We start from the raw sequence: 56,012 nt of genomic DNA on the forward strand, positions 1-56,012 counted from the left end.
TGCTGGTGGTCATCGGTCTGATCCTCACCCTGGCGCCGGTCGTCTACGTGGCGCTCGAACGCGCGCAGATGCTGAAGGTGGCGGCTGTGCTCACGTTCGTCGTCGTCGCGGCGATCTTCGCGGTCGGCGCGGCGGCGTGGAGCGACGTGCCGCAGATCGTGACCCGGCCGCGGGTGCCGGTCGAGGAGCTCGGGATCGCGCTGCTGCTCGGGGCGCTGGCCTTCGCCGGCGCCGGCGGCGGGCAAAATCTGGTGCAGTCCAACTGGATCCGGGACAAGGGCTTCGGCATGGGCAAGTACGTGCCGCGGCTGGTCAGCCCGGTCACCGGTCAGCCCGAGGCCGCGCCGAGCACCGGGTACGTCTTCGAGCCGACGCCGGAGAACCTGCGGCGCTGGCGGGGCTGGTGGAAGTTCGCCAACATCGAGCAGTTGTCCACGTTCGTGCTGATCACGTTCGTGACGATTCTGTTCACCTCGCTGCTGGCGTACGCCACCGTCTTCGGCCGCGACGGCCTGGAGAACGGCATCGGCTTCCTGGAGATCGAGGGCCAGGTCCTGGCCGAGCGGGTCGGCACCTGGTTCCAGTACCTGTTCTGGATCATCGGCGCGTTCTCGCTGTTCGCCGCGTCGCTGGGCATCGTCGACTACACCAGCCGGCTGGCCGCCGACGTCGTCAAGACCTCCTACGCCCGTAACGCCAACGAGAGCAAGGTGTACACCCTGCTGGTGTGGGGCCTGGTCCTGATCGGCATCGTGGTGCTGCTCGCCGGCTTCAGCCAGCCGATCGTGCTGCTGGTGACCTCGGCCGTGGTGGGCGGCTTCATGATGTTCATCTACTCCGGCCTGCTGATCCTGATCAACCGCAAGATCCTGCCGAAACCGATCCGGGTCCGCGGCGTCCGGCTGGGCGCGCTGATCTGGGCGGTGCTGCTCTTCGGCGTGCTGTCCGCGCTCACCTTCGCCGACCGCATCGGCCAGCTCTTCGACTGAGAGCCGTCGTCAGCAGCGGGCCCGGGCCGCAAGCCGCTCGTCACGGTGTAGCGGCCCGGGGCCAGGACGCTCAGCGCTGGAACTCCGCGACAGCCTGTGGGGCGCCGTCAGTGAGCTCGCGCCGGAAGGGTGACCCGGACGGTCGTTCCCTGCCCCGGCACCGACGTGACCTCGGCGGCGCCCCCGTGCGCGGCGACGAGCCTGACGGTCCGGCGTACGCGAACCTGACGGTTGCCTGACGGTCTGTCCCCTCCCCGGCATGATGGGGGCGTGAAGGCGGCGACTATCTACGAGGTGGCGCAGCGGGCCGGCGTGTCCATCGCCACCGTGTCGCGGGCGTTGCGCGGCTCGGAGCTGGTCACCGAGGCGACCCGGGCCAGGGTGCGGGCGGCGGCCGCGGAGCTGCGCTTCACCCCGAACCGGTCGGGGCGCTCGCTCGCCGAGGGCCGGCACGCGGCCAACGGGATCGTGTTCCCGGAGCTGGTCGGGCCGTACTACGCCGAGGTCGTCCTGGGCTACGAGGAGGCAGCCGCCGGGTTCGGCAGCAGCGTCCTGATCCTGGCCACCCTCCGCCGCCCGGATGCCGCCGACGCGGTGCGGGAGCTGGCCGGGCGGGTCGACGGCCTGGCGATCATGGGGCAGTCGGTCGGCGACGACGTGGTCGAGGAGATCGCGGCGACCGGGCTGCCGTTGGTCCTGCTCGCCCGTGACCCGGTGTCCGGCGTGGACACCATCCGCACCCGCAACGAGGGCACCGCCGCCTCGCTGACCGAGCATCTGCTCGGCCACGGCTACCGCAGCTTCGCGTTCCTCGGCGACCCCGAGGCCTCCCCCGACGTCGCCGGCCGCTATGCGGGGCTGTCCGCCGCGCTCGCCGCGCACGGACTGGACGCTCCTCAGCCCGTACCCTGCGGCCTTGATCTGGAAAGTGGCCGCAAGGCCGCGCTGAAACTCCTGCGCGACCCGCCGGAAGCCATCGTCGGCGCGAACGACGAGGTTGCCCTGGGCGTCCACCTGGCCGCGCTCGACGCGTCGGCCGCCGTCGCCATCACCGGCTGGGACGACCTGCTCGCCGCCCGGTTCGCCGGCTTGACCACGGTCGCGCAGCCGATGCGCGAACTCGGCGCGACCGCGGCCCGATGGCTGCACGAGCGCATCGCGGCGCCGCCCCCGAAACCGCGGCGCCGCGTCCTGCCGACGCAGCTCGTGGTCCGGAGCAGCTGCGGCGAGCACTGAGGCGGCTGACTTACCGGCCGTCCCAGAAATCCGACAGCATGCCGGCGGCCCGGGCGGGGTCCTGGAGCATCCACCAGTGGCCGAGCCCGTCGAGGTCGACGGCACGGGCGCCGGCGCGCTGGGCGGCGCGGTGACGGAGGGCGACGCTCCCGGCGGTGAGGTCGGCGGTGGCGACGGGAACCAAACCGGGCCGGGCAGCGGCCGCGGGTAGCGTGCGTCCCCGTTCGGCCAGCAGATTCTCCGGTACGGAGCGGTACAGCGACAGGATGGCCCTGCCCATCTCGGGGCCCTGCCCGAGGGCTACCTCGCCGGCCGCCGGCTCCGGGATGCCCCACGCGACCATGCGTGCCGTTCGCGCGGCGAGGTCGCCGGAGAAGGTCTCCTCGATGTGGCGTTCCCCGTCGCCCGGCGTCTGCCAGATCCTCGCGATCTCGTGCCACGTGAAGTCCGGCTCGTATCCGCCGATGGTGTCGCTGACCCAGCTGCGCAGCAGATCCGGACGGGACATCGCCACTTCCAGCACGTAACCGCCGCCGAAGTCGTGACCCACCAGGTCAACCGGGGCACTGAACCGCGACAGCTCGTCGATGAGCCAGTCCCGATAGCCGAGGAAGGTGGCGCCGAAGCCCGCGGGGAGAACGGCGCCGAAGCCGGGCGGCGAGAGCCGGACCACGTCCCGCTGCTGGGATTCGGGCAACTCGGCGATCAGCGGCGTCCACACCGCGGAGGTCACCGGGACGCCGTGGACGAAGACAATGGTCATACGCGGAATGACAGCACCGGGCCGGCGTGGGCGTCCAAGACCTGTTCCGCACGACGTCATGCGGGACGTGCATGACGACCTGGCTAGTGCGTTGTCCACGAACGTTTGCCGGGTCTGACCCGTCAGGCGGCCTTGGTCCGAGGCCGGCCCCAGCGTTGTCGGCGTTCGCTGCGGATGCGGGCTCGTTCCCGGCGTTGTGCTGCGAGGACGTCGGGATGGCGGGCGTTGGCGTTGCGCCAGCGCAGGTATTTCTGCAGCTTGCGAGCCAGGACGGTGTGGTTCGGGTGGTTCGAGTTGGCCATGGTGAACATGCGTAGCGGTCCGAACTGCGCCTCGATCGGGTTCGCCCAGGACGCGCTGGTCGGCGTCAGACAGAGCTCGACCTTGTTGCGGGCCGCCCAGGCTCGGATCATCGGGGTCTTGTTCGCCGACAGGTTGTCCAGGATGACGTAGATCGGTGCGCCGTCCGGCCGCGTTCTGCGGATTGATTTGAGCGCGGACAGGGTGTGATCTGCGCCTTTGCGTCGCCGGTTCACGCCCCAGAACTGGTCGTCGCCGAGGCTGTAGCAGCCGTGGAAGTACCGGATGCCGTGCGTGCGATGGTAGGTCGCCGGCAGCCGGTCCGGGTGCGACTGCGCTGCCCAGCCGCGGCCGTGGTGCGGGCGGATCGACAGCGGACCGAACTGGTCGAACGCGAAACACCGGGTCGAGAACTTGCTGGTGACTTCCTCGATCCGGTCGAGCTTGGTGTCGAAGTCCGGGTCCTTGGATTCCTTCCAGGTCCGGGTCCGCTGCCAGCTGACCTCGTTGGCGCGCAGGATCTGCCGCAGCCGTTCCCGGCCGACCACGACTGGACGGGCGGCGTCGGTGGCCAGGTAGTCGGCGAGTTTGCGCAGGCTCCAGCAGGTGAAGGGCCGCCCGAGCGTGCTCGGGCGGGCCTTGGCCGTCGCGACGATGAACTTTTCATCGTCGTGGTTGATCCGGCGGGGACGGCCTCCCGCCCACTGAGGGTCCAGCGCGCGAAGACCGATCTCGTTAAACGAGTGGATCACGTCGCGGACGGTGTCCTCGTGCCCGGCGATCAGGTTCGCGATCGCTGGGACGGGTGTCCCGGAGGCGGACGCCATGATGATCAACGCCCGGCGCACCCGGACCGAGTCATGCTTGCCTCTACGGACGAGTTGTTGCAGCTTGTGGCCTTCTTCTTGCGTCAACCGCCGTGCCCTGACCGGCTCCGCCAAACCGCCACCTCACTCTCAACGACCGGTATTACCGCCGTTGAGAGTGAGCCTTCGGCAACGACTACCTGCGGACGTGCACCGGTGTGTCGCCGACCCGGTGAACGTTCGTGGTCAACGCACTAGCGGCGTAGGCCCGAGCGACAGCTGGGCCACTGACAGGCGGACGCTGGTGGCTGCAGCGCCGTCTTCCTGGGTGGCGATCCGGACGACGATAACGAGCTCTATTTTGACCTGTATCTGGAGAAGACCAAGGCGAGCGAAGTCAACGAGGTCAATCTGGGCTGGCGCCCGAAAGCCGGGGAACTGCTCTGGAATCCGGACCTTCAGCAGCCGAAACGCTCCGAGAACGGTTCCTGGAACGTTCTGCTACTGCCCGGACCCTCGCACCGCCGAATCCGTTGCGCCTTCTGCATCAACCTGCATCAACGGCGGGGCCGGGGGCTCGGCGCGAGCAAGCCCCCGGCCCCGGCTCAGTGCGCGTTGGCCGGCGCCTGCCCGGTCGGGATCTCGGCCTTCGGCGCATCGGCGAAGCCGCGCAGCGGGACGTGCTTGATGAACAGCGCGACCACGATGCCGACCGCCGCAACGATCGCGCCGAGGATGAAGGCGGCCTGGATGCCGTCGCTCACGCCGAGTTGGAAGGCGTGCCGGATCGGCTCGGGCAGGGCCCGCAGCATGGCCGGGGTCATCGCCGCGGCCGAACCGCTGCCGGTCGCCCGGGACGCCGCGACGCCGGCGTTCTCGGTGAAGGTGTCTAGCAGCCGGTTGATGTAGAGCGTGCTCAGCAACGAGACGCCGAGCGAGCCGCCCATGTTGCGCACGAAGGTGGCCGCGCCGGTCGCCGCGCCGATCGCGTTGATCGGGGAGCTGTTCTGCGCGATCAGCATGGTGGTCTGCATCAGGCAGCCCATGCCAGCGCCGAGCACGACCATGAACAGGCCGGTCATGAATCGCGAAGTGCCGACGTCCATGGTGGCGAACAGCGCCAGGCCGCCGGTCATCAGCACGGTGCCGACGATCACGAGCGCCCGGTAGTGCCCGGTGCGGGTGAGTAGCTGACCGCCGACCAACGAGACGGCCAACGCGGCGAGCATCATCGGCATCAGCAGCAGGCCGCTGTTGGTGGCCGAGGCGCCCTGCACGTACTGCTGGAACTGCGGGAGCAGGGTGAGGCCGCCGAACATCGCGAAGCCGACGATCAGGCTGAGCGCGCCGGCCAGCACGAAGTTGCGGTTCGCGAACACCGACAGCGGCATGATCGGCTCGGCGGCGCGCCGCTCGACCACGATGAAAGCGGCCAGACCGGCGACGGTGACCGTGGCCAGGCCGAGGATCTGCGGGGAGGCCCAGGCGTACTCGGTGCCGCCCCAGGTGGTGATCAGCACGAGCGCAGTGATCCAGACGCTGAGCAGGGCCACGCCGAGCCAGTCGATGGTCACCTTCCCGGCGCCGCGCGGCAGCTTGGCCAGCACGAACCAGCAGACCGCGAGCGCGACCACGCCGAGCGGCAGGTTGACGTAGAACGCCCAGCGCCAGTCCAGGTTGTCGGTGATGAAGCCGCCGACCAGCGGGCCGCCGATCAACGCGACCGGCATGACGCCCATCGTCACGCCCTGGTACTTGCCGCGCTCGCGCGGCGGGACGATGTCGGCCAGCACCGCCATGACGCCGACCATCAGGCCACCGGCGCCGAGGCCCTGCAGGGCGCGGAAGGCGATCAGCTCGCCCATGTTCTGCGACATGCCGCAGAGGGCCGAGCCGACCAGGAAGATCGCGATCGAGCTGAGGAAGGTGATCCGGCGGCCGAGCAGGTCACCGAGCTTGCCCCAGATCGGGGTGGCGACGGTGGAGGCGAGCACGTAGCCGGTGGTCACCCAGCCCAGGTGGTCCAGGCCGTGCAGTTCGCCGACGATCGTGGGCAGCGCGGGCGCCACGATCATGTTGTCGAGCATGGCGAGCAGCATCGCGATCACGAGGCCGCTCATGGTGACAATGATTTCGCGATGAGTGAAGCGGGCGGGTTGGGTCACGGCGAGTTCCTTCGGTAGTCTTACTTACCGGCCGGTTAAGACCCTAACTTGCCGACCGGTAAGTTGGCAACGAGGAAGGGCTGGGCAGCGATGGCAGTGGCAGGCCAGCGGCGGGGCGCCGACACGAAGGCGGAGATCCGCAAGGTGGCCATCGAACTGTTCACCGAGCGCGGCTACGAGGCCACCTCCCTGCGCGAGATCGCCGAGCGGCTGGGCATCACCAAGGCCGCGCTCTATTACCACTACAGCAGCAAGGAGAGCATCGTCCGGTCCATCTTCGAGGCCCACCTCGAGGCGCTGGACGAGCTCACCGCCTGGGCCCGCGAGCAGCCGCCCGGCCCGGAGCTACGCGCCCGGGCCGTCGACCGGATGGTCGACCTCGGCATCGGCAGCGGCATGGCCGTGATGAGGTTCGCGATGGCCAACCAGCACGTGATCCGCGAGCTGCACGACGAGAAGGGCCGGGAGAACGTGTTCGGCAAGATGACCGAGCTGTTCGACATCCTGACCGGCCCGGACGCCCCGATCGCCGAGGTGCTGCGGGTCCGGGCCGCGCTGCTCAGCGTCAGCCTGGTGCTGATGTCCTCGCGTGGCCTTGACGCCTCCGAGGCCGAGATCATCGCCGCCGCCCGCGACATCGCCCACACCCTGATCGGCAGCGGAAAACCCGCGGCGTGACCGGGCCGGACCGCTGCTAGTGCGTTGTCCACGAACGTTTGCCGGGTCTGACCCGTCAGGCGGCCTTGGTCCGAGGCCGGCCCCAGCGTTGTCGGCGTTCGCTGCGGATGCGGGCTCGTTCCCGGCGTTGTGCTGCGAGGACGTCGGGATGGCGGGCGTTGGCGTTGCGCCAGCGCAGGTATTTCTGCAGCTTGCGAGCCAGGACGGTGTGGTTCGGGTGGTTCGAGTTGGCCATGGTGAACATGCGTAGCGGTCCGAACTGCGCCTCGATCGGGTTCGCCCAGGACGCGCTGGTCGGCGTCAGACAGAGCTCGACCTTGTTGCGGGCCGCCCAGGCTCGGATCATCGGGGTCTTGTTCGCCGACAGGTTGTCCAGGATGACGTAGATCGGTGCGCCGTCCGGCCGCGTTCTGCGGATTGATTTGAGCGCGGACAGGGTGTGATCTGCGCCTTTGCGTCGCCGGTTCACGCCCCAGAACTGGTCGTCGCCGAGGCTGTAGCAGCCGTGGAAGTACCGGATGCCGTGCGTGCGATGGTAGGTCGCCGGCAGCCGGTCCGGGTGCGACTGCGCTGCCCAGCCGCGGCCGTGGTGCGGGCGGATCGACAGCGGACCGAACTGGTCGAACGCGAAACACCGGGTCGAGAACTTGCTGGTGACTTCCTCGATCCGGTCGAGCTTGGTGTCGAAGTCCGGGTCCTTGGATTCCTTCCAGGTCCGGGTCCGCTGCCAGCTGACCTCGTTGGCGCGCAGGATCTGCCGCAGCCGTTCCCGGCCGACCACGACTGGACGGGCGGCGTCGGTGGCCAGGTAGTCGGCGAGTTTGCGCAGGCTCCAGCAGGTGAAGGGCCGCCCGAGCGTGCTCGGGCGGGCCTTGGCCGTCGCGACGATGAACTTTTCATCGTCGTGGTTGATCCGGCGGGGACGGCCTCCCGCCCACTGAGGGTCCAGCGCGCGAAGACCGATCTCGTTAAACGAGTGGATCACGTCGCGGACGGTGTCCTCGTGCCCGGCGATCAGGTTCGCGATCGCTGGGACGGGTGTCCCGGAGGCGGACGCCATGATGATCAACGCCCGGCGCACCCGGACCGAGTCATGCTTGCCTCTACGGACGAGTTGTTGCAGCTTGTGGCCTTCTTCTTGCGTCAACCGCCGTGCCCTGACCGGCTCCGCCAAACCGCCACCTCACTCTCAACGACCGGTATTACCGCCGTTGAGAGTGAGCCTTCGGCAACGACTACCTGCGGACGTGCACCGGTGTGTCGCCGACCCGGTGAACGTTCGTGGTCAACGCACTAGCGGCGGTAGAGCAGGATCGAATGGCCGACCTCGCCGATCGGGGTGCTGGTGGCGATCAGGTCGCGCAGCGGCTGGCGGGCGCCCGGGATGCTGCGCGACGACACCGCCAGCAGGCCGTGGACCTCGGATGCCGGGACCTTCAGCGGGTCGCGCGCGGTGATGCCGTAGTACGCCGGGTCGCCGCTGCCCCGGTACGCCAGCCACACCTGCTCGCCGGGGTGGTCGCGGCGTAACTCCTCGGCGAGGCGGCCCAGGTCCTGGCCCCAGTCGGCGTTCGAGTCGCTGAGGCGCAGGTGGGTCTTCACCGGGCCGCCGAAGGCCTCGTTGGAGTACGGCAGGTAGTACGGGAACGCCCGGACCGTGCTGACGATCACGAACAGCAGGGCGAGCACCGGCACCACGAGGCGCAGCCGCCGGCGCGGGGCTTCCCGCGGGATGAACACGCAGGCCGCCGCCACGGCCAGGAACACCGGCACCGCGATGGCGTAGCGGACGCCCCAGTCGCGGCCGCCGGTCATGGCCACGGCCAGCAGCAGAAGGGCCGGGGCCAGTACGATCCAGGCCCGCTTGCGGAGAGTGGCCGCCAGGCCCAGGAACAGCAGGCCGAGCGGCTCCTTGATCAGAAGCGCGACCGGCAGGTAGTACCACTTGTGACCGACGTAGTAGTCGCCGAGCAGGAAGGCGCCGTACTCCTTGCCCTCGAGCCCCAGCTGGTAGCGCATGCCGTCGCGGAACGGGCGCGGAAACGGCAGGAACTGGATGAGCTGGCCGCGCTCGCCCGAATAGGCGCGCGGAGTCCACCGCAGGTGCGGATCCACGGCCAGGTAACACACCCACACCACGGCGATCGCGATCACCACCACACCGGCCGCTCCGGCCAGGCCACGCAGAACCGAGCGGCGGTCCAGGGAACGGCCGATCCACCACAGTGCGATCAGGGGCAGCGCGGCCAGAGCGGTCATCCTGGTGGCGATCGCCGCGCCCAGGGCGACCCCGGCCAGCGGCAGATAGAGCCACGGCCGCCGCCGGGCACGCCACAGCAGCCAGACGGCCGTCAGCAGGAACCCGGCCACCGGCAGGTCGAGCCCGGCCAGCGACCCGTGCGCCAGCACGTCCGGCGTGAACGCGTAAAGCGCGAGCCCGGCCAGTCCCGCCCAGGTGCCGGCCAGGTCGCGGGCGAAGAGGAACACGACCAGTCCGAACAGCATGGTCAGCACGATCATCGGCAGGCGCGCCAGGAACAGGATCCGGTCGGCGTCGTTGCCGTTCTGGTAGAGCACGGCGTCGCCGAGAGCCCACTGGCTGCGCGGCAGGGGCTCCGGCAGGCGTACGTCCGCGAAAGCGAGGCCCGCGCCCATCACCAGCTTGGCCAGCGGCGGGTGCTCATGGTTGTAGGCCAGGCTGTGCCGCTCGACGATGACCGCGGCGGCGCCGACGTACACCGGCTCGTCCGAACTCGCGGTCTGTTCGCGCGCGGCGGTGACCATCGCGACGGCCATCCAGGCGAACAGCAGGACCATCCCGGCGGCCACCACCGCCCTTCGCAGGATCACGGCGAGTAGGTCCAGGTCAGGCCGAGGTAGACGCCGTAGCCCGCGGAGATCAAGGTCAACAAGGTCAAGACCGGGATCATCACGGTACGCCGGGCCGACGCGAGCGCCGCGGCCACGGGAAGCAGCAGCGGGAACGCCGGGATCAGCAGCCGCGCCTTGGAGTTGAAGTAGCTGTCGCCGAAGAACGCCAGGCCGACGATCAGCGCGGCATAGACCGTGAGCTCCCACGGGACGCGGCGATCCGTGGCGGCGGCGACCAGCAGGGTGATCGCGATCAGCAGCACCAGCACCACCATGTACAGGGCGAGCGGGGAGCTCTTCGTGAGCAGCCCCGACGCCGTCGTCACGGTGTACCCGCCCAGGTCGTACCCCATCCGCCAGGCGTCGTTCTGGACGTGGAAGTAGCCGTCGGCGCGGCCGAGGCGCTCACCGACCCACGCCACGTACCCGAGGAAGCCGAGCGGAGCGAGGAACGCGGCCAGCCAGGGCCGCCAGCCGTCCCGGCGGCGGATCACGGCGATCAGCGCGGCCAGCCCGACCACCGCGATGATCGCCGCGCCGGTGGGCCGGGTCAGACCGGCGAACAGGCAGAGCAGGCCGGCGGTCAGCCACCGCCGGCGCAGCAGGGCGAACAGCGACCAGGCGGCGAGCGCGGTGAACAGGGTCTCCGTGTAGCCCATCGACTCGACGAACGCGTGCGGCAGCACCGCCCACAGCCCGGCGAGCAGCACGCCGGTCCGCCTGTCCCGCACCTGCGCGCCGACCGCGAACAGGCCCCACGCGGCGGCCAGGCCGGCCAGCCAGGAGGCGGCGATGCCCGCGCTGCCCGCCCCGCCGGGCACGATCGGGTCCAGGGCCGCGGTCAGCCCGGGGAACAGCGGGAAGAAGGCCAGGTTCGTGGTGGCCAGCCCGCCGTCGGGGCGCAGCGGGATGGCGGCGTCGTATCCGCGCTCGACGATGCCCGCGTACCAGATCGCGTCGTACTTGCCGAGCAACGCCCAGAGGTCCTTGCCGGACGAAGCCGCGTACGCCCAGGCGACCGCCAGGCAGACCAGCCGCAGCCCGGCGTAGAGCGCGACCGCCGGCCAGGCCGCGAACCGTGCCTGACGAGGCGGCGGCGAGGCGGTCTCGTCCGGCTCGCCCGGCCGTTGGCGCGGCACTCTGAGCGAGGTCTCAGCCCCCGTTGGTGCCAGCGACATCGGAACTCCTCCGAAGGTGAGCATGGATCGCGGGAGTCAATCACCTGGCGGCCGGGCGACGCAACGCAGCCGGACAAACCAGGACCACCCGGCCACCGCCCCACGGCCGAAGGTCGGAGACCGTATCGTCATCCTCCACACAGCGAGCGACGTGGTGCGGGGGGCCTTGGTGCGATTCGGTGTCACCGGTCATCGGATTCTGCCGCCTCGGGTCGCCGAGTACGCGGCCGACCGCTGGGCCCACGAGCTGCCCGCCGGCGGCCGGTTCCACGGCGTCTCCAGCCTGGCCGACGGCGCCGACCAGCTCTTCGCCGCGCACGTGCTGGCCGCCGCCGGCAAGCTGCACGTGGTCGTGCCGTGTCAGGGCTACGCCGGGTCGCTGATCTCCGACGACAGCCGGACCCGCTTCGAGGAGTACCGCCGGGCCGCCAGCACCGAGGTCACGCTGCCCTTCCCGGAGCCGTCCGAGCAGGCGTTCCTCGCCGCGGGCAAGGCCATGGTGGACGCTTGCGACCACGTCTTCGCGGTCTGGGACGGCCGACCGGCGCGAGGCGTGGGCGGAACCGGTGACGTCGTCGCCTACGCCCGGGAACGCGGCCGCCCGGTGACCATCCTGTGGGTGGACGGCATCGTGCGGGACTGAACGCCCCGCCGTGATCGCCGCCCTCCGGCCCGAACCGTAACGAGGAGAACGAACGTTCTCTCCTCAACGGAAAGAACGTTCAATCTCTTTATTACGCCCTCAGAGGGACTGCTGGGCGCGGCCCTGCTCGTAGCGGTCGCCGATCTCCAGAGCCAGCGCCAGCGCCTCGTCGTGCAGGCGGCGGGACTCGGCCGGGTCGCCCGCGGCGTGCAGCACCTGGCCGAGGTCGTTGAGCGCCTCGGCCTCGCTGGCCCGGTCGCCGATCCGGCGGTGCAGCGTCACGGCCAGGCGCAGGTGCTCGGCCGCCTCGTCGAGCCGGCCGGCCCGGGACAGGATCGCGGCCAGGTCGGTGAGCACGTACGCCTCGCCGGTGCGGTCCTCCGCCAGCCGGACCGCCGCGAGGCTCTCCTCCAGCCGGGCGGCGATCGGCTCCAGCGGGTCGGCGCGGTGCGGCAGGCGGGCGAGCAGCGACAGCACGTACGCCTCGCTGAACCCCTCGCCCAGCCGCGCGTAGATCTCCAGCGCGGCCAGGAGGCGTTTCTCCGCGCCGGTGTGGTCGCCGAGCCGCTCGTCGACCAGGCCGAGCCGGACCAGCGCGTCGGCCTCCCCCGCCTCGTCGTTCACCTGCCCGTACAGCGCCCCGGCCTGCTGGTAGTGGTCGGCCGCCTGCCGGTAGTCGCCCAGCCGCCAGTGCACGCTGCCCAGGTTGCGCAACGCCAGCGCCTGCGCGGCGTGCTCGCCCAGGTCGGCGTAGAGCACCAGGGCCTGCCGGTAGGTCGCGGCGGCCCGCTCCAGGTGGCCCTGCCGCCGGTGCAGGCGGCCCAGGTTGGACAGTGCGCGGGCCTGCGCCTCGCGGTCGCCGGCCGACCGGGCGGCGGTCACCGCGGACGCCGTGACGGTCACCGCCTCGGCGACCGGGCCACCGGCGTCGAGGTAGCGGAACAGCGTCTCGGCGAGCGCGACGGTGTGCTGGTGCCAGCCGTGCGCGGCGCCGTACGTGCAGGCCGCGGCCAGGTTGGGGCGTTCCGCCTCGATCCACCGGCGGGCAGCGTCCGAGTCGGCGGAGTGGAGAGAGGAGCCGTCGGGGTAGAGCGCGCCCATCGCCGCCACGGAACCCGCCAGGTAGTGGTCGAACATCCGGCCCAGGGCCGCCGACCGCTCCGGTTCCGGGTCGTGCGTCCCGGCCAGTTCCGCCGCGTACGCCCGCAGCAGATCGTGCATGCCGTACCGGCTGCCGGCGCTGGCCTGCACCAGGCTGGCCCGGACCAGGACGGCGAGCTGGCGGCGGGCCTCGGCCACGGTCGTGCCGGTCAGCGCCGCCACCGCGTCGATGTGCGCGTTGACGCCCGGATGCAGCCCGAGCAGCCGGAACACCCGCGCCGCGGCGGCCGGGAGGTTCTGGTACGACCAGGAGAACACGGCACGTGGGTCGGCCCGCGGGTCGCCCGCGTCCAACAGGTCCAGTCGTTCCTGGTGGTCGCCCAGTTCGGCGACCAGGTCGGCGAGCGGGACGTCGGTGCGGGCCGCGGCCAGTTCGGCGGCGATCCGCAGGGCCAGCGGCAGCCGGGCGCACGCGGCGGCCAGCTCGGTCGCCGCGGCGAGCTCCTGATCGACCCGTGAGCCGATCAGCCGGCGCAGCAGGCCGAGGGCGTCCGGCAGCGGCAGCAGGTCGAGGTTGACCCGTTCCGCGCCGTGCACCGCGACCAGGCCCGGCAGCGAGTCCCGGCTGGTGATCAGGACCAGGCACGAGCCGGTGCCGGGGAGCAGCGGCCGCACCTGCTCCACCGACGAGGCGTTGTCCAGCAGCACCAGCATCCGCCGGCCGGTCAGCTCGGAGCGGTAGCGCCCGGCGCGCTCCTCGACGCCGGGCGGGATCTCCCGCCCGTGCACGCCGAGCGCACTCAGGAAGCCGGCCAGCGCGTCGGCCGCCGCCACCGGCTGCTCGGCGTCGTAGCCGCGCAGGTTGATGTAGAGCTGGCCGTCCGGGAAGGCCTCCCGGACCCGGTGCGCCCAGCGGACGGCCAGCGCGGACTTGCCGACGCCGGGGGTGCCGGAGAGCAGCGCGACCGCGAGCGGTGGCTCCTCGCCGCCGGGCGCGGCGAGCAGGCGGTCCAGGGCGCCGAGTTCCTGGGTACGCCCGGTGAAGGCGCGCACGTCGGCCGGCAGCTGCGCCGGAACCGTGGCGGCGACCGGCGCCGGGGCCGCGCCGGATCGGGCCTCCGGCGCCGTGGCGGCCAGCGTGGGGTCCGCGGCGATGATGCGTTCGTGCAGTTTGCGCAGGGTGGGCCCGGGGTCGCTGCCGAGCTCGTCGGCGAGCCGGCGGCGGATCCGCCGGAACTGCACGTCGGCGTCGGCCTGCCGGCCGGACCGGTAGAGGGCGAGCATCGACTGCTCGGCGAGCCGCTCGTCGAGCGGGTACTCGGTGACCGCGGCGGACAGCAGCGGCAGCAGCTCACCGTGCCGGCCGAGGCGCAGGAGCAGGTCGTTGCGCGTCACCTCGGCGTCGAAGCGCTCGTCGAGCAGCACCTGCCGGAGCGCGGCCACCCACGGCGTGTCCAGCCCGGCCAGGGGTTCGCCGCGCCACAGGCCGAGGGCCTCGATGATCTGCTCGGCGCCCGCCTGCTCCGAGTCGGCGGTCCGGGCCAGGGTGACCAGCCGGCGGAACCGGTGCAGGTCCACCGACTGCGGGCCGGCGGTGAGCAGGTAGCCGCTGGGCTGGCGCTTGATCTCCACGTCCGGGGCGTCCGCGAGGGCGCTCCGCAGTCGCGACAGGTAGCTGTAGAGGGTGCCCGCGACCCGCTGCGGGGTGCCCTCACCCCAGACCCGGTCGATCAGCTGGTCGGCCGGGACGGGCCGGCCGGCCTCGATGAGCAGGACACCCAGCACGTACCGCTGGCGGGCATGGCCCAGGTCGACGGCACGGCCGCCGATCCTGGCCTCCACCGCGCCGAGCACGCCGAACTCCGCGGTCAACTGCCCTTTGCACATCCTCTCGTGTCCATGTCGACCAGGGGATTCAAGATTCCCTCAAGGCCGGACACGAGTCTCCCACGCTTCGTCCAAGGTCCGCCGCCCACTATTGACCATGTTGCAGGCAGCCAGGTCCCCGCCCGGTTGAGTACGGGGGAATCGGGAGGGGACCTGCCTGCGGCAACGGCAGCAGTTGGGGGCTGGATCCTGTCGGGAAACCTGTCCGAGGCGTGTGTTGCCCCTCCGTCTCGGGTGGGTTTCCCCACAGGGTCCAGGTGCCGCGTTCTCCAGATCGAGCAGATCGATCACCCGAGCCGCATAGCGTCAGGGTATGCAGTCGGTCACTCATCGACGTGCCACGATCGAGGTACCCCCGCGACGTATTCGCGGGTTTGATCCTGCTTGGTACGTTCCCGCGTCGTGAGGATCGACGTGAGTAAGCACTTGACGCGACGACGCCTCCTCGGTGCCGGAGCGGTCGTCGGGGCGCTCGCCCTGGGCGGCTCTGCCTCCGCGTCGCAGACCCCGTCGCCAGGGCAACCCCGCGCCACGGCCACACCGCGGCCGACGAAACCACCCCGCAAGCCTCGGGCGAGACCGGTGGCGCTGCCGGTGCTGAAGCAGCCGGTGTCCACGCTCGCCGACTACCGGCGCGCGGTGGGCGGCCCGGCCTTCCCCAGCCATGCGATCGCGCTGACCATCGACGACGGGCCGCACCCGGTCTGGACGCCGAAGATCCTGCGGCTGCTCCGCAAGCACCACGCGCCGGCGCTCTTCTGCATGATCGGCAACCAGGTGCTCGGCCACGAGACGACCGCCCGCGACGTGGCCAAGGACGGGCATCATCTCGCCAACCACACCTGGAGCCACCCCACCTTTCTGGGCCGCCGGCGCTACAAGCCGGTGCACAAGGAACTGCACCGCGCCCAGGAGAAGATCTACGACACCACCGGGCAGGCGCCCGTGCTGTTCCGCTCACCCGGCGGGGACTGGTCACCGGCGCTGCTGCGCGCCTCGGCCGGCGACGGGCTCATCCCGCTCGACTGGAACAAGGACCCGCGCGACTGGGACAAGCCCGGCGTCCCGCACATCACCCGGCGCCTGCTGGCGGCGAAACCGGGCGACATCCTGCTCTGCCACGACGGCGGCGGCGACCGGTCACAGACGTACGCGGCGCTGGCCATCGTGATCCCCGCGCTCCAGGCCCGTGGCCTGCGGTTCGTCGCCCTGGACCGCAAACCGCCCACGCACCGGTGAGACAAGCCGGCCGCGCGGGGGTGAGACAAGCCGGCCACGCAGGGGTGAGACAAGCCGGCCACGCACCGGTGAGACAAGCCACCCACGCACCGGTGAGACTGGAGGGCATGGGCCCTCTCCGCGGAGTCAAGGTCGTCGAGCTCGCCGGCCTCGCACCCGGCCCGTTCGGCTGCATGATGCTCGCCGACCTCGGCGCGGACGTCGTCCTGGTGGACCGCCCGTCGGGCACCCCGCCCGCCCTGCTTCGCCGCGGCCGCCGGGTCGTCACCCTCGACCTGCGGACACCCGCCGGCCTCGACGGCCTGCTGAGCCTCGCCGAGCACGCCGACGTCCTGGTCGAGGGCTTCCGGCCGGGGGTCGCCGAGCGGCTCGGTTTCGGCCCCGAGGTCTGCCTGCGGCGCAACCCCATGCTGGTGTACGCCCGGCTGACCGGCTGGGGTCAGGACGGTCCGCTGGCCGCGCGCGCCGGCCACGACATCGACTACCTCGCGGTGGCGGGCGCCCTGTCCCCGCTCGGCCGCAGCGGCGAGCGCCCGCACGCCCCGCACAACCTGCTCGCGGACTTCGCCGGTGGCGGGATGCTGATGGCCGTCGGGGTGCTCGCCGCCCTGCTGGAACGCGAACGCTCCGGCGCCGGGCAGGTGGTCGACGCCGCGATGGTGGACGGGTCGGCGCTGCTCACCACGTTCCTGCACGGCATGATCGGTGCGGGTCGGTGGTCCGGGCCGCGGGGCGCCGACCTGCTGGACGGCGGGGCGCCCTTCTACGACACGTACGCCACGGCCGACGGCTGCTTCATGGCCGTGGGGGCGATCGAGCCGGCCTTCTACGCCGCCCTGCTCGCCGGGCTCGGCCTCGACCCCGCCGACCTTCCCGCGCAGGACGACCGGGGCGGGTGGCCGGTGCTGAGGCAGCGCTTCGCGGAGCGGTTCGCGCGGCGTACCCGGGAGGAATGGACCTTGATCTTCGCCGATCGGGACGCCTGCGTGGCGCCGGTCCTCTCCCCCGCCGAGGCCCCCGCGCACCCGCACGTCCGGGCGCGGGACACGTTCGTGACCGTCGGCGACGAGGTGCAGCCCGCGCCCGCGCCGCGTTTCAGCCGCACCCCGGCGGGACCGCCCGCACCGGCCGGCCCCGCCGAGATCGACGACGTGCTGCGTCAGTGGCGCACGGCCTGAACCGCCACCGCGTGGACGTGCTGCGTCAGTGGCGCACGGCCTGAACCGTCATCGCGTGCGGGCAGTCCAGGTAGGGCTGCCAGAACTCCTCGCCCAGGGCCTCGACGCCACGCCGGGTCACGGCCGGGCCGGACCAGCCGATGCCGGTGAACCCCGCCGCGGTCAGCGCGTCCTCGAGCGCCGCGGCCGACCACACCCACGCGGAGATCGTCTCGTCGAGATCCGCGTAGCAGAGGTCCAGGGTGATCGGGTCCGGGTCGGTGCCGGCGCTGTCGCCGTAGGTGCGGAATCCGTACCGCTCGTAGTAGCCCCGATCCCGGCGCAGGCCCGGGTTGGCCGGGAGGGTCACCAGGCGGCCTCCCGGGCGCAGGGCGCGCGCGGCCGTCCGGCAGAAATCCGCGAGCAGGTCACGGTCCGCCGTGTACGGCAGGACGTACACGGCCAGGACCGCGTCGAACGTCCCGTCCAGCTCGGACGGGACCTGCCCGGCGAGGTACTCGGCGCCGACCGGCACGGCGGCCTCGATGCTCCGGGCGTGTTCGATCATCCCCGCCATCGGGTCCACGCCGACCGCGCGGGCGGCGCCGAGGCGCCTGAGCTGCCGCGTGTAGACGCCGCTGCCGCAGCCGAGGTCGAGAACGGTCTGCCCGGCGACGTCACCGAGGGCGCCGAGCACCGTCGGGATCTCCAGGTGCCGCCGGAACGGCGAGTCGGAGAACGTGTCGTACACCTCGCCGAGCTGATCGAACTGCGCGGCCGGGTCGGTCACTCGAAGTCACAGCCGGGGTTCGGGGCGTCCACGGACAGCGGCGAGCCGGTCGGCAGGACGTAGAGCACCTTCAGGACGACCGGGCCGGTGCCCTTGTTCATGCCGATGTGGATGTTGCGCGGGCCGCCCGGCTCCTGGATGGAGGCGCCGCGCGGGTAGACGCCGTCCGACTCGCAGGTCGCGTCGAAGTGGCTGAGGGTGCCGCGCTTGACCCGGCCGTACAGGTTGCCGTTGTGGAAGTGCCAGCCGGTGGCCTGGCCGGCCGGGATGGTGATCTCCCGCAGGATGTAGTCGGTCTGCCCGACCGTGGTCTGCCAGGTGATCGTGCCGACGACGCCCGGGCCGGGCGGCGTCGCCTGGGCCGGTGTGCCCACCGCCAGGGTCGCTCCCGCCACGATGGCGATGGTCGCGAGTGCCTTGCCCACCATTTGTTACCTCCATGCCCGTATGTCCGTTTCTCAGCATCATAGGGCTCTTGGATTTAGCGACAACTCGTCGTAATCTTTGCGACAGGTTGTCGTATAAAGAAGGAGCCTTCTCATGCAGGCGCTCGCTGATCGTGCCGATCTCATCGAACTGCTCGGGCGGTATGCCGACATCGCGGACCTGAAGGAGTACACCGAGCTGCCCGGCCTCGTCTTCACCGACCCGCTCACCCTCGACTTCTCGTCCGTCGCCGACATCCCGCCGATGACCGTGCCCCTCGCCGGCTACGTCGAGACCCTCCGCGGGGCGTTCGCGCCCTACACCGCGACGCACCACACCATCACCGGTCACGTCGTCACCATCGACGGCGACCGGGCGACGATCCACGCGCATGTCCGCGCCGAGCACTGGCTCCCGGACGAGCCCGCGCGCTGGCTGGTGGTCGGCTTCTACGACAACGAGGCGGTCCGTACCCCGGACGGGTGGCGCCTGAGCCGCGTCAAGCTCACCGCGTCGCACCAGGAGAACGCGCACCTGTCGAGCGCCGCCCTGGCCCGCTAGGGTCTCCTGCCGTGCCGCGGATCCGGGGAGCCAGCATCGAGGAACACCACGAGATGGTGTGGGCCGACCTCGCCGACGCGATGCGGCAGCTGCTGCTCGAGCGGGACTACGACTCGATCACCCTGGGCCACCTCGCGGCGCGGGCGGGGCTCGCGCGCAACACGCTGTACAACTACGCCGGAGACAAGAGCGCGCTGGTCCTGGCGCTGACCCGGCGGGCGGGCCGGCCCGCCATCGACCGGGTGGCGGCGATCGCCGCACGGTCCGCGGACCCGGCCGCGGAGCGGATGCGGGAGATCGTCGAAGCGGTTCTCGAGGCGTTCACCGACCAGGTTCTGCAGCTGATGTTCCGGCCGGGCGCCGGACTGCCGTCCCCCGAGACGCCGAAGGGGCCGGGCAGCCCGTTCCACGAGATCGTGGTCGAGGTGGAGAACGTCGTCCGGGACGGCATCGCGGCCGGCGAGTTCCGCGACGTCGGCGACGTGCGCCTCGCGGTGGAACTGCTCTCCGGGGTGATGCGCTCGGGCGCCGAACACCTCGGCCGCGAACCCGCGACCCTCACGGACACGGTCCGGGCGGCGACGGAGATCGTTCTGGCGTCTCTCGCCCGCCGCCCGGGTTGATCAGTGCTGGTGTGCCCGGGCGGCCGCCCGCCAAACTCCGGGCACATCGTGTGACGGGCGCCGCGTTTGGGGCCTTCAAAGCCGGGTACCCCATCTGTCCGAGATGGAGAGAGACGGTGATCATGCAGCGTGACGATGTAGTTACGCAAGTTCGGATCCGTGCCCGCCTCAATGGCCGCAAGCACGCCCGGAGCGTCATTCGAGCGGTCATGCTCGCGCTGCGACCGGTCATCCCGGACGCGCAGTGGCAGGGCCTCGTGACACAGCTACCGCCCGAGATCGAGGTCGGCGGCGGGCCGGGTACCGGGAGCGGGGACCTCGTCCACGACGTCGCCACCCTGCTGAACACCAGCGAGCACCACGCCGCGTTCTACGCCCGCGTCACCTTCGAGCAACTCAACTCCTACTGCCGCGGGGTCACCCCGGCGGGAATCGCCTCGTCACTTCCGGCCGGGTTGCGTCCGCTGCTCACCGCCCGGGTGGACGATCCGGCGCGCCGCCACCGGCTCGTGCTGCGATCGCTCGGCGCGGCAGTCCCGACGCTGAGCCTCCGTGCGCCGCGCACCGCCCAGCCCGTGGCACGCACGACGGCCACAGTCATCGAGACGACGATCGCGACGACCGCTTCCCAGAAGACGTCCGCATCGAAGTGAGATCGCGAAGCCGGCGCGCCACCTGACGTGACGCGCCGGACCACCGCCTCAGCTCCCGCAGCCTTCACTCGCGGGCGCCGAGCGCCTCGATCGGCCGCATCCGCAGGAGCCGGCGGACAGGCAGAACCGTCGTGGTCATGGCCAGCAACGTCGCCCCACCGAGGATCGCCACCGCCCCCAGCGGGGGCACGTAGGGCACCAGCGCCCCGGTCAGGGCGTGCACCACCGCGGCCAGCGTCACCGCCGCGATCACCCCGCCGATCACCACCGCCACGCCCAGGAGCCCGGCCTGCTCGGCGTTCACCATCCGGCCGATCTGCCGCCGGGTCGCGCCGGCCAGCCGCAACGAGGCCAGTTCGCGGCCTCGGGCCAGCGCCGCCAGGACCATCGCGTTGGCCGCGGCCAGTGCGGCGTAGCCGACCATCACCCCGACCAGCAGCTTGTTGAGCCAGGCGCTGGTGGCCAGGTCGGTGGCGAGGCGGTCGGTCAGGCTCGCGGTCGGCACGACACCGGCCAGGCCGGACAGGTCGGCGCTGCCGTCCGTACGGATGAGAACCTGGTCGTAAGGACCCGCCGAGGCGAGCACGACGTCGCCGAAGCCCAGCCCGCGGGTGTAGATCGCGGCCACCCGCGGCTTCACGGGGGTGCCGTCGCCGAGCCAGATCTCCACCCGGTCGCCGACCTCCCAGCCGTGGGACGAGGCCTGCAGCTCGGACACCGCGACGCTGTCCGGTCCGAGGTCGGCGAGGCTGCCCTGGGTGACGCCGAGGTCCATGGTCGACCCGGCTTCCGAGGGGTCGATCGCCCGGGCGGGGACGGCTTCGGCGGTGTCGAAGGTCTTGATCAAAACCGAGGTGTCGCGTACGCCCGTGACCCCGCTCACCCCGGCCCTCTCACGGATCTGCGCGATCGTCGCCGCCGGCACGCCGTCCGGGGCGATCAGCGCCTGCTGTGCCAGCATCCCGTCCCGGGACTGGGCGAGGGTCTGCCGTTGCAGGTTGTCCTGCAGGAACCACACCGACCCGCCGAACCCGACGGACAGCACCAGCGCGGTGAGCACCATCGCCATGCCGCGCGCGTTGGCCCGCAGGTTCGCCGAGGCGAGGTATCCGCTCGTGCCCCACACTCCGCGCAGCAGCGGCGTGAGCAGACGGGCCGCGCCCCGGTTGATCCACGGCGCCAGCAGGGCAACCGCGGTCACGAACAGGTACAGCATGCCGAGCGCGCTGGTCAGCGCCGTCGTGCCCCCGGCGCCGGCGGCGACGCCACCGGCCGATCCGGCGCCGGCGAGCAGCACGACGCCGATGATCGCCCGCACCGGGCTGGTGCGCTCCGGCTCCACGGCGGCCTCGCCGAGCGCCTCGGTGGGCCGGATGGCGGTGGCCCGGCGGGCGGCGACGACGGCCGCGAGCATCGCGACCAGCGCGATGACAACCGGTGCGGCGAGGGCCGCGAGCGGGCTGGGCGGGATCGGGATGCCGGCCGGGACGAACCCGCGGTCGAGCAGCTCGCCGTGCAGCCAGGAGGTGGCGAGCAGCCCGGCGGGCAGCCCGAGGACCGTGGCGATGCCGGTGAGCAGGGCGGCCTCGGCGACCAGCATGCGGCGCACCTGGCCGGGCGTGGCGGCGATGGCCCGCAGCAGGGCGAGGTCGCGGCGCCGGTGCCGGACGGAGAGGCCGACGAGTCCGGCCACGACGAAGATCACCAGCAGCACCACGTACCCGCCGAAGGCCCCGCCGACCTGCACGAGCAGATCCTGGGCGGCGCCGTCGGCGGTGTTCTCGGCCTTGCCGCGGTCGGCGCCCGCGAAGGTCTCGGCGCCGGCGGACGCGGCGAGCCTGTCCAGGGCGGCGCGATCGACCCCCGGGCCGGCCTTGATCAGGATCGCCTGGACCTGGCCGGGGCGAGTGGCCGGCACGGTGGTCGCCTCGGTGACGCCGGGCACGGCGCGGACCTGGTTCACCAGTGCGGCGGGGACGGTTCCGCCGTCCGGCAGGCGTACCCGGGTGGTGGTTGTCTCGTCGAACTGCTTGGTCGTGAAGGTCATCTCGGTGCGGGCGACGACGATGTCGGCGGCGGCGTAACGCTGCGGCGCCGGCTGGTGACGCAGACCGGCGTCGACCAGGGAACCCATGGCCATCAGGATCATGACGCCGAGGGTGAGGGCGATCAGGGTGGCGGTGGAGCTGCCGGGTCGGTGGCGCAGCAGGCGCAGGGCGAGGCGGGTCATGGCTCAGCTCACCGCCAGCAGGGCCTGGTCGGCGACGACCTGGCCATCGGTCATGGTGAGCTTCCGGTCGGCGTAGGACGCCGCGACCGGGTCGTGGGTGACCATGACGACCGTCTGACCGTACGCGTCGACCACCGACCGCAGCAGTGACAGCACCTCGGCGGCGGTGTGCGAGTCCAGCGCGCCGGTCGGCTCGTCGGAGAAGATCACGTCCGGCCGGGTGGCCAGCGCCCGCGCGATGGCGACCCGCTGCTGCTGGCCGCCGGAGAGCTCGGACGGCCGGTGCCCCAGCCGCGGCCGGAGACCGACGCGGTCGATCACCTCGTCCAGCCAGTCCTGTCCGGGCCGGGCGCCGGAGAGCCGCAACGGCAGCTCGATGTTCTCCCGCACGGTGAGCGCGCCGACCAGGTTGTACGTCTGGAACACGAAGCCGATCCGGTCCCGCCGCAGCTTGGTCAGCTTGGTCTCGGACAGCCGCGACAGCTCGATGTCGGAGATCCACACCCGGCCGGAGGTGGGCCGGTCGAGGCCCGCGGCGGTCTGCAGGAGGGTGCTCTTGCCGGAGCCGGACGGTCCCATGACGGCCGTGAAGGTGCCGCGCACGAAGCCGGCGTCGACACCCGCCAGGGCGGTCACGGTGTCCCGGCCGGAGCGGTAGGTGCGCACGAGCTGCTCCACCCGGACGGCGTATTTCTGCTGGTCGATTGGCATGTCTCAACGCTATGAACGGCGCCTGCCGCGAACCATGCCGCCTGCTGCCCAGCACGGGTAGTGCTGGCACTACCCCTGCGGATCGCCGTGGTGGCGCGGCCGGTGGTCGGTCGTCCTGGCGTCGGGCTCGGCCCACGGGTCGGCCATCGGGATGCTCGCCGAGTGGGGCGGCTGTGGGGGCTGCGGAGGCGCGGACGGAGGTGGCGGGGTCACCGGGTGCTGGATCACCGGCTGGCCGGTCGTCGTGTGGTAGACCGGGATGTAGGCGACCGGTCGCCGGCTGTGGAAGTACCGGGTGGAGGGCGGCAGCACGAGCAGCACGAGCCCGCCCAGGACGGCGAGCAGGTTCAGCACGTCCAGGGCGGTGGTGACGATGCCGTACGCGCCGGGGATCACGTTGGCGGCCCCGCCGCCGTCCAGCGGCGCCGACGGGCTGTGCAGGCCACCGGCCAGGCTCCCGAAGAAGCCGCTGCACACCAGGAAGAGCCCGCCGAGCACCAGCGTCGTGACCCGGGCCTTCTCGCTGCCGTGGCTGTTCATGATCGCGAGGATGCTCACCACGGCCGCGACCAGGATGCCGATGGTCGCGCCGACCAGGCTGCCGAAGCCCGACCCGGTGTCGCCGGTGTAGGCGTCCTTGTAGACGCTCAGGTCCGTGTTGACGAACACCAGGTCGACGATCACATCCAGCAGGATGAGCGCGGCCGCGCCGAAGAGCAGACCGGACGACAGCCGCATGGTCAGGGGCGGCTGCGGCGGCATCGGCGTGGCTGGATGCATGGCGACCAGGTTAGTAGTTGCCGGCGTTCTGGAAGTGGGACCAGGCGCCGCAGGGGCTCTTGTACTTGCCCTTGACGTACCCGAGACCCCATTTGATCTGGGTCGCCGCGTTGGTCCGCCAGTCCGACCCGGCCGAGCCCATCTTGCTGCCCGGCAGCGCCTGCGGGATGCCGTACGCCCCGCTGCCCTTGTTCTCGGCCTTGGCGTTCCAGCCGCTCTCGTGGTCCCACAGCTTCTCGAGGCACGGGAACTGGTCGATCCCGAAGCCCTTGCCGAGCATCAGCGCGCAGCCGGTCGCCCGGTTGCCGGAGTACTCCTTGCAGGAGGTGGGGATCGGACCGGTGTACGGGATGAGCGCGCCCGACGCCTTGGCCTTCTCTTTCTCCTTCTCCTGCTTCTTCTTCTGGATGGCCTTGGTCTCCATCGCCTTCGCCTGGCGGGCCGCTCCCCGCGCCTCGCTGGCGGCCCGGGCGGCGGCGCCGGCCTCGGCCTCGTGCTGGCGGGCCCGACCGGCGGCGACCTGGTTCTGTCGATCCCGGAGGAGCTGCATCTCGTCCGCCTCGGCCTGCAGGACGAGGCGCGAGTCGGCACCGCGCTCGGTCACGATCCGGGTCTGCGCCAGCTGGACGCCGCCGATCACACCGGCCACCAGCAGGCCGACCGAGGCGATCCGGACGCCGATGGTGCTCAACGGCCGCTTCACGTTGTTACCTTTCGCCGACACGCGCCGCCGGGCCACGGCGCCCGTAGAGCTTAGCGGAGATCACCGCGGTAGCCACGTCAGGACGGCACGCACCCGTCCCGCATCGCGCGCACGGTACGCATCCGCGCGGCCTCGACCGGCGCGAACGGAAGCAACCTCGGCTGCCTGATCCTGCCCGCCACCGGCTGACTCCGGCCAGCGAGTGCCTGCCGGCCATCGGATGCCTGCCGGCCGGCGGGTGACTCGCGGTCACCGGGTTACGAAGGCGGAGGCCCGGGCGGCCACCGCCGGGCCGGCCGTGGTCACGGCGTTGTGCGCGGCGCCGGGAATTACGTCGGCCCGGCCGAACGGAGCGAGTGCGGCGGCCTTCTCGGTCCAGCTTGTCGGGCAGATCGTGTCGTGCTCGCCGCGCAGGACGAGGACGGGCACGGTCAGCAGCGGCAGCCGCTGATCGGTGTGGTGCCGGACGCAGTGGCGCAGCGTCCGCACGACCCGCATCGGTCCGGCGTCGCGGACGTCGGCGGCGATCATCGGCACCTGCCGCGGATCCTCGTGGAGCAGGTCCCGGCCGAAGCGGCGGACCTGGTCGAAGGCGGTCGGCGCGGCCGGGTCGACGGTCGGCCCGACCAGCACGAGAGACCCGACCAGGTCGGGCCGGCGCAGGGCCAGTTCGACGCCGACCTGACAGCCGAACGAGTTCCCCAGCACGTGCACGGCACCCAGCCCGGCGGCGTCGATCCAGGCCGCCACCACATCGGCGTGCTCCACCACGTCGAAGACGCGGCGCGGCTTGCCGGACAGCCCGAAGCCGGGCAGGTCGGGCACGTACACCGCGCCCGGCAGAGCGGCGGCCGTCGGCATCAGATAGCGGTGCGACACGGCCAGCCCGTGCAGCAGCACCCAGGGCGCGTCACCCGCACCGGCTCGTTCCCGGACGTGCAGCCGCAGCCCGCCCACGACAACCGTCGTGCTGACGAACCCGCGCGCCGGACCGGGCGCCGAGCCGATCAGCTGCCGCTCGGCTCGGCTGAGGCGCCTCACGCCGCCAGCCGGCTGACGGCTCGCCGGTCAGCGCGCCGAGCCGTGCCGCAGTTGCCGCACTCCAGGTAGTAGGTGCTGGGCTTGACCGGGAACAGCGGGATGAAGAAGAGCGAGAACCTCGTCGAACGCCTGACCAGGGTCTGCGTGGCATGGACGCCACATACCTCGCAAACCCTCGGACGCTGGGAGACGATCTTGTCGCGGGTACGGAACCCGAAGATCAGGAACACGGCGTCAGCGCCCGCGTCGGATCATGTTGACATGCATATCCTCCGCGTGCCCGAAAGCCGGTGAGTTATGCCTTGGGGATGCGCCGACGTACGTCTTCCACCGTGGCCGGGCCCGGCTGCCAGGCGGCCACCCACGCGTCGTCGCTCGGGCGGCTGACGATGCCCTCCTCGAGGAACGTGTAGCGGCCGTCCAGAACCCGCCGCGCCACCTTCACGTCCACCTCGTCGGTGTTGTCCCACATGGCCGCGAAGAGAGCCTCCGCCCGGAGCCGCGCCTGCCGGCAGAACGCGTCGGCCAGCTCCATGCCGCCGGGGTGGTCGCCGCGTTCGGCGCGGGCGCGGACGCACACCGCCGACATCGCGAACAGTTCCGCGCCGATGTCCACCACGCGGCTCAGGAAACCCTGCTTGCGCTCCAGCTTCCCCTGCCAGCGGGACATCGCGTAGAACGTCGATCGCGCGAGCTTCCGCGAGGCCCGTTCGACATACCTGAGGTGTACGGCCAGCGGACCGAACTCGGCGTACCCGTTGGGGGTCTGGCCCTTGCCCACCGCGAGGGTCGGCAGCCAGCGCGCGTAGAACGCACCCGCTCGCGCCCCGGCGCGGGCCTTGCGGCCGAGCCCGGCCTCCGGATCGATGATGTCCCCGGCGACCGAGAGGTGCGCGTCCACCGCCTCGCGCGCGATGAGCAGATGCATGATCTCGGTCGAACCCTCGAAGATGCGGTTGATCCGCAGGTCACGCAGCACCTGCTCGGCCTCGGAGGCGCGTTCGCCGCGAGCCGCCAGCGAGTCGGCCTTCTCGAAGCCGCGGCCGCCGCGGATCTGGATCAGCTCGTCGGCGACCTGCCACGCCATCTCGCTGGCGAAGAGCTTGACCAGCGCGGCCTCGATCCGGATGTCGTTGCGGTCGTCGTCGGCGATCACGCAGCAGAGGTCCAGCATGGACTCCATCGCGTAGGTCGTCGCGGCGATGAACGAGATCTTCTTGGCGACGGCCTCGTGCCGGCCGACCGGGCGGCCCCACTGCACCCGCTCCGCCGACCACTCCCGGGCCACGCCGAGCGACCACTTGCCGGCCCCCACACACATCGCGGGCAGCGACAGCCGCCCGGTGTTCAGGGTGGTCAGCGCGATCTTGAGCCCTTTGCCGAGGCCGCCGATGACGTTCGCCTCCGGCACGAACACGTCGTGGAAGCGGGTGACGCTGTTCTCCAGCCCGCGCAGGCCGAGGAACTCGTTGCGCCGCTCCACGGTGATGCCGGGCGAGTCACCCTCCACCACGAACGCGGTGATGCCCTTGTCCGGCACCCGGGCCATCACCACCAGCAGGGTGGCGACTGTGCCGTTGGTCGCCCACAGCTTGATCCCGTTGAGCCGGTAGCCGCCCTCGACCGGCTCAACGGTGGTGCCCAGGCGGGCCGGGTCGGAACCGACGTCCGGCTCGGTGAGCAGGAACGCCGACACCTCGCCCGCCGCCAGCCTCGGCAGGAACGCCTTCTTCTGCTCGGGCGTACCGAAAGTCTTGAGGGGTTGGGGCACGCCGATCGACTGATGCGCGGACAGCAGCGCGCCGACCGACGGGTTCGCCGAGCCGATGAGCGTCAGCGCCTTGCAGTAGTGCAGGTTGGACAGGCCGAGCCCGCCGTACTCCCGATCGATCTTCATGCCGAAGGCGCCGAGCCGGGCCAGGCCGTGGAACACCTCGTCGGGGATGCGGGCGTCGCGCTCGATGGCGGCGCCGTCGATCTCCGCGCGGGCGTACTCCCCCAGCCTGGCCAGGAAGTCGTCCGCGTCGGGGCGCGGCTCCGGGGCCGGCCAGGGATCGATCAGGTCGAGCCGGAACCGGCCCAGGAAGAGCTCTTTGCCGAAGCTCGGCTTGCGCCACTCGGCGTCGCGGGCGGCCTCGGCCACCTGGCGAGCCTGTTTCTCCGAGACGTCGGCCTGGTTGCGCTGGGTCTGAGTCACGACCTCTACCCCCTCGATCGAGGACGGTGGAGCCCCTCACGCTACCCAGGTGAGTTACTCAGCGGTAGCCCATCGGTGAGGTCCTGGCTGCCGATCACGGCGAGCAGGCGCAACTGGTCGGCGGCCGCCCCGCCGGCCGGTGCGGTGAAGAACTGCAGGCGCTGGCGGCCGTCCTCGCTGAACAGGTTCTGGCAGTCGATCTCCACCACGCCCAGCGACGGATGGACGATGCGCTTGCGTTCGCCCCGCCGGACCCGGACGTCACCGGTGTCCCACAGCTCGGCGAACTCACCGCTCGCCCGGCGCAGCCTGGCCACCAGGCCGGTGTACCGGGCGTCATGATCGCGGCGCGCGACGGCCGCCCGCAGGTCGGAGACCAGCACCCGCGAGTGGTGCGGGTGATCCTCGGGGGGATAGATCGTCCGCGCGTCCGGATCGGTGAACCACCGGGCGACGAAGCTCTCCGGCCCGGGCGGGCCGAGCAGGGCCTCGGCCAGGCGGTTCTGCACCAGGGTCTCGTGCAGGTCGGTGATGATCCGGGCGGGCGTGCCGCCGAGCCGGTCGAGCAGCGCCAGCATGGCCGGCGGGATGTGCGCCGCCGTCCCACCGGCGGCCGGCGCGGGCCGGCCGGCCAGGCGGAACAGGTGGTCGCGCTCGTCGGCGTCCAGGCGCAACGCCCGGGCCAGGGCGGCCAGCATCTGCGCGGACGGCTGGGCGCCGCGGCCGCGTTCCAGCTCGATGTAGTAGTCCACGGACGCGCCGGCCAGGTGGGCGACCTCGTCGCGGCGCAGGCCGGGCACCCGGCGGCGGCTCCCGGCGGGCAGGCCCACCTCCGCGGGCGTGATCCGGGCCCGCCGCGACTTCAGGAAGGCACCCAGCTCATCCACGTCCACCCGGCCAGTCTGCCCTCGGCGCGCGGCCGCAACCAGGGGTTGGCGACCCCCGGGTCGGCGGCTCCTGGTTCGGCGCCGCGGGACGGGTCAGGGTCGAGATCAAGACCCGACAAGAAGGAGTACGACCATGCCGTTCGCCAATCTCAAGGTCCCGGCCGGCCTGCTGACCGCCGAGCAGAAGGAGAACCTCGTCGTCCGGATCACCGACCTGTACGCCGAGACGTTCGGTGACGCCGTCCGGGACAACACGATGGTGCTCGTCGAGGAGGTCGCCGACGGCGGCTGGGGCATCCGAGGCGAGGTGCTGACGCTCGCCAAGCTCCAGTCCGGCTCCGGCTCCGGCTCCGGCAATTAGGTCATCTGACCGATGTGGGCCGCGGTCGGCTGCCGGAGCATCGGGGCGTGAGCAGCTCCCCGCACCGGCGCGAGATTCACGACCGCGCCCTTCTCGACCTGGACGACGGGCCGGTCACCCCGTCGAACCGGGCCGAGCTGGGCGCGGTCGCCCGCCTGCTGAACACGGTCCTGGCCGGCCTGCTGGTCTCGGCGCTGCAGTTCGAGCAGCACGCCCTGCTGGTCCGCGGCGCCTCGCTGCGGCCCGTGGCCGGATTCCTGCTCGGCTGCGCGGATCGCGACCGCGGCGCCGCCCGCCGGGTCGCGGTCCGCCTGCGACAGCTGGGCTTTCCCGCCGACCACGATCCGGGGCACCTGACGGCGCGGTCGCCGGTGACCTTCCGGGCCTTCCCGGACGGCGACCTGACCGCCGCCGTGACCCAGAACCTGCTGGCCGCCCGGATCCTCGTGCAGACCCTGCAGGAGGCGGCCCGGTGGATCGGCGCCACCGACCCGAGCACGCGGCGGCTGCTCGAGGATCTGCTGCAGGAGAAGGAGGACCAGGCGGACGTGCTCAGCGCGGAGAAGACAGCGCGTCCCTGAGCCCGGCGCGGGACGCCACCCCGAGCTTCGGGAAGATCCGGTAGAGGTGCGCGCCGACCGTGCGGTGCGACAGGTAGAGACGCTCGGCGATCTGCTTGTTGGTCAGGCCGGCCGCGGCGAGCTCGGCGATCTGCAGCTCCTGAGCGGTCAGCGCGACCGGACCTGCCATCGGCGAGCCGGCCGAACCCGGCGTCGGCGGCCTCTGTCCGGCGGCGCGCAGTTCGACCTCGGCGCGCGCGATCCACGGCTGGGCAGCCATCGCGGCGAACCCGTCGCGGGCGGCCGTGAGGTGGCGGCTCGCCTCCGACGTCGACGCCGTGCGCCGCAGCCTCTCCCCCAAGGCGAGCCGGACCCGCGACGCGTCGAACAGCCATCTCTCGGCCGTCGGCGCGGCCAGCAGCGCGTCCAGCCGGGCGACCGCGCCACCGTCCCCGCCCTTCCCGCCGTCCCCGCTATTCCCGTCGGCTCCGCCCTTCCCGTCGGCTCCGCCCTTCCCGTCGGGTCCGCCCGCGCGGGAGTCCGCGCCGATCAGGACGTCGACGCCGGCCTGGAGGAGGGCCATCCGGGACGACAGCGCCGCCACGTTCGCGGCGCGCATCGCCTCCACGTGGGCGCGGGCCTCGACCGTGCGGCCGGTGCGCACCGCCGCCTCGACCAGATCGAACATCACCCAGGTGCAGTGCGGCACGTGCGAGGCGAGCACACCGGGCGGGCTCATCGCCGCGGCGTACCGGAAAGCCTGGTCGAAATCGCCCTGACCGAGAGCGGCCAGGGCGCGGGGGTGCTGGGCGAACAGGGCCGCCGCGGTCACCCCGCGCGGGAGGGCCCAGTGGGTGATCTCGTCGGCGAGCGCGTACGCCTCGTCGAACCGGCCCCGGCCGGCGGCGACGATGCCCCGGTTGTAGTGGAAGTACCACGCGAAGAACGGGAAGCCCGCCGTGTCGCAGACGCGCTGCCCCTCGCGGGCGAGCTCCTCGGCCTCGTCCCACCGGCCGACGAGGTAGCTGTCGAGGCAGAGATGCATGAGGGCGCCCAGGTGCCGGCGGGGCGGGCCGCCGTCGCGTCCCTGCTGCACCAGCCGCCAGGACGGTTCCCGGGAGTCGCCGAGGCGGTCCAGGTAGACCGACGCGGTGCCGATCCGCACGATGCGGGTGGGATCGGTCTCGTCGGGCAGGCGGGCGAGGACCGCATCGGCCTCGGCGAGCGCCGCCGCGCCCGTACGCACAGGGTCGGGAAAGGTCTTGCTCGCGAAGGCCAGAACGTCGGGTGGCCCCGGTCGCATGCGACTCACCGCGCGGTCGAACGGCGCCCAGTAGTCGGGGGTGCTGCCGTACCAGCTGAGCAGCAGCAGCGTGTGCATGGCCTCGACCAGCGCCGGGTCGTCCGCGCGGTAACCGTGATCGCCCGCCTCGATCGCGCCGGTCAGCAGGCGGTGCGCGGTGCTGACGTCGCCGTCGCCGTTGAGCATCAGGAAGGCGGCGGCGTTGGCCGCGTGCAGCGACCCCGCCGAGTCGGTAGTGGCCTGCCGGGCGTCGTTCAGCAGCGTACGGGCGTCGGCCGCGCTGCCGTTGGCCTCCGCGCCGATGTACGCGGCCTCGGCCAGCCGCCGTGCCCGGGCCTGACTGGTCGTGCTCAGCTCGGCGGCCCGGGTGAGCGCGGCGATCGCGGCGAACGCGTCACCGCGGAGCATCACCCGGTGCGCCGCCTCCTCGAGCAGCCGCGCGACCGCCTCGTCGGGGCCCGTGGCGGCCGCCGAGAGATGCCAGGCACGCCGTTCCGGGTCGCCGGGCAGGGCGTCGGCGAGCGCGAGATGGGCGTCCCGGCGCTCCTCGTGGGTGGACATCGCCACGATCGCCGACCGGATCAGCGGGTGCCGGAACGCGATCCGTGCCGTGGCGTCGTCCACCCGGATCAGCTCGGCACGCTCCGCCGGCCCGAGACCCGCCATCGCGGGACTGGCCGCCCGCAGCACCCCGAGGTCGCCGGCGCCCTCGAACGAGGCGAGCAGCAGCAGCCGGCGCGTCACCTCCGGGAGCGCGGTGAGGCGGGACGTGAACATCGCCTGCAGCCGGTCGCCCAGCGGCACCACGTCGGCCTGCGCCGCGGTCCGGCGAGCGGCGCCCAGCAGCGTCGACGGCAACTCCATCAGGGCCAGCGGATTGCCCTGGGCGAGGCCGAACAGGCGCTCCCGGACCCGGCCCGGCATGTCCGGGAAGTGCTTCGCGACGAGGTGCCCGGCGGCCTCGCCGTCGAGTGGCGGCACGACCATCTCGGTCAGGCCGCGCGGGTCGAGGAAGCTGGCGGTCCCGGTGCGCGCCGACACCAGCAGCCCGGCACGGCAGCCGTCCAGGCGGCGGGCGACGAACCCGAGAACCACGGCGCTCGCCCGGTCGATCCACTGCAGATCGTCGACCAGGAGTACGACCGGTTGCTCCGCGCTGACGGCCCGGAGCAGCAGCAGAGCCGCGTTGCAGATGAGCAGCGCGTCCGGGGCGGGGCCGGCGTCGAAGCCCAGTGCCACGGCCAGCGCCCCGCGCGGACCGGGCGGCAGCCGGTCCAGGTCGGCGTGCACCGGCAGCAGCAACTGATTCAGCGCGGAGTAGCTCACGTCGGCCTCGAACTCCGAGCCCGACGCCCGCAGCACCCGGACACCCGCGTCGGCGGCCAGTCCGGCCGCGGCGGTCAGCAGCGAGGATTTGCCCACCCCGGGATCGCCTCGGATCAGCCGGGCCTCGCCGCGCGCCCGGAGGCCGTCGAGGAACTCGGACAGCCGCCCCAGCTCGTCACGGCGTCCGAACAACTCGTGAACCACGTGCGGCAGGTTACCGGCAGAAATTGCACGCCACAATGGTCGCCAGAATTGGGCAAGCCGTCGCGACTTCCGGGCAAGACGATGCAGTCATCCGACAGATGTACGGGCCATTGTTCATCGCCGACAGTGGTGCTCATGACAGTCGGACACGCTTTTCAAGCCATCATGACCGCGCTACCCGATAAACGCGACGAGGTGATCGCGCTGCCGCTGGACGCGCCGTCGCTGCCACACCCGCAGTACCTCGACCAGGTTCCGGTCGGCGCAAAGGCGGTGTTCTGAGATGACCTACCCACGTCCCGCGGTCGACGCCGAGCTCAGCACCCTGCTGGGCGGCATGCCGCTGATGACCACCCTCGACGCCGAGACGCTGGCTCAGGTGCGACAGATTCCCTCACCACCGGTGGAGCCGCTGCTCCGCGGCCGGCCGGTCGAGCAGCGGGAGATCACCGTCGCCGCCTTGGACGGCACGCCGATCGCGCTGACCGCGTTCATCCCGGAGGGCGCTCACCAGGCGCCCTGCGTCTACTGGATCCACCCCGGCGGCATGATGATGGGCGACCGGTACACGAACATCGACATTCCCCTGGACTGGCTGCACGAGTGCGGTGCGGTGGTCGTCACCGTGGACTACCGGCTCGCGCCGGAGGCCGGCGGCACGGTGCCGGTGACCGACGCGTACCAGGGACTGCGATGGCTCGCCGCGCACGCCGACGACCTGGGCGTCGATCCCGGGCGGGTGGTCGTCGCCGGTGCCAGCGCGGGCGGCGGGCTGGCCGCCGGGGTGACGCTGCTGGCCCGCGACCAGGGTGGGCCGCCGGTCGCCGCGCAGGTGCTGATCTGCCCGATGCTCGACCACCGCAACGACACGATCTCCAGCCTCCAGCACGGCGGCGCCCCGGGCGTCTGGACCCGCGAGATGAACGAGTTCGGCTGGCGGTCGCTGCTCGCCGGCACGACGGACGTCTCCGCCTACTCCTCGCCCGCCCTGGCGACGGACGTGTCGGGGCTGCCGCCCACCTACATCGACGCCGGCACCGCCGAGGTCTTCCGCGACGAGGACGTCGCCTACGCGAGCCGGATCTGGGCCGCCGGCGGACACGCCGACCTGCACGTCTGGGCCGGCGGGGTGCACGGGTTCGACGCCCTGTTCCCGCACGCCCGGCTCTCCGAGGCCGCCCGGCGTACCCGCACCGGCTGGCTCGCCGCGCTTCTGGCCGACCGGGCACCGGCGGCGGCATCGTGAACGGCGCCTTCCTCCGGGAGTTCCTGCGCAACCCGCTCACCGTCGCCGCGGTGGCGCCCAGCAGCGAACGACTGGCCGACACCGTCACCGCGCCCGTGCCGCACACCGGCTCACCGGTCGTCGTCGAGCTCGGACCGGGCACCGGATCGTTCACCGCGGCCATCCAGCGGCGGCTCGGCGGTCGTGGCCGGCATCTGGCGGTCGAGATCAACTCACGGTTCGCCGCGCCCCTGGCCATGCGCTATCCACGGGTGGACGTGGTGCTCGGCGATGCCGCCCGGCTGCGGGACGTGCTCGACCGGCGGGGCATCGGCCGGGCCGACGTGATCGTCAGCGGGCTGCCCTGGGCGGCGTTCTCCGCCGGACACCAGGACGACCTGCTCGGGGCCGTCACCGATGCCCTGGCGCCGGACGGCGTGTTCACCACCTTCGCGTACACGTCGACGCTGTGGGCGCCGGCGGCCGGTCGGCTGCGCCGCTCGCTGCGCGATCGGTTCGAGGAGGTCGTCGCCGGGCGCACGGTCTGGGCCAACCTCCCGCCGGCCCTGGTCTACTCCTGCCGCCGGCCCCGAATCAGGCCGGACCTGATCAGGCCGGACCTGATCAGGCCGGGCGTCCGGCAGTTGAGCGCGAGCCGTCCCGGCTCGGCGGAGCCCCGAACTGGCGCCGGTATTCCCGGCTGAACTGCGACGGGCTCTCGTAACCGACCCGCCGGCTGATCCCGCCCACGTTGCCGGGCTCGGCGGCGAGCTGGAGCCGGGCCTGCTGGAGCCGGATCTGCTTCTGGAACTGGATCGGGCTCATCGCGGTGACCGCCTGGAAGTTGCGATGGAAGGTGGAGACGCTCATGCCGGCCTGCTGGGCGAGTTCCTCGACCACGAACCGGTCGGCGTAGTGGTCGCGGATCCAGCTGACCGCGCGGGTGATCTCGCTGAAGCCGCTGTCGGGCAGGCCGACCTGGCGTACGACCTCGCCCTGGTCCCCGGTGACCAGACGCCAGACGATCTCCCGTTTCACCAGGGGCGCGAGGGCGGCGATGTCGGCCGGCCGGTCCAGCAGGCGCAGCAGCCGGGCGACCGCGTCCAGCAGTTCCGCGGACGCCGTGCCGGCGGCGATCGCGGACGGCGGCGAGCCGTCCACCGGGGCGGGACGGTCGCCGGGATGCTCCCGCAGCAGCATCTCGGCGACCATCGACGGGTCCAGGGTCAGCCCGACACCGAGACCCGGCTGCTCCGCGCTGGCCCGCGCGAAGTAGCCGGACACCGGCAGCTCGACGGACGTGACCAGGTACTCGCCGGGCCCGTACTCGTACACCCGGTCGCCGACCGCGCAGCGTTTGGTGCCCTGGCCGATGAGGGCGAAGACCCTGCCGTACGTGGTCGGGGCCGGCGGGTACGGCGAATCCGCCCGGAAGATCAGGACGTCGTCGACGGCGGTCCGCAGATCCGCCCGGGCATGCCGGGCCAGCAGGCCGCGGATCTCGTCGAGGATCATGCGGCGATTGTGCACGCACTCGCCATTCCTGTGCAACACGAATGGCGTCCGAATGATTAGGCTCGGGTTGTCTGGAAAGGACAGCGATGACCGATGAAACGCGCACCGAGATCTCCCTTCTGGTCAACGGCGAAACTAGTGTTTTGATAGTGGATAATCGCCGGACGTTGCTCGACGCGCTCCGTGAGCAGCTCGGCCTCACCGGCACCAAGAAAGGTTGCGATCAGGGCCAGTGCGGCGCATGCACCATCCTCGTCGACGGCCGGCGCGTGGTGTCCTGCCTGACCCTCGCGGTCACCGCCGACGGCGTCGGCGTGACAACCGTGGAGGGTCTGGCGGAGGACGGCGAGTTGAGCCCGCTCCAGGAGGCTTTCGTGCGCCTCGACGGACTTCAGTGCGGATTCTGTACGCCGGGGCAGCTCTGCTCGGCGGCCGGGATGCTGGCCGAGCACGCTGCCGGCTGGCCCAGCGCGGTCACCCGCGGCGGGACACCGGATCTCGACGAGGCGGAGATCCGCGAACGGATGAGCGGGAACCTCTGCCGATGCAGCGCGTACCCGTCGATCGTGCGCGCGATCCAGGAGACGGCGGTGTCCCGATGAGGGAATTCGCGTACCAGCGGGCGACCGGCGTGCGTGAGGCCCTGATGGCCGACGCCCGATATCTGGCCGGTGGCACCAACCTGGTGGACCTCATGAAGACCGGCGTCGAGACGCCCGACCGGCTGGTGGACGGGCGCGGCCTCGATCTCGGCGGGATCCGCACGGCCGGCGACGGCGGGCTGGTGCTCGGCGCGACCGCGACCAACAGCGTGGTCGCGGCCGACGCGCGGGTCCGGCGCGACTACCCGGCGGTGAGCCAGGCGCTGCTGGCCGGCGCGTCGGGCCAGCTGCGGAACATGGCGACGGTCGGCGGCAACCTGCTGCAGCGCACCCGCTGCGCGTACTTCGCCGACCCGTCCGAGCCGTGCAACCGGCGCGAGCCGGGCACCGGGTGCCCGGCGCTGCACGGCGTGCATCACAACCACGCGATCCTGGACTGGACCGAGCACTGCGTCGCCACCCACCCGTCCGACTTCGCGGTGCCGCTGACCGCGTTCGACGCGGTGGTCCGGTACGAGACGCTCGCCGGGCCCGGCGAGATCCCGCTGCCGGAGTTCTATCCACCGGTCGGCGGCCGCCCGGACCGGGAGACCGTCCTGCCGCCCGGCGCCCTGATCACCGAGGTGGTGCTGCCGGTCGCACCGGTGACCCGGCGCTCGCGTTACCGCAAGGTCCGCGAGCGGGCGTCCTACGCGTTCGCCACCGTGTCCGTGGCGGCGGCTCTCGACGTCGAGGACGGCGTCGTGCGCGACGTCCGGGTGGCACTCGGCGGGGTGGCGTCCCGGCCGTGGCGGGCCCGGCGGGCCGAGGCCGCGCTGCTGGGCGGACCGGCGACACCGGAACGGTTCCGGACGGCCGCCGCGGCCGAGCTCGCCGCCGCGGAACCGTTGCGGGACAACGCCTACAAGGTGACGCTCGCCCGCAACCTGATCGTGGCGGTCCTGACCGAGTTGGAGGGCCAGCGATGATCGTCGGCACACCCCGCCCCCGGCTGGAGGGCCGCCTCAAGGTCACCGGCGCCGCGCCGTACGCCGCCGACGTGCCGGTACCGGGCCTGGCGCACGGCTGGATGGTCACGGCCACGGTGTCGCGTGGCCGGATCCGCGAGCTCGACGCGGCCGCCGCGCTCGCCCTGCCGGGCGTGCTGGCGGTCCTGGACCACACCAACTCCCGCCGGCTCAACCCGGACGCCGCCAACTACTTCGGCCCGGACGGCAGCCTCCCGCTGCTCCAGGACGACGTCGTGCCGCACGCCGGGCGGCCGGTCGCGCTCGTGGTGGCGGAGACTCCCGAGCAGGCGCGCGCCGGCGCCGCGGCGCTGCGGATCGGGTACGAGACCGAGCCGCACGACCTCGGCTTCGCCCTGGACCATCCGGCTGCCCGCCCGGCGTCCACGCTCTTCGGACCGGAGGCCGACACCGGTGACCTGGCGGCCGAGCTAGCGGCGTCCGCCGTGGTCGTGGACGAGGTCTACCGCACGCCGGAGGAGACCCACAGCGCCATCGAGCCGCACGCCGCGACCGCCTGGTGGGCCGACGGCCACCTGCACGCGGTGGACACCGACCAGGGCCCGTACGGCATCTCCCGGGTGATGGCCACGCTGTTCGAGATCGACCGGGACCGGGTGCACATCCGCGCCGAGCACGTCGGTGGCGGCTTCGGCGGCAAGACCATCTGCGGCGCCCAGCTCATCCTCGCGGCGATGGCCGCCGAACACGTCGGCCGGCCGGTCCGGGTGGCGCTCACCCGCCGGCAGGTCTTCCTGGCCACCGGTTCGCGGCCGCCGACCGAGCAGCGGGTGCGCATCGGCGCCGACGCCTCCGGCCGGCTGCGCGCCATCCACCACCACGCGGCCTTCGCCCTCTCGCCGCTCGCCGAGTACATCGAGTGGTGCACCGAGCAGGCCCGCACCCTGTACGCCGCCCCGGCCATCCGCACCCAGCTCACCGCGGTCCCGCTGGACATGCTGCCGCCGTGCACGATGCGCGGCCCCGGCGCGACACCAGGCTCGTTCGCCTTCGAGTCCGCCGTGGACGAGGTGGCCGAACGGCTCGGCATCGACCCGCTGGACCTGCGGCTGCGCAACCAGCCGTCGGTCAGCCCGGTGTCCGGCCGCCCGTTCAGCACCCGGCGCCTGGTCACCTGTCTCACCGAGGGGGCCCGCCGGTTCGGCTGGGGGCAGCGCGATCCCCGCCCGGGGGTCCGCCGCGAGGGCGACCTGCTCGTCGGCACGGGCGTGGCCTGCGCCGCGTTCATCGCCGGCACGTTCCCGTCGTCGGCGTCGATCACCGCGGAGGCCGACGGGACGTTCACGGTGCGCAGCGGCGCCACCGACATCGGCACCGGCGCGCGTACCGCCCTGACCGCGGTCGCCGCCGACGCGCTCGGGGTGACCACCGAGGCGATCCGGCTGCGGATCGGCGACAGCGACCTCGGCATGGCCGCCGACGCGGGCGGTTCCCGGGGCACCACCTCGCACGTCTTCGCCATCACCGAGACGGCCAAGGCGCTGCGCGAGAAGCTGCCCGGCGCGGACCTGCCGGTGACCGCGACGGTCGACACCACTCCGCTGATCAACTGGCAGCCGGACCAGGAGCGGAACACGTACAGCGCGATCTTCGCCGAGGTGACCGCCGACCCGGCGACCGGCGAGGTGCGGGTCCGCCGGTTGCTGGGCATGTTCGCGGTGGGCCGGGTGATCAATCCACTGCTGGCCCGCGGTCAGCTGACCGGCGCGATGATCGGCGGCCTGTCGATGGCCCTGCACGAGGAGGGCGTCCACGACCCGGTCTCCGGCCGGCTGGTCACCGCCGATCTGGCCGGCTATCACATCGCCGCGCACGCCGACGTGCCCGCGATCGAGGCGGACTTCGTGGCCGACTACGAGCCGCAGGACACCTCCGGGGTCAACGGCCTGGGCGAGATCGGGTCGTGCGGCACCGCCGCGGCCATCGCCAACGCGGTCTGGCACGCCACCGGCACCCGCCAGCGCACGTTGCCGATCAGCCTGAGCCGCGTCCTCAGTCCTTAGGACGCGCGCCGGTCAGCCGGCGCGCGGCCTCGACCACGAACTCCCGGCGGCGACGGCGCTCGGCCTCGTCGTCGCCGGCCGCGCCGGTGATCATCTCGGCGAGCTGCGGGACGGTCTGCCACCAGGCGGCCAGGGCGATCAGGGCGAACAGCAGGTGGGCCGGGTCCAGGCCGCCGTCGAGCAGGCCGTCGCGTTGCGCCTTGGCGAAGCGCTCCACCTTCTGCCGGTAGTGGGCGGCGCGCTCGGCGGCGCGGGCCGGCGGTCCCTGGCCGAGGCCCTCCCACTGCAGCAGCCGGGCCAGCGCGGGGTGGGCGGCGTGGTAGTCGTAGGTCGCCCCGGCGAAGTCGCCGAGGTCGCCGGGCTGGTCGAAGCCGACCGCGGACGCGAGCCGGTCGAGCTCGTCGGCCAGCACTATCTCCCAGAGCGCGTTCTTGTCCCCGTAGTAGCTGTAGAGCCGTTCCTTGTTGATGCCGGCGCGGACGGCGATCCGGGTCATCGTGGTGCCGTCCAGGCCGCGCTCGGCGAACTCCGCGGTGGCGGCCTCCTTGAGCCGGCGCCGTGTCCCCTCGGTGTCCCATGCCACAGCTCATCCTACAACCCCAACGGTGCCGTTGGAGTAGCATCAGAACTCCAACGGCATCGTTGGAATTACCCAGGGGAGTTCTCATGAGCGAGCCCACCGCGGTGGTGACCGGAGCGAACAGCGGCATCGGCAAGGAGGTGGCCCGGCAACTGCTCGCCGCCGGTTTCACCGTGCACGTCGGCGCCCGGGACGCGGCCCGCGGCCGGGCGGCGGCCGACGAGCTCGGCGCGGGCGCCCGGCTGCTCCTGCTCGACGTCACCGACGAGAAGTCGATCGCCGCGGCCGCCGAGCAGGTCGCCGACCTGGACGTGCTGGTCAACAACGCGGGCATCAGCGACGCCGGGCAGCCGCCCGTCACCGCCGACGTGGAGACCTTCCGCCGGGTGTACGAGACCAACGTCTTCGCCGTCCTCGCCGTCACCAACGCGTTCCTGCCCGCGCTGCGCCGCTCGGCCCGCCCGCGCATCGTCAACGTCTCCAGCGGCACCGGCTCGCTCGCCTGGAGCACCGGGCCCAACCCGCAGTTCGACTTCCGGATGTCCGCGGGCGGCGCGGCGGCGTACCGCTCGTCGAAGACGGCACTCAACGCCCTGACCGTCTACTACGCGCAGGCCCTGGCGGCGGACGGCGTCAAGGTCAACGCGCTCGCCCCGGGGCTGCGCGCCACCAACCTCAACCCGCGTGCCGCCCAGGCCGGCGGCGACCCGGCCGAGGCGGCTGCCGAGGCCGTACGGCTGGCCCTGCTCCCCGACGACGGCCCGACCGCCGGCTTCTTCTCCTGGGACGGCACGCCCGCACCCTGGTGACTCAGCCGCGCAGCGCCGCCACGGCCAGGTCCACGTCGGCCTCGGTGCTGTAGACGTGGAAGGACGCCCGCACCCGACCGGCCCGGACCGCGGCGCGGATCCCGGCGGCGGCCAGCTTCTCCTCCGCGCCCGGCGCGTCCACCGTCACGATCGCGCTGTCACCCGGCGGCCGGCCCAGCGCCCCCAGGAACCGGTTGGCCAGGGCGACGTTGTGGTCGCGGATCGCCTCGACGCCGATCTCCTCCAGCAGGGCGATCGCGGGCGCGGCGCCGACCCAGCTGAACCACGCCGGTGACACGTCGAAGCGGCGCGCGTCGTCGGCCAGCCGCATCTCCGGGCCGTAGTACGCGCTGTGCACGTCGGCCCCGGCGTACCAACCGGCGGCGATCGGCCGGATCCGCTCGCGTACCGAAGGATTGAAGTAGGTGAAGGCCGTCCCCCGCGGGCCCATCAGCCATTTGTAACCGGCGACCATCACCACGTCGGCGAGCGACGCGTCGAACGGCAGCCAGCCGCAGGCCTGCGACGCGTCGACGACGATCATCGCCCCGGCTGCCCGCGCCGCCGCCACGATGGCCGGGTAGTCGGCGACCTCGCCGGTGGCCGACTGCACCAGCGAGAACGCGACGACGTCGCACCCGGCGGCCACCGACTCGAGCAGCCGGTCGACCGGCACCGTGCGCACGTCGAGCCGGTCCCGGTGCACCATCCAGGGGAACAGGTTCGAGGTGAACTCGATCTCCGGCGCCACCACCCGGGCGCCGTCCGGGACCGACGCGGCGACCGGGGCGAGCATCTGCGAGAGCTGCGAGCCGACGGCGACGTCGCCGCTCGGCACCCCGACCAGGCGGGCGAATCCGGCCCGGGCGGCTTCGGTCGACTCGCCCCACCCTTCCCAACTGGTGACGCCGCCCCGCCAGTCGGCGAGGGCCGCCTGCATCGCGTCCCAGCCGGGTTGCGGTGGGAGACCGTAACTCGCCGTGTTCAGCCAGCCGGGCACGGGACTCCAGAGGTGCTGCGCTTCATCGATCTTCACCAGGTCGAGTCTGCACCCTGACTCGGTTAAGCTCGGCTCGTGACGCACGAACACGTGTGCTTCTCCTACGACGACGACTCCGACCTGTACGCACGCGCGCAGTCCTTCCTGGCCGACGGCGCCGCAGCCGGCTGTCAGCTGTGGTGGATCGGTGACTTGCCGCCGCCGGCGGGCTACGTGACCACCGCCGTCTCGATCAGTGCCGCCTACCCGGGCAACGCGGTGATCGATCCCGAGGCGCAGCTCCGGCAGTACGCGAAGGTCACGAGCGCGGCGGTCGCCGCGGGATTCACCGGCCTGCGGGTGGTCGCTCAGGCGACACCCCTGGTGCGTACGCGTGAGCAACTGGACGCCTTCGCCCGGTACGAACTCCTGATCGACCGCTACATGGCGACGCACCCGTTCTCGGCGATCTGCGCCTACGACCGCCGCGAGCTGGACTCCTCGGCCATCGACGAGCTGGCCTGCCTGCACCCCGACACCAACGCGCCGGTGCCGTTCCACCTGCACGGCTGCCCGCCCGACGGCGGCGCCGCGGCGCTCACCGGCGAGCTGGACATGACCACCGACGAGCTGTTCGAGGTCACCCTGGGACGGCTCAGCTTCCCCGGCGATGACGAGGTGGTGCTGGACGCCACCGGCCTGCGCTTCGCCGACCATCGCGCGCTGTGGCGGATGAACCGGTGGGCCGCCGAGCACGACCGGCACCTGGTGCTGCGCGGAGCGGGCCGCGCGACCGCCCGGGTCGTGGACCTGATGGACCTGCCGCGCCTGCATGTGGAGGCAATTGCATGAGGACCGGCGCAGCCCGGGATCACCGGGGCTATTTCCACGAGGCCCTCTACTACTCGTCCGACGAGGAACTGCTCGCCGTGCTCGTCCCGTTCCTGACCGGGGGCGCGGCGGCCGGGGAGCCCACCCTGGTCGCGCTCGGCGAACGCAACGCCGAGCTGGTGCGTTCGGCGCTGCCCGCCGGGCACGGCGGTGGAGTTCGCGACCGGCGGCGACATGTACGCCCGGCCGGCCGCCGCGATCCGCTCCTACCGGCAGTTGCTCGCCGATCACGTGGCGGCCGGCGCCGGCCAGATCCGGATCATCGGCGAGCTGCCCGCGTCCGCGTTCGGCCCCACCTGGGACAGCTGGATGCGCTACGAGTCGGCGATCAACCACGCGTACGACGACTTCCCGCTGTGGAGCATGTGCGCGTACGACCGGCGGACGACGCCCGCGGCGATGCTGGCCGACGTGGACCGGACCCACCCGCGTCAGGCCCGCCCCGACGGCACGCACCCGGCGATCGAGGCGTACGCCGACCCGGAGTCGTACCTGGCCGGGATGCGCCCGGCCCCGCCTGACCCGCTGCAGCTCACACCGCCCGTCGCGGACCTGGCCGACCCGTTGCCGGGGCGGGCCCGCGATGCCGTCCGGGCCGCCGGCCACGAGGGGATCAGCCGCGACGAGATCGAGGACCTGGTCGTCGCGGTCAGCGAGGTGGTCACCAACGCGATGCTGTACGGCCGGGCGCCGATCCGGATGCGCGTCTGGTCGGGCCCGGACCGCGTCGTGGCCGAGGTCACCGACACCGGTCCGGGGCCCAAGGACCCGTTCGCGGGACTGTTGCCGATCGGCCCCGAGGGCCCGGGCGGGCGCGGGCTGTGGATCGTCAACCAGTCGTGCAACCACGTGACGATGGCCCGCGACCCGGACGGTTTCACCCTGCGCCTGACCGCCGGCGTCCCGCACTGAGGCGAGCGGCCCGCAACTGCGGGTACTGCTGCTCCGGGACGTTGGTGGCCGGCCGGGCCGGGAACCGGCCCGGCTCTCCGGGACACCCCGAGGAGAGATTGTCAGAGGCTGGCGTGCTGGGGCAGCAGCTCGGCGATGCCGATGCGGTGGTAGAACTCGGCGCGGATCCGGTCGCTGACCGCCGAGACCACCTCGCTGCCGTCGCGGGTCGGGTCGATGTGCGTGCGGAAAGGTCGTTGTCCCGCGGGCAGCCCGACGACCCGGACGATCTCCTCGGCGACCTCGTCCACGCCCCGGCCCTCCGGGAAGATGCCGGCGAGGCTTGCGGCCATGCCGTCCCGCAGCTTGCCGTAGAGCTCGTCGTACTCGGCGGAACGCGGCTCGTCGGCCGGTGAACCGGCGTGGGCGAAGTGGTTGGTGCCGCTGGGGTAGGCGCCGGGCACCACGATGGTGGTGTCGATGCCGAACCTGATCACCTCGGCGGCGTAGCTCTCGGCCATCGCGTCCATGCCGGCCTTCGCCGCGAAGTACGGCGCGAGGAACGGCGGGTGGCCGCCACGGGTGCTCGAGCTGCCCACCCAGACGAGCAGGCCGGACCGCTGGCGGCGCAGGACCGGCAGGGCGGCCCGGTTGACCCGCTGGGTGCTGAGCACGTTGATGTCGTACAGCTCGGCGAGTTGCTCCGGCGCGAACGCCTCGGCGGGACCGAGCATCATGTGACCGGCGTTGTGCACGACCACGTCGAGGCGGTCCTGCTCGGCGACGATGCGCTCGATCGCGGCGTCGACCGAGGCCTGATTCTGCACGTCCATCTCGATGCCACGCACGTCGATGCCCTCGGCCGCCGACTTCTCGCGCAGGTCGGCGACGCGCGGGGCGTTGCGGCCGGCGGTGGCGCGCATCCCGGCGTACACGGTGTGCCCGGCCCGGGCGAGCGCGACGGCGGCGAGGTTGCCGAAGCCGCTGGACGCGCCGGTGACCACGATCGTCGACGGCTTCAGAGTCGATGGCTCCAGAGTCGCCGGCATCAGACCAGCCCTCCGTTGGCGCGCAGAACCTGCCCGTTGACCCAGTGCCCGTCCTTGCTCGCGAGGAACGCGACCACGCCGGCGATGTCGTCCGGCTGGCCGAGGCGCTCCAGCGGGACGGCCTGGGCGAGGGTGTTCACCTGCTCCTCGCTCTTGCCGTCCAGGAACAGGTCGGTGGCGGTCGGGCCGGGCGCCACCGCGTTGACGGTCACGTCGCGGCCGCGCAGCTCGCGGGCCAGGATCAGGCTCAGGCCCTCGACGGCGCTCTTGCTGGCCACGTACGCCCCGTAGGTGGGAATCCGGGTGCCGACCACCGACGTGGAGAAGTTGATGATCGCGCCGCCGGGGCGCAGCCGCCGCGCGGCGAGCTGGTCCACGACGAAGGTGCCGCGGATGTTCGTCCGGTAGATCCGGTCGAGCACGTCGAGGTCGAGGTCCGCGATCGGGGACAGCGACATGACGCCTGCCGCGTTCACCAGCACGTCCACCCCGCCGAACTCGGACTCGGCCCGGTCGAACACGGCCGCCATGGCCTGCTCGTCGCCGACGTCGCCGGCCACCGCGATCCCGGTGCCGCCGGCTTCCCGTACCTCGGCGACGGCCTTGTCGGCCTCGTCGGAGCGGGACGCGTAGTTGATCACCACCGCGAACCCGTCCCGGGCGAGACGCACCGCGGACGCCCGGCCGATGCCCCGCGAACCTCCGGTTACCACTGCGACCTTCATGACTGTCTCCCTCTGCTGATTGGCTTCGTCCCCCACGATGCCCGGGATTGCCCGCGCGCGCCATGCATAAGTAGCATTCCAACTATGCACCGCACGCAACTGGAGAACGTCGACCTGAACCTGCTCCCGGCGCTGGCCGCGCTGCTGGACGAGCGGCACATCTCGCGCGCCGCCGAACGCACCGGGCTGAGCCAGTCGGCGATGAGCCGGGCCCTGCAACGGCTGCGCCGCACCCTCGGCGACGCCCTGCTGGTCCGTGACCCCGGTGGCTACCGCCTGACCCCGCGCGCCGAGCGCCTCCGCGAGCAGGTCGCCGCGGTGGTCCCCCGGTTGGGTGCGATCTTCCTCGCCGAGACGTTCGACCCGGCCGCGCTGAGCCAGACCATCCGGCTCAGCGGCAGCGACTACACGGTCGCCGTGCTCGGCATCCCGCTCCAGCGGCGGCTGCTCACCGAGTCGCCGCAGTCGGTCGTGCGGTTCCACTCCTGGCACGAGAGCACCTTCGAGGAGCTCGGCCGCGGCGGCCTGGACCTGACCTTCTACGGCGCCCAGGCGCCCGAGCCGCTGCACAGCACGGCCCTGTTCGAGGACCGGTTCGTCTGCGTCCTCGCCGATACCCATCCGCTGGCCGGCGCCGAGGCGCTCGACCTGGCCGCCTACCTCACCTGCCGGCACGTGGTCATCGACATCACCGACGGCAGCCAGCCCGCCGTCGACCAGATCCTGGCCGGCCGCGGCACGCCCCGCGAGGTCGGCTCGACCATCCCGTTCCACGCCGTCGCGCCGCACGCGCTGCCCGGCACCGACCTGGTGCTCACCTTCCCCGAGCGGCTCGCCGCGGTGTTCGCCGACCTGCCCGGCCTGCGCGTCGTCGCCGCTCCGCCGGAGATCGGCACGATGACCTACCGGATGGCGTGGCACCCCCGGCTGGACTCCGACCCGGCACACCGCTGGCTGCGCGATTCCGTCCGCACCGTCGCCCGGGATCTGTGAGAACGTGGCCCCATGACCACGGACGACGTCGACGCCGCACTGCGGGCGACGGGCCGCCTCGATGCGCTCGGCCGGATCGGGCTGGACGCGGCGGCCGATCCGACGTTCGACCGTTTCGCGCAGATGGTCCGCCATGTGATCGGCGCGCCGGTCGCCCTGGTGACGCTCGTCGACCCGGAGCGCCAGTTCTTCCCCGGCGCCTGCGGCCTCGGCGACCCGTGGCAGCAGCTCCGGCAGACGCCGCTGTCGCACTCGTTCTGCCAGCACGTCGTGGCCACCGCCGAGCCGTTGATCATCACCGACGCCCGGACCGACCCCCGGGTCGCCGGCAACCTCGCGATCGACGATCTGGGGGTGATCGGTTACGCCGGGATGCCGCTCACCGACGCGGACGGCAATGTGCTCGGGTCGCTGTGCGCCATCGACACCGAGCCTCGCGAGTGGACCTCGGAGGAACTCGGCCTGCTGTCCGACCTGGCCGCCGCCTGCTCAGACAGCCTGCGGCTGCGCATCGCCACGCGACGCGCCGAGACCGCCGAGCGGATCGCGGTCGCCGCGCACTCCCGCGCCGGGGCCGCGTACGACCGCAGCCAGCTCCTGCTGCGGGCCAGCGCGGCACTGGCCGACACCACCAGCTTCGACGACGTGCTCGCCACCCTGCGCCACCTGGCGATCGGCACGCTCGACCCGGCCCACGTCGGCGTCTTCCTGCTCGAGCCGGCCAACGACCAGGCCACCTCGTACGCCGACGAGGAACTGCCCGCGGACCTGGCCGACCGGTGGGCCGACCACCACCGCGCCGGCCGGTCCCCCGCGGCGGTCGCGGCCGGCACCGGCGCGCTGGTGCTGCTCTCCGACCCGGCCGCGGTCAGCGCGGCGGCGCCCGAGGTGGCCGAGACGATGGCGGCCCTCGGCTGGCAGTCCGCGGCGAGCGCTCCGCTGCCCGGCCCGGGCGGCGCGATCGGGGCACTCACCTTCGCCTGGAAACAGCCGCACGCGCTCGACACCGCCGAGCAGGCCCTGCTGGCCGCCCTCGCCGGCCACGTCGCCCGGGCGATCGACCGGGCACACGTCTTCGACGACCGCCGCGCCGCCGCCGAAACCCTGCAGAAGGCCCTGCTCACGTCGCCTCCGGCCGTCGACGGCCTCCGGCTCGCCACCCGGTACGAGGCGGCCCACCACGCGGACTACGTGGGCGGGGACTGGTACGACGTGATCGCCGTCGACCGCACCCGGCTGGCCCTGGTCATCGGCGACGTCACCGGTCACAGCGTGGAGGCCGCCGCCGGCATGAGCCAGTACCGCAGCCTGCTCCGCGGCCTGGTCATCGACCGTCACGAGCCGCCCTCCGCGCTGCTCCGGCGGCTCGAGCGGACCACCCGCGCGCTCGGCGGCCTCGGCATGGCCACCGTGATCCTGGCCTACCTCGACGAGGCCCCGTCCGGCGGTTACACCCTGACCTGGTCCAACGCGGGTCACCCGCCGCCGATCCTGCTGCACCCCGGCAGCGAGGCCGAGACCCTGCCCGGCCGCGATCCCCTGCTCGGCGCGCTGCGCAAGGTGTCCCGCACCAACCACACCCGGGTCCTGCCGGCCGGCGCCCGCCTGCTCCTGCACACCGACGGCCTGATCGAGACCCGCACCCGGCCCCTGGACGAGGGCTTCGCCGAGCTGCGGCGCCGGCTCACCGCCCACCGGCACGCCGACCTGGAGGAACTCGCGGACCGCCTCCTCGAGCCGGTCGGCGGACCGGTCCGGGAGGACGACGCCGCCATCCTCATCGTGGCCACCTGAGAGGTCAGGCAGCGGGGAGGCGCACCTCGAAGCGGCAGCCGCCGGCGACGTTGCGCACGCCGACGCGACCGCCGTGCGCCTCGACCAGCCCGCGCACGATGGCCAGGCCGAGGCCACCACCGGCCGCGGTGGACGGGGTCCGGGCACGCTCGCCGCGGAACGCCACGTCGAAGACCCGCCCGAGGTCGTCCGCCGGGATGCCACCGCAGCTGTCCGAGACCGCCAGCCACACATCGTCGCGGTCGAGCCCGGCGGCGATGTGAACGGTCCCGTCGGCCGGCGTGTACCGGACCGAGTTGATCAGCAGGTTGCGGACCACCCGGGCGAGTTCCGGCTCGCCGGCCCGGACCACCGGCCAGCCGGTCTCCGGCGCGAGAACGGTGATCCGGCGGCTGGCGGCCAGCGGCGCCACCCCGGCGATCGCGTCCGACACCACGTCGTGCAGCGGCACCGCGGTCGGGATCAGGCGCAGGGCGCCGGCGTTGATCCGGGACAGCTCGAACAGGTCGTCGACGAGCTGCGTCATCCGGCCGGTCTCGACCCGGATCCGCCGGTGGTACTCGGCGGCGGTGGCCGGATCGGCGACCACGCCGTCCTCCAGCGCCTCGGCCATCGCGCGCAGGCCCGCCAGCGGCGTACGCAGATCGTGCGAGACCCAGGCGACCAGGTCGCGTCGCCCCGCCTCGAGCCGGCGCTCACGCTCCCGGGCCGCCCGCGCCCACATCGCGGCGGCGGCCAGCCGCCGGCCGAACAGCCCCCCGACGAGCAGGCTGACCACGGCCGAGGCGGCCACCGTGACGAGCACGACGCGCAGGTCGTGCCCGGACAGGAACATGGCGTACGCGACCACGGCCACGCCCGCGACCACGGCGAGGACGGTGACGGCGAGCAGCACCAGGATGTGCACCAGCACGGACCGGCCGCGCAGCAGCCGCAGAACCACGGCGCCGGCCCCGGCGACCGCGGTGCCGGCCAGCAGCGCGTAGAGGCCGATCAGCAGCATGTCGCCCATCAGACGGCCGCCTCGTAGCGGTAGCCGACGCCCCAGACGGTGAGGATGCGGGTCGGCGCGGCGGGATCCGGTTCGATCTTCTCGCGCAGCCGCCGCACGTGGACGGTGACCGTGGACTGGTCGCCGAACTGCCAGCCCCACACCTTGCCGAGCAGATCGGTCCGGGACCAGGCCCGGCCCGGGTTGCGCAGCAGGAAGGCGAGCAGGTCGAACTCGCGTCCGGTCAGAGCCAGCGGCTCACCGGCCAGGGACGCGGTCCGCCGGGCGGTGTCGGCGGTCAGGGCGCCGTCGGACAGCACCGCCGGCGCGTCCGGGTCGTCGGCCGGGGCGCCGCTGCGGCGCAGCACCGACCGGATCCGCAGGACGAGCTCGCGCGGCGAGAACGGCTTGGTCACGTAGTCGTCGGCGCCGACCTCCAGGCCGAGCACCCGGTCGGCCTCCTCACCGAGCGCGGTCAGCATCACCACCGGCAGCTCCGGATGCTGCCGGCGGACCCGGCGGCACACCTCGATGCCGTCGATGCCCGGCATCATCAGGTCGAGCACCACCAGGTCGGGCCGGTGCGCGGCGATCGCGGCCAGGCCGTCGGCGCCGTCCGCGGCCAGCACCACGGCATAGCCGGCCTGTTCCAGATAGCGGCGCACGACGTCGCTCACCGTCCGGTCGTCATCGACCACCAGTACCTGATGTCCCACGCACGCCACGCTACCCATTGCCGGGGCCCGGAGTGCTTTCCGGAGTCTTACGGTTCCTCATGCGCGCCACCAGGGTGGTCACCGCCAGCAACGCCGGCATCCACAGCGCGTCGTGGGCGACCAGCACGACGGCGAGGAAGATCAAGACCCCGGCCAGGCGGATGTCCGGGTCGGTGAGCAGGCCCAGCACGGCGTGGACCAGACCGGCTACGCCGGCCACGATCAGCAGGGTACGCACGCGGGTCACGTCTCCTCCCGTACGGTGATCCGCCCGACCCACTTGGTCTGCAGCACGCCGGGCCGGTTGGGGGCGATGAGCCGGGCGGGGTAACCGTGGTCGGCGTGCAGCACCTCGCCACGCAGCCGCAACGCGATCAGGGTCAGCGGGTCGCGGACGTGTTCCGGCGCGACGACCGACGTCCGGTAACGGCCACCGGCCTGCACCGACTCGACCTCGGCCACCGCCCGGTCCGGGTCGGCGCCGGCCATCGCGACAAGGTCTCGCAGCCGCACGCCGCTCCAGGTCGCGGTGGAACTCCACCCCTCGACGCAGGCGATCGGCAGGATGGCGGCATGCTGCGGCAGGGCGTTCAGCGCGGCCAGGTCGAGGCTGAGCTCGCCGCCGGGTCCGGCCAGGATGATCCGGTACGCGGGGTCGTCGATCAGTGGCAGCACTCCCGCCGCGGCGGCGGTCTTGTTCACCGGCAGACCCTGCGGGCCGTCGCCCGGGCGGCGGGGTGCGAGCAGCGCGACCGGGGCGAGCGGCCGCACCGTCTGGCCGGCGGTGAACAGGGTGATCAGCCCGGCGGCCGCGCCCACGCCGAGCAGCAGCCTGCGCCGGTCCTTGGACAGCCCCTCCGTCCGCCGTGGCCGCGTGCCGACGTGGATCAGCATCGCACCGATCAGGAGCCAGCCGATCCAGTAGTGAGCGGCGGTGAAGAAGAACGGCATCAACCCGTACTTCTGGAAGATGTTGAGGATGCCGCTGACCACCTGGAAGAGGGACGCGGCGACGAGCAGGGCCACCGCGCCGCGCTCGGCGGCGTGCGCGACCGTCCGCGCCGGCGGCCAGGCGAACAGGCGGGGATAGACCGACCACAGCTTGGCCACGAGCAGCGGCGCCGAGGCGAGACCGGTGATCACGTGCAGGCCCTGGGTGACCTGGTAGAGGCGTACCGGGCGGGACGGCCACCAGAACCATCCGGGCGGATGCTGGATCACGTGGCTGAGCAGCCCGGTGAGGAAGCAGATGCCGAACGCCAGGCCGAGCCACAGCCCGAGGCGGGCGGTCAGGGCGGTGGACCGGCGCCCGGAACGGAAGAAACCGGGCCGCCACGGTCCACGCCGATAGCGTTCCGGAGGCGCGGGCAGCGGGGCGAGCCAGTAGCGCCTCAGGCGGGCCTTCATCGCGGCGTCAGGGTGGCGAACCATCGCCCGGCCTCCGTCCAGGTCCGCACCACCCGCAGGGCGGACGTCGCCGCCAGGTCGCCCAGGTCGTCGGCGGCCACCGCGGCCCACGCGATCGTGGCCGCCTCGGCGCCGTGGTGCGCGGTCGCCGGGCCGGCCCAGCTCGGGGTGCCCGGCGGGGCGAGCTCGAGGTGCAGCCGGCCCTTCGCGGCGAGCAGGCTCCGGCAGCGGCGCAGCAGCCGGGGCGGGTCGCCGCCGATGCCGATGTTGCCGTCCGCGAGAAGCAGATGCGCCCACCGGCCGGTGTCCGGCAGCGGCCCGAAGACGTCCCGTTGCAGGGCCACCGCACCGCGGCGGCGGGCCAGGCGGACGGCCGCGGCGCTGACGTCGATGCCGAGGGCGGCCAGGCCGGCGGCGGCCAGCGCGGCGGTCAGGCGGCCCGGGCCGCAGCCCACGTCCAAGGTCGGCCCGGTGCAGGCGGCGAGCAGGGTCGAGTCGCCCGGAACGTCGTCGCGGCACCACATCGCCGGGTCGAGAACCACTCCGCCGCCGGGCCCGTGCACCGCGAACGAGGCCGGGACGTCAGCCTCGGCCCGGCGGAAGACCGCGTCGAAGACGGCCGCCGCGCTCATCCGGCGGCCGCCACGGCCCGGGCGAACCGGCTGTGCGGCGGGCAGGCCGCGGCGACCTCGAGCGCGTCGCCGGCCGTGTCCACATCGCGCAGCACCGGCAGCGTGACGACGCTCAAACCCTTGTGCAGCAACGCTTCCAACGTCAGGGCACCGGTCTCCGGGGTGGACGTCGGTATGTCGCGCAGCACGTCGGCGTACGCCTCGCGCCGCAGGCCCAGCGCCCACCAGCCACCGTCCGCGGCCGGGCCGAACACCGCATCCGCCCGGGTCAGCGCCCGCAGGGCCCGGTCGAGGTGCGCGGCGGTCAGCTGGGGGGTGTCCATGCCGACCAGCACGGCCGGCGCCTCGGCGAACGCGTCGGCCAGCCGCTCCCCCAGCGGCCCACCGCTTTGCGGGCGCGTGATCCAGCCCGGCGGCGGCGGGTAATCGCCGTCGATCACGAGCACCCGTTCGGTGGCGGCCGACTCGCCGACCACGTCGAGGGTGTCGGCCAGCGCCGCGGCCGCCAGCCCGGCCGCCTGCTCCGGCGTCCACGGTGGACAGAGACGGGTCTTCACCCGGCCCGGCACCGGAGCTTTCGCCATGACAAGCACCCGGCCGGTCATCGGGCCAGCACCGCGCTCATGTCCCGCACCGCGCGAACCGTGCCGCGCACCGTCCCGGTCACCTTGGAGCGGGTGCCGGCCGCGCGGTCGTGGTAGTCGACGTCCACCTCGACCACCGGCCACCCGGCCCGGCCGACGGCGATCAGCAACTCCAGCGGATAGCCGAAGCGGCGGTCGCGCAGATCCAGGGCGAGCAGGTCGTCACGGCGGAAAGCACGCATCGCGCCGATGTCGTGCACCGGCAGTCCGGCGGTCCGGCGCAGTCGCCACGCCAGCGCCGCGTTGGCCATCCGCGCGTGCGCCGGCCACACGCCCCGGGCCACCGGCCGGCGCCGTCCCACGGCGAGCCGGGCCTCACCCCGCCGCACCGGGCCGGCCACCCGGACCAGCTGCGCCGGGTCGAACGAGCCGTCGGCGTCCATCACGCAGACCACGCCGTCGTCCGGGTCGGCCGCCACGATCCCGGCGTGCACGGCGGCGCCGTAGCCCGGCTCGGCCACCGCGATCACCACCGCGCCGTACGCGCGGGCCACCTCGGCCGTGCCGTCGGTCGAGCCGTTGTCCACCACGATCGGCCGATAGCCGCGCGGCATCCCGCTCAGCAGGCCGGGCAGGGCACGAGCCTCGTCCCGGCAGGGCAGCACCACATCGCTCATGCCCCGGAAAGTTAATGGCAGTAACGCCGGAAAGGCCTTACGCGGAAATGACGAACCCTTACCGAATGATGACGTCCGCTGTTTCCGCCCCTCCGCGCTCCTACTGTCGGCACCATGACCCATGTGCTCGTGACCGGCGGCGCCGGTTTCATCGGTTCGCATGTCGTGACGGCTCTGCTCGCGGCCGGCCACGACGTGACCGTCATCGACTCCGGAAACCCCGCGGCCCACTCCGGGCCGTTGCCGGTCCAGGTCGCAGGTCTTCCGGTACGCCGGATGGACGTGCGCGACCGCACGGCGGTGGCCGAGGCGCTGACCGGAGTGGACGCCGTCGTGCACCAGGCGGCAATGGTCGGGCTCGGCGTCGACCTCGACGACCTGCCCGAGTACGTGGGATGCAACGATCTCGGCACGGCGGTGCTGCTCGCCGAGATGGCCCGCGCCGGGGTCCTGCGGCTGGTGCTGGCCAGCTCCATGGTGGTGTACGGCGAGGGCGCGTACACCTGCGAGCGGCACGGACCGGTGCGCCCGGCCGCCCGCGAGCGGTCCGAGCTGGACGCCGGCCGCTTCGAGCCCGCCTGCCCACGCTGCGGCGCGGCCCTCACCTCGGACCGGGTGGACGAGGACGCGCCGCTCGACCCGCGCAGCGTCTACGCGGCCACGAAGGTCGCGCAGGAGCACCTCAGCGCCGCATGGGCCAGGCAGACCGGCGGAGCGGTGACCGCGCTGCGCTACCACAACGTGTACGGCCCCGGGATGCCCCGCGACACGCCGTACAGCGGGGTGGCGGCGATCTTCCGGTCCGCGCTCCAGGCCGGACGCGCACCGCGGGTGTTCGAGGACGGCGCCCAGCAACGCGACTTCGTCCACGTCCGCGACGTGGCGGCGGCCAACGTCGCGGCCCTGGCCGACATCACCCCCCGCTCCGGGTTCCGCGCCTACAACGTGGCGTCCGGCCGTCCCGCCACGATCGGAGCGATGGCCGGAGCCCTCGCCACGGCCGCGGGCGGACCGGCGCCGGTGGTCACGGGCGAGTTCCGGCTGGGCGACGTCCGGCACGTGGTGGCCTCGCCCGCTCGCGCCGCCACCGAGCTGGGCTTCACCGCGGCCGTCCACCTCGCCGACGGCATGGCCGAGTTCGCCACCGCCCCGCTCCGCGGATGACGGTCCGCCGGCCCGAGGGGAAAACCCCCGACGCCACCTCACGCGAGACGCCCCGCTCCTCCCGGCCGACCCCGCCCCGCTCCTCCCGGCCGACCGCGCGCTTCTTCAATCCGGCAGCGCGCCTCCTCCGGCGGCGTGGCGCACTTCCTCCGGCGGCCGGCACCACCCGATTCCGGCGCCCCACGTCGCGCGGCGATGTGGGCTTTGCCGCGGGGGCGATGGGGCTGTTCGTCGTCGCGGCGGTCGTCGGCGGGCTGTTGTGGCTGGCCGGGCGGCCGGTGCACGCGAGCGCGGCGCCGCTGTTCGCGCATTGGCGCCCGCACGTCGGGCCGGGCACCGTACCCGCGGTCCTGATCGCTCTGCTGGTCTGCCGCTACGGCGCCGAGCTGTCCCGGCGGCTGCCGTGGCGTCGGCTCTGCCTGGCCGCCTATGGCACGGCGGTCGCCTGGATCACCGCGCTGGCGCTGATCGACGGCTGGGATCGCGGTGTCGCCGGCCGCCTCACCACCCGGTTCGAATATCTGCACGAGGTCCCCGGCGTCACCGACATCCCGGCGATGCTGCGCGGCTTCAGCGACCGCATCCTCGACTTCCAGCCCGATTCCTGGACCACTCATGTGGCCGGCCACCCGCCGGGCACCCTGCTGATCTTCGTAGCCCTCGACCGGATCGGCCTGTCCGGCGGTGGCTGGGCGGCCGTCACGTGCATCCTGGCCGGCGCATTGGTCGCCGTAGCCGTGCCGCACACCGTCCGCCAGCTCGGCACGGACGAGGCCGCTCGAGCGGTCGTCCCGTTCCTGGTCCTGTTCCCCGGCGCGGTCTGGATCGGGGTATCCGCCGACGGCCTGTTCGCCGGGATCACCGCGACCGGCATCGCCCTGCTGGCCGCCGGGGTCCGGCGCCGCTCACCGGTCCGGCTCGCCGGCGCCGGCTTGATCCTGGGCCTCGGCTGCTACCTGTCCTATGGTCTGATCCTGATGACCCCGATCGCCCTGGCGGTCCTGTTCCTCGGGCGGCCCCTTCCGCGGCAATCCGATCAGGTCGCCGCGGGATCCGATCAAATCGGCGCGGGGTCCGATCAGGTCGCCGCGGGGCCCGATCAGATCGGCGCGGGGCCCGGTCAGATCGACGCAAGGCCCGGTCAGATCGGCGCGGCGTCCGACGAAGCCCGGGCCGGCCACGTGCCCTCCGCCGCCCGCGCACGCGCCGCCTGGACCGGCCCGGCGCTCGCCGCCGCCTGGGCAACCGCCGGAGCTGCGATCGTGGTGGCGGCGTTCACCGTCGCCGGTTTCGACTGGCTAGCCGGATACCACCTCGTGGTCGAGCGCTATTACCAGGGCGTCGCGTCGCACCGCCCGTACACGTATTGGATCTGGGCGAACCTGGCCATCGTCCTCGCGGTCGCCGCGGGTCCGGCCGCAACCGTCATCCTGCGCCGCGCCGCGGCGACCACCCGCCCGCGCGACCTGCACCGCTCCGCCGGACCGCTGCCGACCCCCGCCGGACCGCTGCCGACCCCCGCCGGACCGCTGCTGACCTCGGCCGGACGGCTGCTGACCTCCGCCGGACCGAGGCTGACCTCGGCCGGGCCGCTGCTGACCATCGCGGCCGCCGCGGCCATCCTCGCCGCCGACCTGTCCGGCTACAGCAAGGCCGAGGTGGAACGCATCTGGCTGCCCTTCACGGTCTGGCTGCCCGCCGCGGCCGCCCTGCTCCCGGCCGACCGCCGCCGAGCCTGGCTCGTCGTCCAGGCCGCGGTGGCGCTCCTCGTCAACCATCTGCTGCTGACGACCTGGTGATCCGCGGTTCAGCGTGACCGTCAGTCGTGCCGGGCTCGGCGGTCAGCCGGGCGCACCGGCGCGAGGCGCGGCACCGGGCGAGCCGCCCCCTGGCGCGACGGCGTCAGAGGAGGCAGCGTCACGGGAGGCAGCGTCCGGAGAGGCGGAATCCGGAGAAGCGGAGTCCCGAGAAGCCGGCTCGGCGGTCACCTTGTCCGCGGAGCTGGGGATCAGGCCGGCCAGCAGTACCATCACGGCGGCCACCAGCAGCATGCCGATGAAGATGCGGTGCACGGCGTCGGTCAGGCGGGCCGGGTCGACCGTGTCGCCGCCGACCACCGCGTTGGCGATCGCGCCGAAGACCGCCGCGCCCAGGGCGCTGCCCAGCGAGCGGAGGAAGATGTTGTTCGCGGTCACCACGCCCCGCTCGGACCAGCCGACGCTGGACTGCGCGGCGATCAGCGTGGGCGCCGCCGTCAGGCCCATGCCCAGGCCGATGACCAGGCAGTAGGCGCCCACCTCGTAGACCGACGACTGCTGATCGAGCAGCAGCAACAGCGCGACCCCGCCGACCACCAGCGACGAACCGATCAGGGCGCAGCCCCGGAAG

At 72.8% G+C, this 56,012-nt stretch carries 55 protein-coding genes and 1 pseudogene (2 of these 56 cut by a window edge); 25 read left to right on the top strand and 31 right to left on the bottom strand.

Annotated elements, in window-relative coordinates; translation table 11 throughout:
• Together QSK31_RS33055 and QSK31_RS33060 are read left to right on the top strand one after the other, a co-directional pair.
• A protein-coding gene (locus QSK31_RS33055) for an Nramp family divalent metal transporter (protein WP_285688509.1) crosses the window boundary here: on the top strand, positions 1–989 show its 3' portion. 421 nt of this gene lie to the left of the window's left edge; 989 of the gene's 1,410 nt are visible here — the last part of the coding sequence; the start codon falls outside the window, past its left edge; it ends in the stop codon at positions 987–989.
• A 270-nt stretch (positions 990–1,259) separates the two neighbouring features.
• A complete protein-coding gene (locus tag QSK31_RS33060; protein WP_285688510.1) occupies positions 1,260–2,225 on the top strand; it encodes a LacI family DNA-binding transcriptional regulator in 966 nt (321 codons plus the stop codon).
• Between the two features lie 10 nt (positions 2,226–2,235).
• Here QSK31_RS33060 and QSK31_RS33065 read toward each other — a convergent pair whose 3' ends face one another.
• The 3 genes from QSK31_RS33065 to QSK31_RS33075 all read right to left on the bottom strand — a co-directional run bounded on the left by QSK31_RS33065 (position 2,236) and on the right by QSK31_RS33075 (position 6,259).
• On the bottom strand, positions 2,236–2,988 hold the full coding sequence (locus tag QSK31_RS33065; RefSeq protein WP_285688511.1) for an alpha/beta fold hydrolase: 753 nt from the start codon (positions 2,986–2,988) through the stop codon (positions 2,236–2,238).
• Positions 2,989–3,110: 122 nt separating this feature from the next.
• Complete coding sequence (locus tag QSK31_RS33070; protein ID WP_285688512.1) at positions 3,111–4,229, bottom strand: IS630 family transposase; 1,119 nt, start codon at positions 4,227–4,229, stop codon at positions 3,111–3,113.
• Between the two features lie 470 nt (positions 4,230–4,699).
• Complete coding sequence (locus tag QSK31_RS33075) at positions 4,700–6,259, bottom strand: MDR family MFS transporter (protein ID WP_285688513.1); 1,560 nt, start codon at positions 6,257–6,259, stop codon at positions 4,700–4,702.
• Between the two features lie 90 nt (positions 6,260–6,349).
• On the opposite strand from QSK31_RS33075, the gene QSK31_RS33080 reads away from it, so the two are divergent.
• Positions 6,350–6,937 carry a TetR/AcrR family transcriptional regulator gene (locus QSK31_RS33080; protein WP_285688514.1) on the top strand — a complete coding sequence of 196 codons (588 nt, stop codon included), beginning with the start codon at positions 6,350–6,352 and terminating at the stop codon, positions 6,935–6,937.
• Positions 6,938–6,992: 55 nt separating this feature from the next.
• Here QSK31_RS33080 and QSK31_RS33085 read toward each other — a convergent pair whose 3' ends face one another.
• The 3 genes from QSK31_RS33085 to QSK31_RS33095 all read right to left on the bottom strand — a co-directional run bounded on the left by QSK31_RS33085 (position 6,993) and on the right by QSK31_RS33095 (position 10,986).
• Positions 6,993–8,111: an IS630 family transposase gene (locus QSK31_RS33085; RefSeq protein WP_285688512.1), complete on the bottom strand. Its 1,119-nt coding sequence runs from the start codon at positions 8,109–8,111 to the stop codon at positions 6,993–6,995.
• A gap of 119 nt (positions 8,112–8,230) precedes the next feature.
• On the bottom strand, positions 8,231–9,787 hold the full coding sequence (locus tag QSK31_RS33090; protein ID WP_285688515.1) for a glycosyltransferase family 39 protein: 1,557 nt from the start codon (positions 9,785–9,787) through the stop codon (positions 8,231–8,233).
• Positions 9,784–10,986 (bottom strand): glycosyltransferase family protein, encoded by a 1,203-nt coding sequence (locus tag QSK31_RS33095; protein WP_285688516.1) that lies wholly within the window; start codon positions 10,984–10,986, stop codon positions 9,784–9,786. The genes QSK31_RS33090 and QSK31_RS33095 overlap by 4 nt, the downstream gene beginning before the upstream one ends.
• A gap of 169 nt (positions 10,987–11,155) precedes the next feature.
• Between QSK31_RS33095 and QSK31_RS33100 the strand changes: the two genes are divergently transcribed.
• A complete protein-coding gene (locus QSK31_RS33100; protein WP_285688518.1) occupies positions 11,156–11,629 on the top strand; it encodes a hypothetical protein in 474 nt (157 codons plus the stop codon).
• 99 nt (positions 11,630–11,728) lie between these two features.
• On the opposite strand, the gene QSK31_RS33105 is transcribed toward QSK31_RS33100, so the two are convergent.
• Positions 11,729–14,602, bottom strand: coding sequence for an AfsR/SARP family transcriptional regulator (locus QSK31_RS33105; protein ID WP_285688519.1), 2,874 nt, complete (start codon positions 14,600–14,602; stop codon positions 11,729–11,731).
• Positions 14,603–15,199: 597 nt separating this feature from the next.
• Here QSK31_RS33105 and QSK31_RS33110 point away from each other — a divergent pair.
• Both QSK31_RS33110 and QSK31_RS33115 read left to right on the top strand, forming a co-directional pair.
• A complete protein-coding gene (locus tag QSK31_RS33110) occupies positions 15,200–15,856 on the top strand; it encodes a polysaccharide deacetylase family protein (RefSeq protein WP_285688520.1) in 657 nt (218 codons plus the stop codon).
• 107 nt (positions 15,857–15,963) lie between these two features.
• Positions 15,964–17,034, top strand: a complete 1,071-nt coding sequence (locus QSK31_RS33115) for a CaiB/BaiF CoA transferase family protein (RefSeq protein ID WP_285688521.1) — start codon at positions 15,964–15,966, stop codon at positions 17,032–17,034.
• A 25-nt stretch (positions 17,035–17,059) separates the two neighbouring features.
• On the opposite strand, the gene QSK31_RS33120 is transcribed toward QSK31_RS33115, so the two are convergent.
• Both QSK31_RS33120 and QSK31_RS33125 read right to left on the bottom strand, forming a co-directional pair.
• The gene (locus QSK31_RS33120; protein WP_285688522.1) at positions 17,060–17,803 is read right to left on the bottom strand and encodes a class I SAM-dependent methyltransferase; all 744 of its coding nucleotides are present in this window, start codon (positions 17,801–17,803) and stop codon (positions 17,060–17,062) included.
• On the bottom strand, positions 17,800–18,231 hold the full coding sequence (locus QSK31_RS33125; protein WP_285688523.1) for a cupin domain-containing protein: 432 nt from the start codon (positions 18,229–18,231) through the stop codon (positions 17,800–17,802). Before QSK31_RS33125 ends, QSK31_RS33120 begins: the two co-directional genes overlap by 4 nt.
• 112 nt (positions 18,232–18,343) lie before the next feature.
• Here QSK31_RS33125 and QSK31_RS33130 point away from each other — a divergent pair, with 112 nt between their 5' ends.
• From QSK31_RS33130 to QSK31_RS33140, 3 genes are all read left to right on the top strand, one after another.
• On the top strand, positions 18,344–18,790 hold the full coding sequence (locus QSK31_RS33130) for a nuclear transport factor 2 family protein (RefSeq protein ID WP_285688524.1): 447 nt from the start codon (positions 18,344–18,346) through the stop codon (positions 18,788–18,790).
• Between the two features lie 11 nt (positions 18,791–18,801).
• Positions 18,802–19,413, top strand: coding sequence for a TetR/AcrR family transcriptional regulator (locus QSK31_RS33135; RefSeq protein ID WP_285688525.1), 612 nt, complete (start codon positions 18,802–18,804; stop codon positions 19,411–19,413).
• A 122-nt stretch (positions 19,414–19,535) separates the two neighbouring features.
• Positions 19,536–20,066: a DUF2267 domain-containing protein gene (locus tag QSK31_RS33140; RefSeq protein ID WP_285688622.1), complete on the top strand. Its 531-nt coding sequence runs from the start codon at positions 19,536–19,538 to the stop codon at positions 20,064–20,066.
• A gap of 64 nt (positions 20,067–20,130) precedes the next feature.
• On the opposite strand, the gene QSK31_RS33145 is transcribed toward QSK31_RS33140, so the two are convergent.
• The 8 genes from QSK31_RS33145 to QSK31_RS33180 form a co-directional block, all read right to left on the bottom strand.
• Positions 20,131–22,296: an FtsX-like permease family protein gene (locus QSK31_RS33145; RefSeq protein ID WP_285688526.1), complete on the bottom strand. Its 2,166-nt coding sequence runs from the start codon at positions 22,294–22,296 to the stop codon at positions 20,131–20,133.
• A gap of 3 nt (positions 22,297–22,299) precedes the next feature.
• Positions 22,300–23,007, bottom strand: coding sequence for an ABC transporter ATP-binding protein (locus QSK31_RS33150; protein ID WP_285688527.1), 708 nt, complete (start codon positions 23,005–23,007; stop codon positions 22,300–22,302).
• Between the two features lie 69 nt (positions 23,008–23,076).
• On the bottom strand, positions 23,077–23,787 hold the full coding sequence (locus QSK31_RS33155; protein WP_285688528.1) for a hypothetical protein: 711 nt from the start codon (positions 23,785–23,787) through the stop codon (positions 23,077–23,079).
• Between the two features lie 10 nt (positions 23,788–23,797).
• On the bottom strand, positions 23,798–24,490 hold the full coding sequence (locus QSK31_RS33160; protein ID WP_285688529.1) for an aggregation-promoting factor C-terminal-like domain-containing protein: 693 nt from the start codon (positions 24,488–24,490) through the stop codon (positions 23,798–23,800).
• A gap of 249 nt (positions 24,491–24,739) precedes the next feature.
• Complete coding sequence (locus QSK31_RS33165) at positions 24,740–25,531, bottom strand: alpha/beta fold hydrolase (RefSeq protein ID WP_285688530.1); 792 nt, start codon at positions 25,529–25,531, stop codon at positions 24,740–24,742.
• Positions 25,528–25,761: a zinc-ribbon domain-containing protein gene (locus QSK31_RS33170; protein ID WP_285688531.1), complete on the bottom strand. Its 234-nt coding sequence runs from the start codon at positions 25,759–25,761 to the stop codon at positions 25,528–25,530. Before QSK31_RS33170 ends, QSK31_RS33165 begins: the two co-directional genes overlap by 4 nt.
• 65 nt (positions 25,762–25,826) lie before the next feature.
• On the bottom strand, positions 25,827–27,728 hold the full coding sequence (locus QSK31_RS33175; RefSeq protein WP_285688532.1) for an acyl-CoA dehydrogenase family protein: 1,902 nt from the start codon (positions 27,726–27,728) through the stop codon (positions 25,827–25,829).
• Between the two features lie 41 nt (positions 27,729–27,769).
• Complete coding sequence (locus QSK31_RS33180) at positions 27,770–28,621, bottom strand: MmyB family transcriptional regulator (RefSeq protein WP_285688533.1); 852 nt, start codon at positions 28,619–28,621, stop codon at positions 27,770–27,772.
• 127 nt (positions 28,622–28,748) lie between these two features.
• Between QSK31_RS33180 and QSK31_RS33185 the strand changes: the two genes are divergently transcribed.
• Both QSK31_RS33185 and QSK31_RS33190 read left to right on the top strand, forming a co-directional pair.
• Complete coding sequence (locus tag QSK31_RS33185; RefSeq protein WP_285688534.1) at positions 28,749–28,976, top strand: tautomerase family protein; 228 nt, start codon at positions 28,749–28,751, stop codon at positions 28,974–28,976.
• A gap of 47 nt (positions 28,977–29,023) precedes the next feature.
• On the top strand, positions 29,024–29,557 hold the full coding sequence (locus tag QSK31_RS33190) for a ferritin-like domain-containing protein (protein ID WP_285688535.1): 534 nt from the start codon (positions 29,024–29,026) through the stop codon (positions 29,555–29,557).
• Here the strand turns inward: QSK31_RS33190 and QSK31_RS33195 are convergent.
• Positions 29,529–32,369 carry a helix-turn-helix transcriptional regulator gene (locus QSK31_RS33195; protein WP_285688536.1) on the bottom strand — a complete coding sequence of 947 codons (2,841 nt, stop codon included), beginning with the start codon at positions 32,367–32,369 and terminating at the stop codon, positions 29,529–29,531. The genes QSK31_RS33190 and QSK31_RS33195 overlap by 29 nt on opposite strands.
• A gap of 135 nt (positions 32,370–32,504) precedes the next feature.
• Between QSK31_RS33195 and QSK31_RS33200 the strand changes: the two genes are divergently transcribed.
• From QSK31_RS33200 to QSK31_RS33210, 3 genes are read left to right on the top strand one after another with little or no spacing between them, the layout of a single operon-like run.
• On the top strand, positions 32,505–32,651 hold the full coding sequence (locus tag QSK31_RS33200) for a hypothetical protein (RefSeq protein WP_285688537.1): 147 nt from the start codon (positions 32,505–32,507) through the stop codon (positions 32,649–32,651).
• 1 nt (position 32,652) lies between these two features.
• Complete coding sequence (locus QSK31_RS33205; protein ID WP_285688538.1) at positions 32,653–33,615, top strand: alpha/beta hydrolase; 963 nt, start codon at positions 32,653–32,655, stop codon at positions 33,613–33,615.
• Complete coding sequence (locus tag QSK31_RS33210) at positions 33,612–34,298, top strand: class I SAM-dependent methyltransferase (protein WP_285688539.1); 687 nt, start codon at positions 33,612–33,614, stop codon at positions 34,296–34,298. Before QSK31_RS33205 ends, QSK31_RS33210 begins: the two co-directional genes overlap by 4 nt.
• Here the strand turns inward: QSK31_RS33210 and QSK31_RS33215 are convergent.
• Positions 34,219–35,109, bottom strand: a complete 891-nt coding sequence (locus QSK31_RS33215; protein ID WP_285688540.1) for an AraC family transcriptional regulator — start codon at positions 35,107–35,109, stop codon at positions 34,219–34,221. The genes QSK31_RS33210 and QSK31_RS33215 overlap by 80 nt on opposite strands.
• An 86-nt stretch (positions 35,110–35,195) precedes the next feature.
• Between QSK31_RS33215 and QSK31_RS33220 the strand changes: the two genes are divergently transcribed.
• From QSK31_RS33220 to QSK31_RS33230, 3 genes are read left to right on the top strand one after another with little or no spacing between them, the layout of a single operon-like run.
• Positions 35,196–35,711, top strand: a complete 516-nt coding sequence (locus QSK31_RS33220; RefSeq protein ID WP_285688541.1) for a (2Fe-2S)-binding protein — start codon at positions 35,196–35,198, stop codon at positions 35,709–35,711.
• Entirely contained in the window at positions 35,708–36,679 is a 972-nt protein-coding gene (locus QSK31_RS33225) for an FAD binding domain-containing protein (RefSeq protein ID WP_285688542.1), read from the top strand. The genes QSK31_RS33220 and QSK31_RS33225 overlap by 4 nt, the downstream gene beginning before the upstream one ends.
• Complete coding sequence (locus QSK31_RS33230) at positions 36,676–38,742, top strand: xanthine dehydrogenase family protein molybdopterin-binding subunit (RefSeq protein WP_285688543.1); 2,067 nt, start codon at positions 36,676–36,678, stop codon at positions 38,740–38,742. The genes QSK31_RS33225 and QSK31_RS33230 overlap by 4 nt, the downstream gene beginning before the upstream one ends.
• On the opposite strand, the gene QSK31_RS33235 is transcribed toward QSK31_RS33230, so the two are convergent.
• Complete coding sequence (locus QSK31_RS33235; protein WP_285688544.1) at positions 38,732–39,325, bottom strand: TetR/AcrR family transcriptional regulator; 594 nt, start codon at positions 39,323–39,325, stop codon at positions 38,732–38,734. The two genes, QSK31_RS33230 and QSK31_RS33235, sit on opposite strands and share 11 nt — an antisense overlap.
• Positions 39,326–39,408: 83 nt before the next feature.
• Here QSK31_RS33235 and QSK31_RS33240 point away from each other — a divergent pair, with 83 nt between their 5' ends.
• On the top strand, positions 39,409–40,131 hold the full coding sequence (locus QSK31_RS33240) for an SDR family NAD(P)-dependent oxidoreductase (protein WP_285688545.1): 723 nt from the start codon (positions 39,409–39,411) through the stop codon (positions 40,129–40,131).
• A gap of 1 nt (position 40,132) precedes the next feature.
• On the opposite strand, the gene QSK31_RS33245 is transcribed toward QSK31_RS33240, so the two are convergent.
• The gene (locus QSK31_RS33245) at positions 40,133–41,167 is read right to left on the bottom strand and encodes an aminotransferase class V-fold PLP-dependent enzyme (RefSeq protein ID WP_285688546.1); all 1,035 of its coding nucleotides are present in this window, start codon (positions 41,165–41,167) and stop codon (positions 40,133–40,135) included.
• Between the two features lie 39 nt (positions 41,168–41,206).
• On the opposite strand from QSK31_RS33245, the gene QSK31_RS33250 reads away from it, so the two are divergent.
• From QSK31_RS33250 to QSK31_RS33260, 3 genes and pseudogenes are all read left to right on the top strand, one after another.
• On the top strand, positions 41,207–41,962 hold the full coding sequence (locus tag QSK31_RS33250; protein ID WP_285688547.1) for an MEDS and STAS domain-containing protein: 756 nt from the start codon (positions 41,207–41,209) through the stop codon (positions 41,960–41,962).
• A pseudogene (locus QSK31_RS33255) lies at positions 41,959–42,084 on the top strand (sensor histidine kinase); the annotation flags it as partial. The gene QSK31_RS33250 and the pseudogene QSK31_RS33255, both read left to right, overlap by 4 nt.
• Positions 42,085–42,151: 67 nt before the next feature.
• Positions 42,152–42,913, top strand: coding sequence for an anti-sigma factor RsbA family regulatory protein (locus tag QSK31_RS33260; protein ID WP_285688548.1), 762 nt, complete (start codon positions 42,152–42,154; stop codon positions 42,911–42,913).
• 101 nt (positions 42,914–43,014) lie between these two features.
• Here QSK31_RS33260 and QSK31_RS33265 read toward each other — a convergent pair whose 3' ends face one another.
• Together QSK31_RS33265 and QSK31_RS33270 are read right to left on the bottom strand one after the other, a co-directional pair.
• Positions 43,015–43,941 carry an SDR family oxidoreductase gene (locus QSK31_RS33265; RefSeq protein ID WP_285688549.1) on the bottom strand — a complete coding sequence of 309 codons (927 nt, stop codon included), beginning with the start codon at positions 43,939–43,941 and terminating at the stop codon, positions 43,015–43,017.
• Positions 43,941–44,666, bottom strand: a complete 726-nt coding sequence (locus QSK31_RS33270; protein WP_285688550.1) for an SDR family oxidoreductase — start codon at positions 44,664–44,666, stop codon at positions 43,941–43,943. Before QSK31_RS33270 ends, QSK31_RS33265 begins: the two co-directional genes overlap by 1 nt.
• An 84-nt stretch (positions 44,667–44,750) precedes the next feature.
• On the opposite strand from QSK31_RS33270, the gene QSK31_RS33275 reads away from it, so the two are divergent.
• Positions 44,751–45,659 carry a LysR family transcriptional regulator gene (locus QSK31_RS33275; RefSeq protein WP_285688551.1) on the top strand — a complete coding sequence of 303 codons (909 nt, stop codon included), beginning with the start codon at positions 44,751–44,753 and terminating at the stop codon, positions 45,657–45,659.
• Positions 45,660–45,671: 12 nt separating this feature from the next.
• Positions 45,672–47,453 (top strand): GAF domain-containing SpoIIE family protein phosphatase, encoded by a 1,782-nt coding sequence (locus QSK31_RS33280; protein WP_285688552.1) that lies wholly within the window; start codon positions 45,672–45,674, stop codon positions 47,451–47,453.
• A 4-nt stretch (positions 47,454–47,457) separates the two neighbouring features.
• On the opposite strand, the gene QSK31_RS33285 is transcribed toward QSK31_RS33280, so the two are convergent.
• The 7 genes from QSK31_RS33285 to QSK31_RS33315 are packed head-to-tail and all read right to left on the bottom strand — an operon-like array spanning position 47,458 to position 52,460.
• A complete protein-coding gene (locus QSK31_RS33285) occupies positions 47,458–48,465 on the bottom strand; it encodes a sensor histidine kinase (protein ID WP_285688553.1) in 1,008 nt (335 codons plus the stop codon).
• On the bottom strand, positions 48,465–49,178 hold the full coding sequence (locus tag QSK31_RS33290; protein WP_285688554.1) for a response regulator transcription factor: 714 nt from the start codon (positions 49,176–49,178) through the stop codon (positions 48,465–48,467). Before QSK31_RS33290 ends, QSK31_RS33285 begins: the two co-directional genes overlap by 1 nt.
• On the bottom strand, positions 49,171–49,407 hold the full coding sequence (locus tag QSK31_RS33295) for a hypothetical protein (RefSeq protein ID WP_285688555.1): 237 nt from the start codon (positions 49,405–49,407) through the stop codon (positions 49,171–49,173). The genes QSK31_RS33290 and QSK31_RS33295 overlap by 8 nt, the downstream gene beginning before the upstream one ends.
• Positions 49,404–50,591, bottom strand: a complete 1,188-nt coding sequence (locus tag QSK31_RS33300) for a molybdopterin-dependent oxidoreductase (RefSeq protein ID WP_285688556.1) — start codon at positions 50,589–50,591, stop codon at positions 49,404–49,406. Before QSK31_RS33300 ends, QSK31_RS33295 begins: the two co-directional genes overlap by 4 nt.
• Positions 50,564–51,199, bottom strand: a complete 636-nt coding sequence (locus tag QSK31_RS33305; protein WP_502873046.1) for a methyltransferase domain-containing protein — start codon at positions 51,197–51,199, stop codon at positions 50,564–50,566. The genes QSK31_RS33300 and QSK31_RS33305 overlap by 28 nt, the downstream gene beginning before the upstream one ends.
• Entirely contained in the window at positions 51,196–51,783 is a 588-nt protein-coding gene (locus QSK31_RS33310; protein ID WP_285688557.1) for a TIGR04282 family arsenosugar biosynthesis glycosyltransferase, read from the bottom strand. The genes QSK31_RS33305 and QSK31_RS33310 overlap by 4 nt, the downstream gene beginning before the upstream one ends.
• 17 nt (positions 51,784–51,800) lie before the next feature.
• Positions 51,801–52,460, bottom strand: a complete 660-nt coding sequence (locus tag QSK31_RS33315; protein WP_285688558.1) for a glycosyltransferase family 2 protein — start codon at positions 52,458–52,460, stop codon at positions 51,801–51,803.
• Positions 52,461–52,574: 114 nt separating this feature from the next.
• Here QSK31_RS33315 and QSK31_RS33320 point away from each other — a divergent pair, with 114 nt between their 5' ends.
• Positions 52,575–53,624 (top strand): NAD-dependent epimerase/dehydratase family protein, encoded by a 1,050-nt coding sequence (locus QSK31_RS33320; protein ID WP_285688560.1) that lies wholly within the window; start codon positions 52,575–52,577, stop codon positions 53,622–53,624.
• Between the two features lie 218 nt (positions 53,625–53,842).
• Entirely contained in the window at positions 53,843–55,423 is a 1,581-nt protein-coding gene (locus tag QSK31_RS33325) for a glycosyltransferase family protein (RefSeq protein ID WP_285688561.1), read from the top strand.
• A gap of 42 nt (positions 55,424–55,465) precedes the next feature.
• Here the strand turns inward: QSK31_RS33325 and QSK31_RS33330 are convergent, their stop codons facing one another.
• A protein-coding gene (locus QSK31_RS33330; RefSeq protein ID WP_285688562.1) for an MFS transporter crosses the window boundary here: on the bottom strand, positions 55,466–56,012 show its 3' portion. Its footprint extends 992 nt past the window's final position; 547 of the gene's 1,539 nt are visible here — the last part of the coding sequence; the start codon falls outside the window, past its right edge; its stop codon occupies positions 55,466–55,468.

Source organism: Actinoplanes sp. NBRC 103695 (assembly GCF_030269485.1).
Taxonomy (GTDB): Bacteria; Actinomycetota; Actinomycetes; order Mycobacteriales; family Micromonosporaceae; genus Actinoplanes.

Coding starts and splice junctions, on each gene's coding strand:
- QSK31_RS33065 (WP_285688511.1), bottom strand. CDS start 2,988: ATGACCATTGTCTTCGTCCACGGCGTCCCGGTGACCTCCGCGGTGTGG.
- QSK31_RS33080 (WP_285688514.1), top strand. CDS start 6,350: ATGGCAGTGGCAGGCCAGCGGCGGGGCGCCGACACGAAGGCGGAGATC.
- QSK31_RS33095 (WP_285688516.1), bottom strand. CDS start 10,986: ATGTCGCTGGCACCAACGGGGGCTGAGACCTCGCTCAGAGTGCCGCGC.
- QSK31_RS33115 (WP_285688521.1), top strand. CDS start 15,964: ATGGGCCCTCTCCGCGGAGTCAAGGTCGTCGAGCTCGCCGGCCTCGCA.
- QSK31_RS33125 (WP_285688523.1), bottom strand. CDS start 18,231: ATGGTGGGCAAGGCACTCGCGACCATCGCCATCGTGGCGGGAGCGACC.
- QSK31_RS33130 (WP_285688524.1), top strand. CDS start 18,344: ATGCAGGCGCTCGCTGATCGTGCCGATCTCATCGAACTGCTCGGGCGG.
- QSK31_RS33140 (WP_285688622.1), top strand. CDS start 19,536: ATGCAGCGTGACGATGTAGTTACGCAAGTTCGGATCCGTGCCCGCCTC.
- QSK31_RS33145 (WP_285688526.1), bottom strand. CDS start 22,296: ATGACCCGCCTCGCCCTGCGCCTGCTGCGCCACCGACCCGGCAGCTCC.
- QSK31_RS33150 (WP_285688527.1), bottom strand. CDS start 23,007: ATGCCAATCGACCAGCAGAAATACGCCGTCCGGGTGGAGCAGCTCGTG.
- QSK31_RS33155 (WP_285688528.1), bottom strand. CDS start 23,787: ATGCATCCAGCCACGCCGATGCCGCCGCAGCCGCCCCTGACCATGCGG.
- QSK31_RS33185 (WP_285688534.1), top strand. CDS start 28,749: ATGCCGTTCGCCAATCTCAAGGTCCCGGCCGGCCTGCTGACCGCCGAG.
- QSK31_RS33200 (WP_285688537.1), top strand. CDS start 32,505: ATGACAGTCGGACACGCTTTTCAAGCCATCATGACCGCGCTACCCGAT.
- QSK31_RS33205 (WP_285688538.1), top strand. CDS start 32,653: ATGACCTACCCACGTCCCGCGGTCGACGCCGAGCTCAGCACCCTGCTG.
- QSK31_RS33215 (WP_285688540.1), bottom strand. CDS start 35,109: ATGATCCTCGACGAGATCCGCGGCCTGCTGGCCCGGCATGCCCGGGCG.
- QSK31_RS33220 (WP_285688541.1), top strand. CDS start 35,196: ATGACCGATGAAACGCGCACCGAGATCTCCCTTCTGGTCAACGGCGAA.
- QSK31_RS33225 (WP_285688542.1), top strand. CDS start 35,708: ATGAGGGAATTCGCGTACCAGCGGGCGACCGGCGTGCGTGAGGCCCTG.
- QSK31_RS33230 (WP_285688543.1), top strand. CDS start 36,676: ATGATCGTCGGCACACCCCGCCCCCGGCTGGAGGGCCGCCTCAAGGTC.
- QSK31_RS33240 (WP_285688545.1), top strand. CDS start 39,409: ATGAGCGAGCCCACCGCGGTGGTGACCGGAGCGAACAGCGGCATCGGC.
- QSK31_RS33265 (WP_285688549.1), bottom strand. CDS start 43,941: ATGCCGGCGACTCTGGAGCCATCGACTCTGAAGCCGTCGACGATCGTG.
- QSK31_RS33270 (WP_285688550.1), bottom strand. CDS start 44,666: ATGAAGGTCGCAGTGGTAACCGGAGGTTCGCGGGGCATCGGCCGGGCG.
- QSK31_RS33275 (WP_285688551.1), top strand. CDS start 44,751: ATGCACCGCACGCAACTGGAGAACGTCGACCTGAACCTGCTCCCGGCG.
- QSK31_RS33280 (WP_285688552.1), top strand. CDS start 45,672: ATGACCACGGACGACGTCGACGCCGCACTGCGGGCGACGGGCCGCCTC.
- QSK31_RS33285 (WP_285688553.1), bottom strand. CDS start 48,465: ATGGGCGACATGCTGCTGATCGGCCTCTACGCGCTGCTGGCCGGCACC.
- QSK31_RS33290 (WP_285688554.1), bottom strand. CDS start 49,178: ATGGGTAGCGTGGCGTGCGTGGGACATCAGGTACTGGTGGTCGATGAC.
- QSK31_RS33300 (WP_285688556.1), bottom strand. CDS start 50,591: ATGGTTCGCCACCCTGACGCCGCGATGAAGGCCCGCCTGAGGCGCTAC.
- QSK31_RS33305 (WP_502873046.1), bottom strand. CDS start 51,199: ATGAGCGCGGCGGCCGTCTTCGACGCGGTCTTCCGCCGGGCCGAGGCT.
- QSK31_RS33310 (WP_285688557.1), bottom strand. CDS start 51,783: ATGGCGAAAGCTCCGGTGCCGGGCCGGGTGAAGACCCGTCTCTGTCCA.
- QSK31_RS33315 (WP_285688558.1), bottom strand. CDS start 52,460: ATGAGCGATGTGGTGCTGCCCTGCCGGGACGAGGCTCGTGCCCTGCCC.
- QSK31_RS33320 (WP_285688560.1), top strand. CDS start 52,575: ATGACCCATGTGCTCGTGACCGGCGGCGCCGGTTTCATCGGTTCGCAT.
- QSK31_RS33325 (WP_285688561.1), top strand. CDS start 53,843: ATGGGGCTGTTCGTCGTCGCGGCGGTCGTCGGCGGGCTGTTGTGGCTG.